Genomic DNA, 57,671 nt, shown 5'->3' on the forward strand with positions numbered 1-57,671 from the left:
CGCTCCTGCACGTGACGTTCGTGTGCTCGGGAAACATCTGCCGCTCCCCCATGGCCGACAAGATGTTCGCCCACCAGCTCGCCGAACGCGGCCTCGCCGACGTGGTGCGGGTGAGCAGCGCGGGCACCGGCAGCTGGCACGTCGGCGATCCCGCCCACGAGCGGGCGGTGCACGTCCTGCGGGAGCACGGCTACCCGACGACGCATCGCGCCTCCCACGTCGGGGACGACCACCTGGCGGCCGACATGGTCGTCGCGATGGGGCGCAACCACGTTCGCATCCTTCGTGATCTCGGCGTCCCCGAGGACCGGCTTCGGATGATGCGCTCCTTCGACCCGCGTTCGGGTGCCCACGCCCTCGACGTCGAGGACCCGTACTACGGGACGACGGAGGACTACGAGGAGACCTTCGCCGTCATCGACGCGTCGCTGCCGGGTCTGCACGCCTGGGTCGACGAGCGGCTTCGAGAACGTCGGGTGGCGGGCTGATGGGTCGCTTCGCGTTCTTGTTCAAGCCGCAGTGGCTGGCGCTCTACGTCGTCGCGATCGCCTTCGCCTACCTGTGCTTCACCGTGCTCGCCCCGTGGCAGCTCGGCAAGAACACCACGACCTCTCGGGAGAACGCGCAGATCTCCAACTCGGTGTCGCAGCCGCCGGTGGCACTGACGACGCTTCTGCCACGACAGGATTCCGCGGCGCCCGGTGACCAGTGGCGTCAGGTGACCGCCACCGGACGGTATCTGCCCGAGGCTCAGGTGTTGGTGCGGTTGCGCGTCGTCGACGGCGACCCGGCCTATGAGGTCCTCGTCCCCTTCCGCGTCGACGGCGGCCCCACCGTCCTCGTCGACCGCGGTTACGTCAAACCCGACCGCGGCACGCAGGTGCCCGACTTCGCCGCCCCGCCGACCGGCAGCGTGACCATCACCGCGCGGCTGCGCGACCCCGAGGGGGTGGTTGCGGGCAAGGAGCCGTTCCGCGAGAACGGCATTCAGCAGGTCTACTCGATCAGCACCGATCAGGTCGCGCAGGTGACGGGCGTGCCGCTGGCGGGGTCCTATCTGCAGCTCGTCGACGGGCAACCCGGCGGTCTCGGGGTCATCGGTCTGCCCCACCTCGACGCGGGTCCGTTCCTGTCCTACGGCATTCAGTGGATCGCGTTCGGAATCATCGCGCCGATCGGCGTCGGCTACTTCGTGCTCGCCGAGGTCAAGCAGCGCCGTCGGGAGAAGGCCGAGACCGAGGTCCGTGCCACCACGACGGCGCCGCTCAGCGCGGAGCAGAAGCTCGCCGACCGGTACGGCAGACGGCAGTGACGGCGACCGCGACCCCTGCCGCGGCGAACTGAACCGCGCGCGACAGCCGCACCGAGCGGACGACGTCGGCTGCGTGGGGCACCCGGCCGCTTCCCAGCGTCGGCCGGTTCTCGAGCCGGTGGGCGTATTGCGTTGGGCCGCCGAGGCGCACGCCGAGCGCGCCGGCGAACGACGCCTCGACCACGCCCGCGTTGGGGCTCGGATGCCGCGCGGCGTCGCGGCGCCACGCCGTCAGCGCGGCACCCGGTGAACCCGCCACCATGGGAGCGCACGCCGCGGTGAGCAGGCCCGAGAGGCGAGCCGGCGCATAGTTCGCCAGGTCGTCGAAACGTGCTGCCGCCCAACCGAAGTGCAGATAGCGCGTCGACTTATGACCGATCATCGCGTCCAGGGTGTTGGCTCCGCGGTAGACCAGCAGGCCGGGCAGCCCGGCGATCGCCCCCCACCACAGCGGCGCCACCGCAGCGTCGGCGGTGTTCTCCGCGATCGACTCCACGGTGGCCCGGGCGATGCCCGCCTCGTCCAGCGACTGCGGGTCGCGTCCGCACAGCGACGGCACCAAACCCCGGGCGCCGTCGACGTCACCGTCCTCGAGGTGCCGGGCCATGGCCTGCCCGGTGCGCCCCAGCGACGTGCCGCCCAGCACGACGAAGGTGGCCGCGGCGGTGACCGCCGCCGTCCAGACTGGTCCGCGCCGGGCGGCAGTCCGCTCGGCGGCCACTCCGAGAACGCCGAGCCCGCCGAGCAGAAGGCCGGTGTGCAGGACACCGGCGGCCCGTCGGTCTGAGTAGGTGTGCTGCTCCAGCGTCGCTGCGACGGTGCCGAAGCCCGCGACGGGGTGGCCCCGTCGCGGGTCGGCCCACAGCACGTCGGCCACGTAACCCAGGGCCAGCCCGGCGGCTCGGCCGCGGCGTGGGGACGGGAGCACCCGCGCAGCGTCTCACGAGGCCGTCGTCGTCACCTCTGGCGGCGCCCCTGTATCGAACGCGTGTTCTAATGGGTCACGCACCGGCCCGCTCGTCGCGGGCGCCCCGCCGTGAAGGAGAGCCGCACCGATGACCGTAGACACCCTCACCCCCGAAGCGCCCTCTGCCGTGGTCGCCGATGCTCCGGCATCAGCGGTGGACACCGTCTCAGAGCCTCGCCCCGCCAAGACCCCTCGAAAGTCGGTTGGCAGGAAGACCAAGACCCTGGAATTGACCCTCACCGTCACCGGCACGGCCGACGGCGAGTGGCGGGCCGAACTCAAGCAGGGCACCACCTTCTTGGCGCGCGACCTCGCCGTCGCGGCGGCCGCGGTGTCCCGCGCGGCCAAGGAACTGCACGACGACCTGTCCACGCCGATCGACGCGGTCATCGAAGAGGCGCGGTCGCAGCAAGCTGCGAAGGTGGCGGCCCTCGAGGCCGAATTGGAAGCGGCGCGAAGGACTCTCGCCGACCTGGACTGACGACTTCGCGGTGGTATGTCCAGCTCAGCGGTGTGCCGTAATCATGGTCGTCCGTGGAATTTGACGATGTGCGCGCACGTCTTGGCGCCCGGGGAGGGTCGATTCTTGGCGGGGCTTGGATTCGGCTGATGCACACCTGATGCCTGAAACACCCATGGCATCGTTTGAGCTATGAGTGGTGCTACAGCGCGATAGTGGCATCACGTCACCACACTTCCGTCGGTCACGAGAGGCCCACGTGGCCAGCGCCCTCTGAGACCGGATACGGTGGCGCGCGCCCGAGATCCTTGGCGCGCGTGACGCCTTCGCCGAACGTGCCGGTCGACGCAACCTCGCGATGTGAAATCGCATTCGTGAAACCGACGGCGGACCTGGCGCATCCCATCGCGAGGTGTCACCGGGATCCGCTAGCTGACGACCAATCTCACGGTGGCAATGTTGCTGTCGACCGTTCCGTCGTTGACCTTGTATGTGAAGGAGTCTTCACCGACGAAGTCTTTCTTGGGCTGGTAGCTGAATGCCAGTTGGGTGCCGTTGAAGTACAGCTCACCGTGCTGCGTCGTGGTGATCAGCGTTCCGGTCAGCGGGTCGCCGTCACCGTCGGAGGATCTGTTCGCCAGGCTGAAGCCGACGTAGCCGTTCTTCGGGAACGGAATGGTGGAGTCGAGCGTCACGGGGACATCGTTGACCGAGGTGATGGTGATGGTGACGGTGACGGGCGCCGATGAGGTGACGCCGTCGCTGACCTGGTAGGTGAACGAGTCCGATCCGTAGTAGTTGGCGGCCGGGGTGTAGGTGAACGAGCCGTCGGAGAGCACCTCCAACGCGCCATGCGCAGCGCCGGTCGCCTCAGAGACGAACAACTCCGGGCCGTCGACGTCAGTGTCGTTGCTCAGCACGCCAGGGGCGCCGACGGCGAGCGTGGCGTCCTCGCCGATCGAGTAGGAGTCCGGGTTGCCCACCGGTGGCGCGTTGATTCCGGTGACGGTGATGCTCACGGTGACCGGAGCGGAGAGGGCGTTGCCATCGGTCACTTGATAGGTGAACGCGTCGGATCCGGTGTAGTTGGCGGCCGGGGTGTATGAGAACGAGCCATCGGAGAGCACCTCCAACGTGCCGTGTGCAGGGCCGGTCGCCGCGCCGACGGACAACTCGGGACCGTCGACGTCGCTGTCGTTGACCAATAGTCCGGCCGCGGCGCCGACGGTGAGCGTGCCCCCCTTGGCAACGGAGTAGGAGTCCGGGTTGCCCACCGGCGGGTCGTCGACCGGGTTGATGGTGATGGACACGGTGGCGGCGTTGCTGGTCAGCCCGACGTTGTCCTTGACGGTGTAGGTGAAACCATCCGAGGTCACCTCGGCGCCGTTGGACGCGTAGGTGACGGTGCCATTGCTGTTGACGGTCGCGGTGCCGTTGGTGGGTTGGCGAGTGATCACGACGGTGGCCGCATCGATCGTGCCGTCGGCGTCGGTGTCGTTGGCGGTGAGAGCGATGGTGGCGGTGGCGCCCTCGGCGACGGTGGCGACGTCGTCGTGGGCCACCGGCGGGTCGTCGACCGGGGTGATGGTGATGGACACGGTGGCGGCGTTGCTGGTCAGGCCGGCGTCGTCCTTGACGGTGTAGGTGAAATTGTCCGAGGTCACCTCGGCGCCGTTGGAGGCGTAGGTGACGGTGCCGTTGGCGTTGACGGTCGCGGTGCCGTTGGTGGGTTGGCGAGTGATCACGACGGTGGCCGCATCGATCGTGCCGTCAGCGTCGGTGTCGTTGGCGGTCAGCGTGATGGTGGCCGTGGCACCCTCGGCGACGGTGGCGACGTCGTCGTGAGCCACCGGGGCGCCGCTCGCTGGCGTGATCGTGACGGACACCGTCGCGGCGTCGCCCAGCACACCGTCGCTGGCCAGGTAGTTGAACGTGTCGGTTCCGGTGTATCCCGCGGTCGGCGTGTAGGTGATGGTCCCGTTGGCGCCCAGTGCGGTGGTCCCATGCCCGGCACCCCACACCGCGGTGACGGCGAGCGGGTCGCCGTCCGGATCGGAGTCATTGTGCAGCAATGCATTCGGCACGATGACCGTCGCTGCGTTGGCAACGGCGAGTACCGCGTCGTCACCCGCGACGGGCGCGACGTCGACGACGGTCAGCAGCACCGTGTCGTTGCCGCCGGCGGCGACTTGGGCATAGCTCACCCCGGCTGGCAATGCCGGTATGTCGGATTGGCCGAGCTCGTTCCCGCCCCGCACTGAGGCGGCGCCATCGGAACGCAACCAGACCGTGTGGCCGTTGCCGACTGCCACTTGGGTGAAGGTGACCCCGGCGGGCAGCTTCGGGATGTCTGCCTCGGAAGCCCCGCCGGTCAAGGAGGCGACGGCGGTGCCATCGGAACGCAAGTACTGAGCAAGGAATGTGGCCGTGCTGACGCCGGTATAGCTCACTCCGGCAGGCAAGGTCGGCACGGTGCTCTCGCCGCTTCGATTCATCCCGACGGCCACGGCGGTGCCGTCGGACCGCAACAGCACGGTGAACAGGAACCCGGCGCTGACTCGGGTGTAGGTCACGCCCGCGGGAAGCGCCGGGATGTCGAGTTGTCCGCTGTGGTCGTCGCCGATCGCCACGGCGGTGCCGTCGGACCGCAACAACGCCGCGTGCGTCGTGCCGGCACTGACCTGGATGTACCTCGTGCCGGCTGGGAGGGCCGGAATGTCGAGCTGCCCGTTGGGAGCGGCCCCGAAGCCGACGGTGGTCCCGTCGGACCGCAACAACAGCGTGTAGAAGGACGTGGTGCTGACCTGGGTATAGGTCACTCCCGCCGGCAACGCCGGGACGGCGCCCACCGGCCCGTAGACGGTGCCCCCAACGGCCACCGCGGCGCCGTCGGACCGCAACAACACCGTCACCGAACCGCTGGCGCTGACCTGGGTGTAGGTCACTCCCGCCGGCAGCGCGGGGATGTCGAGCTGCCCGAATTCGTTGTCCCCCAGCGCAACCGTGTTGTTGACCGTTCCGATCGCCACGGTCTTGGTCACCGGCGCACCGGCAGTGTCGGTGGCAGTGACGAGCACGCTGACTTGCGCGCCCGGGTGCGCCTTCGCCCAGGCGAGATCGGTCACGGTGACGGTGTACGAGCCACCAGCCGACGAGGTGGCCGTGACGTGGGTGGCGTCAACCGATCCGACCGTCACCGTCACCGCGTCCCCGTCGACGTCGCTGGTCGTCGGGGTCACCTCCCAGGTGTTGCCGATTCCCGGGGTCGACGTCACCGTGCCGATCAGGGGGGCGTCGTTCACCGGGGCAACGGTGACCGTCACGGTCGCGGTGGCGTTCAGTGCGCCGTCGCTGACGGTGTAGCTGAACGCATCGGCGCCGTGGTAGTTCGCCACGGGGGTGTATGTGATGCTGCCGTCGACGCCCAGGGCGGTCGTACCGTGAGCGGCCGTCCCGACCGCGGAGATCACCAGGGTGTCACCGTTGGGGTCGGAGTCGTTGCCCAGCAACGTCGCCGACGCGATCACCAGGGGGGTGTCCTCATTCGTGCTGGCCGCGTCGTCGTTCGCCACCGGGGCGACGTTTGGAGGCGCGGTCACGGTCAGCGCTACGGTCGCGGTCGTGGTGTGCCCGGCACCCAGTGGGTTGAGGCCGTGGAGATGCAGGCCGGCGTCCGCGGCGGTGAGCGTGAACGTGTCCGTACCGGTGTAGCCGGCATCCGTCGAGGTATAGGTGAACGACCCGTCCGGGTTGACCGCCACGCTTCCGTGTGCTCCGTTGGTCGCTTTGTAGGACAACGGATCTCCGTCTTCGTCGGTGAACGACACCGTGCCGGTGACGACGACGTGTGCGTCGGAACTCAAGCTGGTGTTGGTGACCGACGCCGCACCGACGGTCGGGCGTTGGTTGTCGAGGGTGGATTCCACGCGCCGATACAGACCCCAGATCGCCGCGAGGAAGGGGTTGGGAGCCGGAGTCCCCGGGGTGTAGCCGAACAACGCCAACGCGTTCCGCACGAGGGTGCGGACGCCTTCCAAGAGGTGCGGCTGTGGCGGCGCGAGATCAGTGGCCGCCACGGTCGCGGTCGGTGTCCGTGCGTCTACGACGGCCGACGACGACTGTGCGACCGACATGATCCTCAACGTGGCCACCGCCGGCTCGCTCGTGGAGGCCACCCGGCCAGACGGCCCACTGGTCGCGGAATGACTGCCCGCATCGGCGTCGTCGGACGTGATCGCATCTCCAGACACCACAACCGATTTCGCGTTCAGGTGGTCGCCGGCATTGGCCTTGTTCCTCGCATTGTCTACCGGAGGATGGGGGTTCGACACGGGCTCGACGACGCCCGGCTGCAGTGCGACGGGCTGCGCGACGACGGGTTCCACCGCGACCGATGGTGCGTCTACCTGCGCCGTGGTGGCGATGTCGGGGACAGTGGTAGTCGGCGTCGTCCCGTCCTGACCCTCGGGTGAGCTGTCCTTCTTCGTGCCCGAGCCTGACTGGTTCCCACCCGAGGAGTGGCCCGAGATCTCGGCCACGGCGGCCGCCTCCGGAGACGTGGCGCCCGAGGGCTTGGTGCCGCCCGAGCCAGTGGAGTCCGTGGTCTGCCGTGACGGGCCCGCGGCCGTGGAGTCGGTGGCCTGCCGTGACGGGCCCGCGTCAGTGGAGTCCGCTGAGTGCTGTGACGCCGACTGCCCGCCGCCGGTCTCGTCGTCGGCGCAGGCCACCGTCGGCCATCCCATCGCGGTGCCTATCCCCAATGCGACCGCTAATGCCCCAACACGCCCCACGTACTTGACACCACTCACCGACGGACACCTCCCTGCGCGGAGCGGAAGGAGGGCCCCGACGCATCCCGCCCAAGTGTCAGCGCGTTTAGCTACGCCAACGTCAGTAGCCGACTACTACACTTTCGGCGTCGCGCCACGCCGCACTACTACGATCTCGCGGCCGGCCGTGGGGATTTACCGTCCGACGGGTCAGAATCTCGCGAGCGCAGTTAATATTCGCTGGTGCCCGATCATTGGCCGATGATCGGCCGCAGCGAGGAAGTCGTCGAGGTCAATCGCCTTCTCGAGACGGACGGCGTCCGCGGGGTGATCCTTGCCGGCGATGCCGGGGTGGGCAAGTCGCGGGTCGCTCGGGAGGCCGTAGCGGCGGCGAGAGCCGCCGGGTGGACGGTTCGTAACGCCGCGGCGACCATGACTAGTCAGGTCATCCCATTGGGTGCCTTCGCGCGTTGGACTGACGACATCGGCGGCGCGCCGTACGCCCTGGCGCGACGAGTGGTGGACGCAATGATCTCGGGTGCGGAGCCAGGCCGCCTCGTAGTGTTCGTCGACGACGCCCACCTGCTCGACGACTTGTCGTCGCTGGTGGTACATCAACTCGTGGAGTCGCAAACTGCGAGAGTCATCGTCACGGTCCGCACGGGTGAGCCAGCTCCTGCCGCAGTGACGTCGCTGTGGAAGAGCGGCCTGGTGCGCCGGTGCGAGATCGAGCCGCTGACTCGCGGACAGTCCGATCAGTTGCTCAGCGCGGTGTTCGGGGTCGGTCCGGATCCGGACTGCAGTGGCGCGCTGTGGCGTCTCACCCGCGGGAACGTGTTGTTCTTGCGCCAACTCGTCGAGCAGGAGTTCGCAGCGGGACGCCTGATGATCGACGACGACGCGTTGCGTTGGCACGGGAAGGTGGCTATCTCGGGGTCGCTCGCCGAACTGGTGAACGTCCACATCGGGGCCATCTCCGCAGCGGTGCGAGACGTCGTGGATCTGGTGGCGGTTTCCGAGCCGGTCGACTGGTACTGCTTGAGATTGATTGCCGAGCAAGATGGAATCGAAGTTGCCGAGCAGCGTGGCTTGATCCGGATATCGGGCGATGAGGTGTACATCGGCCACCCGATGTACGCCGAGGTTCGGCTGAATCGCAGTGGGTCCTCGCGGTTGCGTCGTCTTCGTGGCCGGGTAGCCACCACCATGAAGGACGGCGGAAGCCCCGCAAAGGTCATGAAACGCGGTGTGCTGTGGTTGGAGTCGGACCTACCGTCGGACACCGATGTGCTCCTTTCTGCCGCGAAGGCTGCGATATCACTGCTGGACTTCAACACTGCCGAGCGGCTGTTCTCCGCGGCGGCCGATGTTGGCGTCGGCGCCGAGGCACGTGTGTCCCACGCCTTCTCGCTTTTCATGTCACGCAAGGGTGAGCGTGTCTTGGAGGTCCTCGACGACGTTGAGGCCGACGAGGCGACGAGGTCTGCTTTCATCAACGACGTAGTGGTGCGCGCATCGAATCTGTTGTGGCCGATGCGCTCACCCGAGCACTCCTGGCGGCTCGTCGACGAGTCGCTCGCGACCGCGCACGGCGCGTACCGACAACAGTTGATGGTGTTCCGGGCGAATCAACTCGCGCTGGCAGCACGCCCGGTCGAGGTCCTGGCAGTGATGGACGACGTCGACTATCGCGACCTCGACGACTACGGGGCGGCGATGGGTCACGGCGCCGAGAGCATGGCTAACGGCGAACTCGGACGACCCGATCGATCCGTAGCCGATGCCGTTGCAGCCGAGCGTGTGTTGATGACGGGTGCCCACGGCAAGTTTCTGCGTCAGACGGTCACCGAGTTCCGCACGTTCGCGCTGGCGGCAGCCGGACGCATTGCCGAAGCGGTCGAGGTGGGAGAGCGCAACCACCGCGCCCAGCGAAATGAGCCTGCCTCGACTCGAGCGGTGGCCGCGGAGATTCTCGGGATGGTGATGTTGGCTGCCGGTGACTTGCGCGCAGCACTTCGTCATCTACCCGATGACGTCGGCGCCGCGTCCGCCAACGACTTTCACGTGGCAAACAGCTTTCACCGTTTCCACCTGCTCCGCGCGCAAGCGCTGGCCCGCACGGGCGACGGCGATGCGGCCGGCAGAGCCCTCGATACTGCCCGCGCACACCGGCATCCGGCCTACGTCTTCGTCACCTCGACGGAATTGCTCGCCGAAGCATGGGTAGCGGCCGCGCAGATGCGGGTGACCGAGGCACGCCGATTAGCCCAAGAGGCGGCGCGGTTCGCCCGTGACCACGATCAGTTCGCCCGTGAAGTGTGGTGTCTGCAAACCGCGGTGCACTTCGACGACACCGAGGCAGCTGCGCGGCTGGCGGAATTGGCAACCCAGGTCGAAGGTCCACGCGCAGCGGTCGCCGCCCGCTACGCGGCGGCGCTCGGCGCCGACCACGCTGGCGAACTCGACGCTGCCTCAGTCCAATTCGAGGCGATGGGCGACGTGCTGGCTGCTGCTGACGCGGCCGCCCAAGCTGCGACGTCTCATCGAAGGGCGGGCCGGGCTGGAAGCGCGATGACCTCGGCAGCATCCGCACACCGATTGGCAGCCACGTGCGGAAATGCCATGAGTCCCGCCATGGTGGCAGCCGACTTCTCCGCACCGTTCACCAATCGAGAACGCGAAATCGCGGTCTTGGTGTCACGAGGTCTGTCGAATCGTCAGATTGCCGAAACAGTCTCGCTATCTGTGCGGACCGTCGAAACCCACATCTATCGTGCATGCAACAAAGCCGGGGTGAGCGGACGCTCCGGGCTGTCCGCGATGGTGGGCGGCGAGACCAGATGACCGGCGCCTCAGTGACCGACGATTGACCAAGGCACACGCTGGAATGCCCGCTCTGGTCAATTCGACACAAGCGGAGGATGTCCGAGAAGGCATGCAAGCGCCCTCGACGAGGTGACCTGAATGAGGTCAGGCAGGTACAGGATTGAAACCTGTCTAGGCGCGAGCCCGACGGATCTACAGTCCGTGAAACGCAAGATCCAAGCATGTCGCGGAGTGCCCTGAACGACGCCGTCTCATTCGCCCCGCGAGGTCTGTGACAATTTGCTCAAGATCGGCCTCCGTGCAGTACGGAGTATCAGCCCTCCACATAAGACGGATCTGGACCGATCCGCCGGCGGCGCTTCGTGGTTCGTCGCTGACTGGCGTCACTGGGAACCTGCCCCATGTGAAGACCCCTTCGCCCTGCGCGAACGGAAATGCGCACGCACCTTCGCGAGTGTGGAGGGCCTCAGCTACATCGGCTGCAGTAGTCGACTACTGCAATTTCGAACTCAGCTGGTGCGTGACTACTGCGACTCCGCTCCCTCTGCCAAAGGTGGGCGTCACCGACCAGGACCGTCTCCACCCCACACCGTGGCGCAGGGTCGTGTATTCGTACGCAGCCGGGGGCACGACGACTGGCGAGCCGACGTCCGAGCGCTCCCGGCGCACGCTTCCCATGCCCGCTGAGGTCACGACACTGGTGGGCGCGGAGGGGATCGAACCCACGACCGCTGGTGTGTAAAACCAGAGCTCTACCACTGAGCTACACGCCCGTGCTCGGCCAAGCTACACGGCCGCACGCCGGGAGGTGAAATCCTTCTCAGTCGTTCCGCAGAGCCGTCAGGGCACCAGCCCAGACCGACTGGTCGCGCATCTCCCCCGGTCCGTTCATCGCGGCGAACCGGATCAGGCCCGACCGGTCCACGGCGAACGTGCCCCGGTTGGCGAATCCCGCGTCGGCGTTGAACACGCCGTAGGCCTGGGCAACCGCACCGTGGGGCCAGAAGTCCGACAGCAACGGGATCGTGAACCCGCTCTGCGCAGCCCAGACCTTGTGGGTGGGCGGGGGCCCCACCGAGACCGCCAGGGCCTTGACGTCATCGTGGCCGGACAGCCGAGCCTGGACGTCGTCGAGTTCACGCTGACAGATGCCGGTGAAGGCGAGTGGGAAGAACACCAGGAGCACGTCGGCGACGCCCCGGTGCTCGCTCAGCGTCACGGGCCGGCCGTCCTGGTCCTTGAGCGTGAAGTCGGGCGCCGTGGCGCCCACGTTCACCACGGCGGTCAGCGCCGCCCGGAGGGACCGGACTTCGGCTGAACCAGCCTGCTGGCAATCCAGTCGCCAAGGTTGGCCGACGAGGTCTGCATGAGACCAGCCGTCGGCGCTGATTCGGCGATGTCGGAGGGCTTCACGTGACCGGGATGCCCGGTCTTGGGCGTCACCACCCACACCACGCCGTCCTCGGCCAGCGGAGTGATGGCGTCCATCAGGCGGTCGACCAGGTCACCGTCGTCGTTGCGCCACCACAGCAGCACCACGTCGATGACGTCCTCGGCGTCCTCGTCCAGCAGCTCGGATCCACATGCGTCTTCGATGTCGAACCGAATGTCGTCGTCGGTGTCCTCGTCCCAGCCCAGCTCCTGGACGAGTTGATTCTTCTCGATGCCCAGCTTTCGGGCGTAGTTCGGCGAGTCCGCCGCAACCACCTGATCCTCCTTGCGCCAGCGTGTCTAGCTTTTGACTATCGTCGCACGCCGCGGCCGTTCGCTCGACGCCTGGCACACGGAAGGCTCAATATGCCGCCGCGCAGGCGGCGCCCGCGGTGGTCTTGGAATCGTTGAGTTGGCGGATCGCGCCGTTGAACTCGTCGGGTCCCGGGTTGCCGCCCAGCACCCCCGCCAGCTGTCGCGCGGAGTCCGCCCAGGCGTTCAGCGCCGTGGTCAAGTCCGGTGACAACGGCCCGGACAAACTGCCCGCGACCTGGTCGGCGCTGCGGTTGAGGGCGTCGACGGCCGGGCCGACCTTGCCGGGCGCGTCCGGTGCGTCGTTGTTGAAGGCGTCGACGTAGTCGTTGACGGCGTCGACGGCGGCCACACTGCTCGAGGCCAGCGCGTCGCAGGAGGTGTGCACGGCGGCCTTGGTCACCGCCACCTGGCGTTCGGACTCCGACACCGCGACCGAGGACGCGACCGACGCCCGGTAGTCGGGGGCCTCGACGCCGTTGGCGGTGGCGTTGCCGTTGGTGATCGACGTGCAGCCGACGACGACCATCGCCAGCCCCGCCGAGACCCCGGCAACCAGGCTGACCGTGCGCAGTCGCGGCACAGCCCCCCAAGTCCTCACGACGTCAAACGTTACCGGTTGCTCGGATCGGCCGTCGGTTCATCCCGCTTGCCCAACCCCGCCCGAACATCTGCGGCACGATAGGGGCACGATGGACTCGTCGCTAGAGATCACGACGAGAATCACGTGTGACGGGGCCACGAGCTCCCGATCACGTCTACCGAGGAGCTGCAGTTGACCACCGAGTTCGCGCGCCAAGACCTGGCCCAAAACTCTGGCACCGCAAGCGAACCCGACCGGGTTCGCGTCATTCGCGAGGGCGTTGCCTCGTACCTGCCAGACATCGATCCGGAGGAGACCAGCGAGTGGCTGGAGTCCTTCGACGCCCTACTCGAACGGTCCGGACCGAGCCGCGCCCGCTACCTGATGCTGCGGCTGCTGGAGCGTTCCGGCGAACAGCGGGTCGCCATTCCGGCGCTCACGTCGACCGACTACGTCAACACGATCCCCACCGAGTTGGAGCCGTGGTTTCCCGGTGACGAGGACGTCGAGCGGCGCTACCGCGCCTGGATCCGCTGGAATGCCGCGATCATGGTGCACCGCGCGCAGCGCCCGGGAGTCGGTGTGGGCGGCCACATCTCGACGTATGCATCGTCCGCGGCGCTCTACGAAGTCGGGTTCAACCACTTCTTCCGGGGCAAGTCCCATCCCGGCGGCGGCGATCAGGTGTTCATCCAGGGCCACGCCTCCCCCGGCATCTACGCCCGCGCGTTCCTCGAGGGCCGGCTAACCGCGGACAAGCTCGACGGGTTCCGCCAGGAGCACAGCCACCCCGGCGGCGGCATCCCGTCCTACCCCCACCCGCGGCTCATGCCCGACTTCTGGGAGTTCCCGACGGTGTCGATGGGCATCGGCCCGATGAACGCCATCTACCAGGCGCGGTTCAACCACTACCTGCACGACCGCGGCATCAAGGACACCTCCGACCAGCACGTGTGGGCGTTCCTCGGCGACGGCGAGATGGACGAGCCGGAGAGCCGGGGCCTCATTCAGGTCGCGGCCAACGAGGCGCTCGACAACCTGACCTTCGTCGTCAACTGCAACCTGCAGCGCCTCGACGGACCGGTGCGCGGCAACGGCAAGATCATCCAGGAGCTGGAGTCGTTCTTCCGCGGCGCGGGCTGGAACGTCATCAAGGTGGTGTGGGGCCGCGAATGGGACGCGCTGCTGCACGCCGACAAGGACGGCGCGCTGGTGAACCTGATGAACACCACGCCCGACGGTGACTACCAGACCTACAAGGCCAACGACGGCGCCTACGTCCGTGATCACTTCTTCGGCCGCGACCCCCGCACCAAGGCCCTCGTCGAGCCGATGAGCGACCAGGAGATCTGGAACCTCAAGCGCGGCGGCCACGACTACCGCAAGGTCTATGCGGCCTACCGGGCGGCGATGGAGCACAAGGGCCAGCCGACGATCATCCTGGCCAAGACCATCAAGGGCTACACGCTCGGCCACCACTTCGAAGGCCGCAACGCCACCCACCAGATGAAGAAGCTCGCACTCGACGACCTCAAGGGCTTCCGCGACGCGACCCGCGTACCGGTCTCCGACGAGGCGCTGGAGAAGGACCCGTACCTGCCGCCGTACTACCACCCCGGCCCCGACGCCCCGGAGATCCGCTACATGCTGGACCGCCGTCGGACGCTCGGCGGGTTCCTGCCCGAGCGGCGCAACAAGGCAAAGGTGCTGCCCCTACCCAGCCGCGACGTCTACAAGTCGCTGAAGAAGGGGTCGGGCAAGCAGCCGGTCGCCACCACCATGGCCATCGTGCGCACGTTCAAGGAGTTGTTGCGCGACAAGGAGATTGGCAAGCGCATCGTGCCGATCATCCCGGACGAGGCACGCACGTTCGGCATGGACTCGTGGTTCCCGTCCTTGAAGATCTACAACCGCAACGGTCAGCTCTACACCTCGGTCGACGCCGAGCTGATGCTGGCCTACAAGGAGAGCGACCTCGGCCAGATCCTGCACGAGGGCATCAACGAGGCCGGTTCGACGGCGTCGTTCACCGCGGTGGGCACGTCGTACTCGACGCACAACGAGCCGATGATCCCGCTCTACATCTTCTACTCGATGTTCGGCTTCCAGCGGACCGGCGACGGCCTGTGGGCGGCGACCGACCAGATGGCCCGCGGGTTCGTCCTGGGTGCCACCGCCGGCCGCACGACGCTGACCGGTGAGGGCCTGCAGCACGCCGACGGGCACTCTCTGCTGCTGGCGTCGTCGAACCCGGCCGTCGTGGCCTACGACCCGGCGTTCGCCTTCGAGATCGCCCACATCGTGGAGAGCGGGCTGGCCCGGATGTACGGGGAGGACCCCGAGAACGTCTTCTTCTACATCACCATCTACAACGAGCCGTACGTCCAGCCCGCCGAGCCGGAGGACTTCGACCCTGAAGGCCTCCTCAAGGGCATCTACCGCTATCGCGTGGCGAAGGAGAAGCGCAGTAACGTCGCGCAGATACTGACCTCCGGAGTCGCGATGCCGGAAGCGCTCCGTGCGGCTGACCTCCTCGCGGCGGACTGGGACGTCGCGGCCGACGTCTGGTCGGTCACCAGCTGGGGTGAACTCAACCGTGACGGCGTCGCGGTGGAGAGGGAACGGCTGCGCCACCCGGACCGCAGCGCCCCGACGCCCTACGTCACCAAGGTGCTCGAGTCGACGGCCGGTCCGGTGGTCGCGGTATCGGACTGGATGCGTGCGGTTCCGGAGCAGATTCGGCCGTGGGTGCCCAACACCTACGTCACGCTGGGCACCGACGGGTTCGGGTTCTCCGACACTCGGCCGGCCGCGCGCCGCTACTTCAACACCGACGCCGAGTCGGTCGTGGTGGCGGTGCTTGAGGCGCTCGCGCGCGACGGTGAGATCGACCCCTCGGTCGCGGTGGCCGCCGCCAAGCAGTACCAGATCGACGACGTGATGGCGGCGCCGGTGCAGACCTCCGACCCCGGGCCGGGCGCCTGACCCGCATCCCGACTCATCGGGTGTGCGGTGAGATCGCGTTTCGGCACGAAATCGCGATCTCACCGCACACTCGGCGATATGGGGTGCGTCGGCGATTGTAGGTTTCCGCTAGAAGGCGGGCGTATCTTTTAGGGATGGTTGACAAGAGGGTCGAAGATTCCCCGGCTTCACCACTGGAATTGCTGGACTCCGTTCCCGAGTCGCTCGTCCGTCGCATCAAGCAGTACTCGGGCCACCTCGCCACCGAGGCGGTCCACGTGATGGGCGACCGACTCTCCTTCTTCGCCGATCTGGAGGCCTCACAGCGCGCCAGCGTCCAGTTGGTCGTGCAGACGGCGTTGGTCAACTTCGCCGAGTGGATGCGCAACCCGCGCGGCGACGTGGGCTACACCGCCGAGGCGTTCGCGCTGGTTCCCCAGGAACTGACGCGACGGATCGCCCTGCGCCAGACCGTCGACATGGTCCGGGTGACGATGGAGCACTTCGAGGAGGCCGTGCCCCTGCTGGGCCGCAACGAGGACCAGACCACGGCGCTGACCGTCGGCATCCTGCGCTACAGCCGCAACCTCGCGTTCGCCGCCGCGTCCGGCTACGCCGACGCGGCGGAGGCGCGCGGCGCGTGGGACACCCGGATGGAGGCCAACGTCGTCGACGCGGTGGTCCGCGGTGAGGTCGGGCCGCAGCTGCAGTCCCAGGCCGCCGCCCTCAACTGGGACGCCACCGCGCCCGCGACCGTGCTCGTCGGGTTCCCGCAGCCGGGTCGCGCCGAGTTCGCCAGCGAGGACGTCCACGAGATCGTCACCCGCAACGGACGGGCGGCGCTGTCAGACGTGCACGGCACGTGGCTGGTGGCGATCGTCTCGGGCCATCTGACGCCCACCGACAAATTCCTCGGTGAACTGCTCGGCGTATTCGCCGACGCGCCGGTGGTCATCGGACCGTTCGCAGCCTCGTTGGTGGCGGCCCACTACAGCGCCGCGGAGGCCATCGCGGGCATGAACGCCGTCGCCGGGTGGAGCGGCGCACCGCGGCCGGTGTCGGCGCGCGAGCTGCTGCCCGAGCGGGCGCTGCTGGGCGATCCGTCGGCGATCGCCGCGCTGGACTCCGACGTCATGCGGCCCCTCGCCGAGGCCGGGCCGGCGCTGACGGAGACGCTGGACGCCTATCTCGATTCCGGGGGTGCGATCGAGGCCTGTGCACGCAAATTGTTCGTTCATCCAAACACCGTTCGGTACCGCCTCAAACGCATCGCCGACTTCACGGGTCGTGATCCGATGCTGCCCCGCGACGCCTACGTTCTGCGGGTGGCGACCACCGTCGGCCGGCTCGGTCGGCAGACCACGCACGCCAGCACGGTAAAGACCCCGGTGGCCCAGCCGACACCCCGGACCGAACGTGACATTGCGTCGTTTTCCGGATAGACGGTCGCAATCCGATCTCGTTGACGTCCCATCACATGCCGTTTTGTAGGTTCCCCACAAAAACATAAGACTATGTTCATATTCTCTTACACCGCGCGAAACCGCTTTCACAGTGTTCTCTTAATCCGTGCCCCAAACACCCACGCTTGCGCTGCTTGCGCCCGGTCAGGGATCGCAGACTCCCGGCATGCTCGCGCCGTGGCTGGAACTGCCCGGCGCCGACGAGCGCATCGCGTCGTGGTCGGAGGCCATTCAACTCGACCTGGCGCGGCTCGGCACGACCGCCACCGCCGAGGAGATCACCGACACGTCGGTCACCCAGCCCCTCGTCGTGGCGGCCACGCTGCTGGCGCACCAGGAAGTCGTGGCGCGTGGCCTGTTCTCCGACGCAGAGCTCGTGGTCGCCGGTCACTCCGTCGGTGAGATCGCGGCCTACGCCGTCGCCGGGGTTCTCTCCGCCGACGACGCCGTCCGTCTCGCCGCCACCCGCGGCTCCGAGATGGCGAAGGCTTGCGCCGTCGAGCCGACCGGCATGGCCGCGGTGCTCGGAGGTGACGAGGCCGAGGTGCTCGCCCGCCTCGAGGCACTCGACCTGGTGCCCGCCAACCGCAACGCCGCCGGACAGATCGTCGCCGCGGGCGCCGTCTCCGCGCTCGACAAGCTGGTCGAGGATCCGCCCGCCAAGGCCCGCGTGCGCAAGCTCGCCACCGCAGGTGCCTTCCACACGCACTTCATGGCCTCGGCGCTGGACGGCTACTCCGCCGCCGCCGACGCGGTCACCGCGACCGACCCCACCGCCAGCCTGCTGTCCAACGCCGACGGCAAGCCGGTGACCTCGGCAGCGGACGCCATGACCAAGCTGGTCGCCCAGCTCACCCGGCCGGTGCGTTGGGACCTGTGCACCGAGACCATCCGCCAGCGCGAGGTCGCCGCCGTCATCGAGTTCCCGCCCGCGGGGACGCTGGTGGGCATCGCCAAACGAGAACTTCGGGGAGTACCGACGTACGCCGTCAAGACCCCCGCAGACCTGGACGGGCTCACCGAGCTCTAAGCCAGAAAGCTCATGTCGACACTCCATCGGGGAGCGTCGGCGCACCGAGAAACACACAGAATAGAAGGAGCCATCGTGGCCGCCAGCCAGGAAGAAATCATCTCGGGTCTCGCAGAGATCATCGAAGAAGTGACCGGCATCGAGCCCTCCGAGGTCACCCCGGAGAAGTCCTTCGTCGACGACCTGGACATCGACTCGCTCTCGATGGTCGAGATCGCCGTGCAGACCGAGGACAAGTACGGCGTGAAGATCCCCGACGAGGACCTCGCCGGCCTGCGCACCGTCGGTGACGTCGTCGCCTACATCCAGAAGCTCGAGGAAGAGAACCCCGAGGCCGCCGCAGCACTGCGCGACAAGTTCACCTCGTGACCCGTCCTTCCACTGCTAACGGCGGTTTCCCCAGCGTGGTGGTGACTGCCGTCGAGGCGACTACTTCTATTGCTCCGGACATCGAGAGCACGTGGAAGGGCTTGCTGGCAGGAGAAAGTGGCATCCGCGTCCTCGACGACCCGTTCGTCGACAAGTGGGATCTGCAGGTCAAGATCGGCGGGCACCTCGCGGAGCCCCTCGATCCACTGATGACGCGGCTCGAACTGCGTCGCATGTCCTACGTGCAGCGGATGTCGAAGTACGTCGGAAACCGCCTGTGGGAGTCCGCAGGAAAGCCCGAGGTCGATCCCGACCGTTTCACGGTCGTGATCGGCACCGGGCTGGGCGGCGGCGAGAAGATCGTCGAGACCTACGACGCGATGAACGAGGGTGGACCCCGCAAGGTGTCCCCACTCGCCGTTCAGATGATCATGCCCAACGGTGCGGCCGCGGTGGTGGGCCTCGAACTCGGGGCCCGCGCCGGCGTCATCACGCCGGTGTCGGCATGTTCGTCAGGGTCGGAGGCCATCGCCCACGCATGGCGGCAGATCGTCATGGGTGACGCGGACTTCGCCGTCTGCGGTGGCGTCGAGGGCATGATCGAGGCGCTGCCGATCGCGGCGTTCTCGATGATGCGCGCGATGTCGACCCGCAACGACGATCCCGAGGCGGCCTCGCGTCCGTTCGACAAGAATCGGGACGGCTTCGTCTTCGGCGAGGCCGGCGCGATGATGATCATCGAGACCGAGGAGCACGCGCTGGCTCGCGGTGCCAAGCCGTTGGCGCGGTTGATGGGTGCCGGCATCTCGTCGGACGCCTTCCACATGGTCGCTCCGGCGGCAGACGGTCTTCGGGCCGGGCACGCGATGAAGCGGGCGATGGAGACGGCGGGGCTCTCGGCGTCGGACGTCAACCACGTCAACGCGCACGCCACGTCCACGTCGATCGGTGACGTGGCCGAGGCCAACGCCATCCGCAACGCCGGGGTGGAGCACGCCGCGGTGTACGCCCCCAAGTCGGCGCTGGGCCACTCCATCGGCGCCGTCGGCGCCCTGGAGTCGATCCTGACGGTGCTGGCGCTGCGCGACGGCGTCATCCCGCCGACGCTGAACTACGAGACGCCCGACCCCGAGATCGATCTCGATGTCGTCGCGGGTGAGCCTCGATACGGCGACTACCAGTACGCCATCAACAACTCGTTCGGGTTTGGTGGACACAATGTCGCCCTGGCCTTTGGGCGCTACTAAGCACCCTGGGCACGGAGAGGATTGGCAGAGTTGACCCGTCTCAGCACGGGGAGCGGTCTCCCCAATGTGGTCGTCACCGGATTTGCGATGACGACCGCATTGGCGACCGACACCGAAGGCACCTGGAAGCGTCTGCAGAACGGTGAGAGTGGCATCCGCACGCTGGATGACTACTTCATCGACCTGTACGACCTTCCGGTGCGCATCGGCGGGCACCTGCTCGAGGACTTCGAGAGCGAGCTGGCACCCGAGGAACTCGACCGACTGTCCTATCTGCAGAAGATGGCCGTCGTCGTCGGTCGCCGAGTCTGGGAGAACGCAGGCTCTCCCGACGTCGACGTCCGGCGTCTGATGGTGTCCGTGGGCACCGGCACGGGCAGCATCGAGGAGTTGCTGTACGCCTACGACGGGATGCGGGAGAAGGGCATCTCGGCGGTCGACCCGTTGGCCGTGCAGAAGTACGTCCCCAACTCCCCCGCCGCCGCGGTCGCCCTCGACCGTGGAGCCAAGGCGGGCGTCATCACCCCGACGTCGGCGTGCGCCTCCGGCAGCGAGGGCATCGCCAACGCGTGGCGCAGCATCGTCCTCGGCAACGCCGACGTCGCCATCTGCGGTGGCGTCGAGACCCGGATCGAAGCGGTGCCGATCGCGGGATTCGCGCAGATGCGAATCGTGTTGTCCACCACCAACGACGACCCGGCCGGGGCCTGCAAGCCCTTCGACAAGAACCGCAACGGCTTCGTCTTCGGCGAGGGCGCCGGCCTGATGGTGATAGAGACCGAGGAGCACGCCAAGGCGCGTGGCGCCAACATCGTCGCGCGGCTCATGGGCGCCGGAATCACCTCCGACGGCTACCACATCGTGGCCCCCGATCCGACGGGTGACCGTGCGGGACAAGCCATTTCGCGAGCGATTCAGCTCGCGGGCCTGCAACCGGGCGACATCGACCACGTGAACGCCCATGCGACGGGCACACAGGTCGGCGACGTCGCCGAGGGCAAGGCCATCAACAACGCGCTGGGCGGCAATCGCCCAGCGGTCTACGCGCCGAAGTCGGCGCTGGGCCATTCCGTGGGCGCGACCGGTGCGGTGGAGTCCATCCTCACCGTGCTGGCCCTGCGGGACGGAGTCGTCCCGCCCACCTTGAACCTGGACACCCTCGATCCAGAGATCGACCTCGACGTGGTCGCCGGCGAACCGCGCCGGGGCACCTACGAGTACGCAATCAACAACTCATTCGGATTCGGCGGGCACAACGTCGCGATCGCCTTCGGGAAGTACTGAGACCTAGGAGAACGAGATGACGATCACCACCCCCGACAAGGCGACCGACGCGAACGAGACCGTCGACCCACGCGACCCCCTGCTGCGTCTGCGTACCTTCTTCGACGAGGGCAGTGTCGAGCTGCTCCACGAGCGTGACCGCTCGGGCGTGCTCGCCGCCGCCGGCACCGTCAACGGCGTGCGCACCATCGCGTTCTGCACCGACGGCACCGTGATGGGCGGCGCGATGGGCGTCGACGGATGCGCCCACATCGTCGACGCCTACGACACCGCCATCGACGAGCAGGCCCCGATCATCGGCATCTGGCACTCCGGTGGTGCTCGCCTGGCCGAGGGCGTCAAGGCCCTGCACGCCGTCGGACTGGTCTTCGAGGCCATGATCCGTGCGTCGGGGTACATCCCCCAGATCTCCATCGTCGTCGGATTCGCCGCTGGCGGAGCGGCTTACGGGCCTGCTCTCACCGACGTCGTCATCATGGCGCCGGAGGGCCGCGTGTTCGTCACCGGACCCGACATCGTGCGCAGCGTCACCGGCGAGGACGTCGACATGGCCTCCCTCGGCGGCCCGGACACCCACCACAAGAAGTCCGGCGTCTGCCACATCGTCGCCGACGACGAAGCCGACTCCTACGAGCGCGGCCGCCGACTGATCGGGCTGTTCTGCCAGCAGGGTCACTTCGACCGCTCCAAGGCCGAGGCCGGAGACTCCGACCTGCGCGCCCTACTGCCCGACTCGGCCCGACGCGCCTACGACGTACACCCGCTGATCTCGGCGCTGCTCGACGAGGACGTGCCCTTCGACGAGTTCCAGTCCAAGTGGGCGCCGTCGATGGTCGTCGGCCTGGGCCGCCTGGCCGGACGCAGCGTCGGCGTGCTCGCCAACAACCCCCTGCGCCTCGGCGGCTGCCTGAACTCCGAGAGCGCCGAGAAGGCAGCACGTTTCGTGCGGCTCTGCGACGCGTTCGGCATCCCGATCGTCGTCATCGTCGACGTGCCCGGCTACCTTCCCGGCGTCGACCAGGAGTGGGGTGGCGTCGTGCGCCGCGGCGCGAAGCTGCTGCACGCCTTCGGTGAGGCCACCGTCCCGCGCGTCACGCTGGTGACGCGAAAGATCTATGGCGGGGCCTACATCGCGATGAACTCGCGTTCGCTCGGCGCGACGAAGGTCTTCGCATGGCCCAACGCCGAAGTCGCCGTCATGGGCGCCAAGCCCGCCGTCGGCATCCTGCACAAGCGCACGCTGGCCGCCGCCGCGCCCGAGGACCGTGAGGCCCTGCACGAGCAGCTCGCGGCCGAGCACGAGCGCATCGCGGGCGGCGTGGACAGCGCCATCGAGATTGGTGTCGTCGACGCCAAGATCGATCCCCCGCACACCCGCAGCGTGCTCACCCAGGCGCTGGCCGAGGCTCCGGCCCGTCGCGGCCGCCACAAGAACATCCCGCTGTAAGTCATTCCAGCGCAAAGGAACCGACGGTGAGGGCACCTGCCGGACGGTAGGTGCCGATCACCACGCCGGTCGTGGAGACCGAGCTGTCGACCAGCTCCAACTTCCCGGGCACCACGCCGTCGGCGAACAGCCGCTTGCCGGTGCCGACCACCACGGGGAACACCCACAGCCGGTACTCGTCGATCAGGTCGTGGCGCATCAGCGTCTGCAGCAGGTCGCCGCTGCCGTGCACCTGCAACTCGGGACCGTCGGTGGCCTTCAGCGCCGCGACCGCCGCGGGCACGTCGTGGTCGAGCAGTTGCGAGTTCTGCCAGTCCAGGGTGGGGCGCTGCCGCGAGGCGACGTATTTCCCGGCCTCGTTGAGGGGCTTGCCGCCCTCCTCGTCACCCACCCGCGGCCAGTGCGCGGCGAAGATGTCGTAGGTGCGTCGGCCCAACACCAGGTCGAAGGGCACCCCCATGGTCTCGCCCATCACCTGGTTCATGTGGTCGTCCCAGAAGTTCACCGACCAGCCGCCGAGGGCGAAGGCGCCGTCGGCGTCCTCCTCGGGTCCGCCGGGGGCCTGCATGACGCCGTCGAGGGTCAGGAACGTATTCGTGATCAGTCGTCTCATGGTGATTGGGACACCGGGCGGCCCCGAAACTCATCGGCGCGTTCAGCCGAGCAGTTCCACCGCGGCGTCGAGAGCCTTGGCCCGGTCGGCGGCCACCAGCCCGATTCGGGTGCGCCGGTCGAGCACGTCGTCGACCGACAGTGCCCCCTCGTGGGTGCGCGCGTACTCGAATTCTGCTCGGGTGACGTCGATTCCGTCGGCCACCGCCGCGCCGGGCCGGTCGCACGTGGCCTGAGCCATCACGTTGGGCGCCTCGGCCCCGTAGCGGGCGACGAGTGACGGCGGCAGTCCCATCGACGGCCGCGGCGCCGCCCCCGGGTTGGCGGGCGCGCCGACCAGTGGCAGGTCGGCGGTCCGGCAGGGCCCGGCCTCGAGGTGGCGCGACCGCACGGCGCGGTCCACCACGTCCTGGGCCATGTAGCGGTACTCGGTGAGCTTGCCGCCGATCACGCTGAGCACGCCGGTGGCCGACTCCACGACGGCGTGTTCGCGCGACACGTCCGCGGTGCTCACCACTTTCCCGGGTCGCTTCGCTCCTGCCCTCCGATCAGGGCCCGTTGATTCGATCAGTGGCCGCAACCCGGCGTAGGCGCCGACGACGTCCTCGGGTCCCAACGCCACGGCGAGCGCGGTGTTGACGGTGTCCAGCAGGAAGGACACCTCGGCCGGGGTGGGTTCCGGAACGTCGGGAATGGGTCCGGGCGCCTCCTCGTCGGTGAGACCGAGGTACACCCGTCCGAGCTGCTCGGGCATCGCGAAGATGAACCGGTTGGTCGCACCCGGGATCGGAACCGTCAGTGCGGCAGTGGGATTACCGAAGGCAGCCGCGTCGAACACCAGGTGCGTACCGCGACTGGGTCGCAGCGTGATCGAGGGGTCGACGTCGCCGGCCCAGACGCCGGAGGCGTTGAGCACCGCGCGGGCGGTCACGTCGACGGACTCGCCGGTGAGCTGGTCGGTCAAGCGCACCGAGGTGCCGGTCGCCTCGGAGGCCGCGACTCGGGTGAGGATGCGGGCGCCGTGCTGCGCCGCGGTGCGGGCGACGGCGACCACCAGGCGGGCGTCGTCGACGAGTTGGCCGTCGTAGGCGAGGAAGGCGCCGTCGAGGCCGTCGCGGCGCACCGTCGGCACCAGGTCGACGGCCCGCGCGGCGTCCACCCGGCTCGACCGCGGCAGGGTCGACGCGGGCGTGCCCGCCAGCTTGCGCAGACCGTCGCCGGCGGCGAACCCCACCCTGACCAGTGCCCGGGAGGCGCCGCTCATCGACGGGAGCAGCGGCACCAGCTGGGGCATCGCGGTGACGAGGTGAGGAGCGATGCGCGTCATCAGGATTCCGCGTTCGACGGCGCTGCGACGGGCGATGCCCACGTTGCCGGTCGCGAGGTACCGCAACCCGCCGTGGACCAGCTTCGAACTCCAACGGCTGGTGCCGAAGGCCAGGTCGTGCTTCTCGGCCAGGACGACCGACAGTCCGCGGGAGGCTGCGTCGAGCGCGATGCCGACACCGGTGATGCCGCCGCCGATGACGACGACGTCGACCCGGGCGCCGTCGCCGAGGGCGGTCAGGTCCGCGGTGCGGCGGGCGGCGTTCAGGGCCGTCGACGGGGTGTGGGTCGTCATGGCGCGAGGTATCCGTTCAAGGCGAGAGTCAGCTGAATGGCCAGGTCGTCGGCGGGCAGGATGGCCTCGACCATCTGTGCGGCGAGGATCGTCGACTGCGTGATGAGCAGGCACATCACCGCGAGCTGCCGGACCTCGCCCGACCGCACGCTGCCCTCGTCCTGGGCCGCTTCGATCTCCCCCGCCACGGTGTCCAGGAGCATCTGCTGGCTGGTGCCGAGCCGTTCGGACAGGTACGACATCGCCAGGTCCGGGTCTTGCCGAAGGACCGACATGACGACGTCGTCGCGGCGGATCAGCTGGGCGACGCCGACGACGCGGTCGACCAGCGGGGCGCGTCCGACGCCCGCGCTGGGCACGGCGTCCAGCGCCCGGGTGATACGGGCGGTGAGCAGCGCGGCGAGGATGGACCGCGTGTCGGGGAACCGGCGGTAGACCGTCGGCCGGCTGATGGTCGCGCGGCGGGCGATCTCGGCCAGAGTCACTCGGTCGACGCCGAAGGCCAGGACACTGTCGGCGGCCGCGTCGAGGATGCGGTCCTCGATCGAGGCCGGACGTTCCTCGTTACTAATTGACATGATCTGTAATACTGTAACGCATGACGCGACCGCACGACCAGTCCACGCCGCCGATGAAGTGGAACGCCTGGGGCGACCCCGCGGCGGCCAAGCCGCTGTCCGACGGCATCCGCACCCTGCTCGTACAGGCCCTCGGGATCAGTGCCGACCCGGCCGCCGAACCCGACGCCGACCGGGTGCCCGTGCGTCCGTCGGCTCTGTCCGACGGCGACCGCGAGGCGCTCGTCGCGATCGTCGGTGAGGAGCACTGCGTCACCGACGACCACGCCCGGCTTCTACGAGCCGGCGGCAAGTCCACGCTGGACCTGTTGCGGCGCAACGGCGCCGGAGTGCAGGACGCGCCCGACGCCGTGCTGCTGCCTGCCGACGAAGCCGAGATCGCCGCGGTTCTCGCGCACTGCTCCCGGAGCAGCATCGCCGTCGTCCCCTTCGGCGGTGGCACCAGCGTGGTCGGCGGACTGGACCCCGACCGGGGCGACTTCAAGGCCGTCGTGTCGGTCGACCTGCGCAGGCTCGACGCGTTGCACGGCCTCGACGAGGTGTCCGGCGAGGCCGAACTCGGCGCCGGGGTCACCGGACCCGACGCCGAGAGACTGCTTGGCGCCCAACGGTTCTCGCTCGGCCACTACCCGCAGAGCTTCCAGTTCGCCACCATCGGCGGGTTCGCCGCGACGCGCTCGTCGGGGCAGGACTCCGCCGGCTACGGCCGGTTCGACGACATGGTCCGCGGCCTGCGCGTGGTGACTCCGGCCGGCGTACTCGACCTCGGCCGCGCCCCCGCCTCCGCCGCCGGACCCGACCTGCGACAGCTGATGCTCGGCTCCGAGGGCGTCTTCGGCGTCATCAGTCGGGTGCGTGTTCGGGTGCACCCCGTGCCCGAGACCACTCGCTACGAGGCGTGGTCCTTTCCCGACTTCGGCACGGGCGCAGCGGCATTGCGCGCCGTCGCGCAGAACGGCACCGGGCCCACCGTCATCCGACTGTCCGACGAGGCCGAGACCGGCGTCAACCTCGCCACCACCGAGACCATCGGCGAAACCAGCGTCACCGGCGGATGTCTGGCGATCACCGCCTTCGAGGGCACCTCCGCCCACACCGAGAGCCGGCACGCCGAGACGCGGGCGGTGCTCGCCGCGCACGGCGGCACCAGCCTTGGCGAGGGTCCCGCCACGGCGTGGGAGCACGGTCGCTTCGGCGCACCGTACCTGCGGGATTCGCTGTTGGCGGCCGGGGCGCTGTGCGAGACGCTGGAGACGGCGACCACCTGGTCGAACCTGGCCGCCACGAGAACCGCCGTGACCGACGCCCTGACGACCACGCTGGCCGAAGCGGGCACCCCCGCGCTGGTGCTGTGCCACATTTCCCACGTGTACCCGACCGGCGCCTCGCTGTACTTCACCGTCGTGGCGGGGCAGCGCGGCAATCCGATCGAGCAGTGGCGCGCGGCCAAGACCGCGGCATCGGAGGCCATGGTGCGCTGCGGGGCGACGATCACCCATCATCACGCCGTGGGCGCCGACCACCGGCCCTGGATGCGCGAGGAGATCGGCGACCTCGGGGTCGACGTCCTGCGCGCGGTGAAGGCGGTGCTCGATCCCGCCGGAATCCTCAACCCGGGCAAGCTGATTCCGTGACGGTCGGCCGCGTGACCGTCTTGACCAACCCGGCGTCGGGTCATGGCGGCGCCACCCATGCCGCCGAGCGGGCCGTCGCCCAGTTGCACCGTCGCGGCCTGGACGTGGTGGCGATCGCTGGCACCGACGCCGACCACGCGCGGCGACTGGTCGAGGGGGCGCTGGAGCGCGGCATGGACGCCCTCGTCGTGGTGGGCGGTGACGGCATCGTCTCACTGGCCCTGCAGGTACTGGCGGGCAACGACATTCCGCTGGGCATCATCCCGGCCGGCACCGGCAACGACCATGCCCGCGAGTTCGCCATCCCCACCAAGGACCCGGAGGGGGCGGCCGACGTCGTGGTCGACGGCATCGTCGAGACCGTCGACCTGGGCCGCATCGTCGGCGCCGACGGCACTCAGCGCTGGTTCGGCACCGTGATGGCCGCCGGTTTCGACTCGCTGGTGACCGACCGAACCAACCGGATGACCTGGCCGCACGGCAGGATGCGCTACAACCTGGCGATGCTGGCCGAGATCTCGCAGCTTCGGCTGCTGCCGTTCCGGCTGACCTTCGACGGCGAGGAACTGGTCACCGACCTGACCCTGGCGGCGTTCGGCAACACGCGAAGCTACGGCGGCGGCATGTTGATCTGCCCGGACGCCGACCACGCCGACGGCAAGCTGGACGTGACCATGGTGCAGTCGGCGTCACGGGCCAAGCTGATCCGGCTGTTCCCCACCGTGTTCAAGGGCACCCACGTCGCGCTCGACCAGGTGCGCACGGCCCGGGCGACGACGATCACCGTCGAGTGCGCGGGCATCAACGCCTACGCCGACGGCGAGTACGTGTGCCCGCTGCCGGTGGAGGTGTCGGCGGTGCCCGGCGCGCTGAGGATCCTGCGTCCGGCGCCGTGAGCCCTCGCGAGACATAGGCCGTGGCGACGACACGCCGGAGGACGCCGCCGCCAGTCATGCCTCGCGGCGTGAGCCGTCCCGCGAGCGGTTAGCCGACCCCGCGGTTGAGCCAGGTGACCTCGCCGGTGTCCCCGCCGCCGCGGAACTCCTCGAGCGCCTCGTCCCATGCGGTGCCCAGCACGGTGTCCATCTCGGCGGCCATGGCGTCGGCGCCGGAGGCCATCAGGCCGCGCAGCCGCATCTCGCCGACCATCACGTCACCGTTGGCGCTCATCACGCCGCTCCACAGCCCAAGCTGCGGGGTATGGCACCAGCGGTGCCCGTCGACGCCCTCGCTGGGGTCCTCGGTGACCTCGAAGCGAAGCACCGACCACGACCGCAGCGCATTGGCCAGGGCAGCCCCCGTACCCACGGGACCTACCCAGTTGGTGACGGCACGGAGCTGCCCAGGCATCGCCGGCTGCGGCGTCCACTTGAGGTTCGCCCTCGCCGACAGGGTCGACGAAAGCGCCCACTCCACGTGTGGACATACCGCCGCGGGCGAGGCGTGGACGTACACCACACCGGTGGCCGTGTCGGCGAACTGGTTCGACGCACGCATCATCTGCTCCTTCGGCTCAATAGGGACGTCTTCCCCGACGACCTGCTGAGCTCCAAGAAGAGGCAGTTGATTCGTGCGTGTCTATTGTGCCCTGTGAGGCAGGTGTTGCGCTAGTGTGGCCCGGATTCTCTCAGTACTCCATCAGAGATGGCCGGCCACAGCGGCAGAGACCAGTCTCCGAAGTCGCGGTCGGTCAGCACCACGAGGGCCAGGTCGGCGGCCGGATCCACCCACAGGAACGTGCCCGATTGGCCGAAGTGTCCGAACGTCGCGGGATCGTTGGACGCGCCGGTCCAGTGGGGCGACTTGCCGTCGCGCAGCTCGAAGCCCAGCCCCCAGTCGTTGGGACGCTGGACGCCGTACCCCGGCAAGACGCCCGACAGGTCGGGGAACTGCACGGCCACGGCGTCGGCGTGCATCTGCTCCGAGACCAGCGTCGGACGCAGCAGCTCGGCGGCGAAGCGGGCCAGGTCGGCCACCGACGACCGCCCCCCGAAGCCCGCGGCCGCGGCGCCACCCTCCAACGCCGACGTACCCATCCCCAGCGGCTCGAAGACGGCCTCGGCCAGGTAGCGCTCGAACGGGATGTCGGACGCCCCCTCCAGCATCGCCGCGAGCACCCCGAAGCCCTCGTTGGAGTAGATGCGCCGGGTACCGGGTTCGGCGATCACGTCGGCCGAGCGCATCGCCAGTCCCGAGGTGTGCGCGAGCAGATGCCGCACGGTCGAGCCGGGCGGGCCGGCCGGGGTGTCGAGGTCGACGACGCCCTCCTCCACCGCCACCTGGGCGGCGCGGGCGACGAGCAGCTTGGTCACCGAGGCGAGGCCGAAGGCGCGGTCGACGTCGCCGTGCTGGGCCACGACACCGCCCGGGCCGACCACCGCCGCGGCGGCGTTGGGGACCGGCCAGTCGGAGAGGGCGTCGAGGGCAGACACGAGTTGGGAGCCTAGTTCGGGGCCAGCCGACGCCAGACCGCCGCCACGTGACGCACGTCGGTGCCGCAGCACCCACCGAACACCGTGGCCGCGGGCAGGCGCTCGCGCAGGGCCGCGGTGCCCGCGCCGAAGTCGTCCGGGTCGCCCTCGTCGAGGTCGTCGGCCTCGTCCAATTCGGCATGATTGCGCGTCGAGGCGTTCAGCCGCAGTCCGACCATCCGCTGCAACCACGGCCCCTCGTCGTCGAAGGTGCCCGTCAGATGCGTCGGGTGGGCGCAGTTGACCATGAAGTAGGCCGCCCCCGAGTCCGTGTCGGCGTCGACCCGTTCGACGGCCTCGCGCAAGGACTGCCCCGTCGCGAGCCGCCCGTCGGTCTCCACCGTGAACGACACCGCCACGGGGACGTCGGCGTCCGCGGCCGCCCGGACGATGCCGACGGCCTCCGCCGCGTCGTTGATCGTGACGGCGGTGACCAGATCCGCGGTGGTCGCGGCGAAGGACGCGATCTGCGGGGCGTGGTAGTCCTGCGCCTCGGCGGCGGTCATCGTCCGTTCCCGGGGCCCGACGCAGCCGCTGACCACGGCGGTGATCCCGTCGGCGGTCGCCGAGGCTCGGACCTCCTCGGCGAGCTCGATCGCGCGCCGGTTGAGGTCGTCGAGCTGGACCACTGAGAATCCAAGGCGCGCAGCCCAATCCGGATTCGCCCGCCACGTCGGCGCCTCGACGACGAAACCGGCTCCGTGACGTCGGGCGACGTCGAGGTAACCCGCGTAATACCGGCGCAGCACCTCGCGGGTCTCGGGACACTCCAGCAGGGGGAACGCCGCGAAGCACGGCAGGTCGAAGCGAGAGTGGAACATCAGATCGGTCTCGAGACCCCCGTCGGTGACGAACATCTGGTCACCGGCGAGTTGAGGCAATCGTCGTGCGTCGATGCGCCCCAACATACCGATCAGACCAACTGCAGCGAGCGCTTCGCCAAACCCATCCAGAAGCCGTCGACGACCTGCGTCGGAATCTGCTCCGGATCCGCCGAGGCACCCAGCGCGACGAACAGCGGCGCGAAGTGCTCGACGGTCGGATGGGCGTACGGCATGCCCGGCGCCTTGGCCTGGAAGTCCAGCAGCGCGTCGAGGTCACCGGCGGCGAACCGTTCGGCCGCCCAGTCGTCGAACTCCCTCGACCATCCTGGCGCGACGGCGTTCGGCGTGCGGTCGGTCAGGAACGGCAAGCCGTGGGTGGTGAAGCCGGAACCGATGACCAGCACGCCCTCCTCGCGCAGCGGACGCAGCCGGGCACCGAGTTCGAGCAGCCGTTGCGGATCGAGGGTGGGCATCGACATCTGCAGGACCGGAATGTCGGCTTCGGGGTACATCACCGTCAGCGGGACGTACGCGCCGTGGTCGAGTCGGCGGTTCGGGTCGTGTGCGACGGTCTCCCCGTCGGGCATCAGCGCCTCCACCCGGCGCGCGACGTCGGGGGCGCCGGGCGCGTCGTAGGTCACGTCGTAGTAGCGCTGCGGAAAGCCCCAAAAGTCGTACGTGAGTGGCGTCTTGGCGGTCGTCGACCCGATCGTCAGCGGCGCGGCCTCCCAGTGGGCGGAGACCACCAGGATGGCCTCGGGCCTCGGCAGCTGCGCCGACCATTCGACCAACTGCGACACCCACCTCTCGTCGTCGACGAGGGGCGGCGCACCGTGGGACAGGAACAGAGCGGGAATCACTGGTCGAGCTTCCCACTGCGGCCGCTAAGTTGTACGCATGAGTCAGACGGTGCGCGGTGTCATCTCTCGATCGAAGAAGCAACCAGTCGAATTGGTCGACATCGTGATCCCGGATCCCGGACCCGGTGAGGTCGTGGTCGACGTCATCGCCTGCGGGGTGTGCCACACCGACCTGACCTACCGCGAGGGCGGCATCAACGACGAGTACCCCTTCCTGCTCGGCCACGAGGCCGCCGGCACCGTGGAGTCGATCGGCGAGGGCGTCACCAACGTCGAGGTCGGCGACTTCGTGGTCCTCAACTGGCGCGCGGTGTGCGGGCAGTGCCGGGCGTGCAAGCGAGGTCGCCCGCAGTACTGCTTCGACACCCACAACGCCGCGCAGAAGATGACCCTGACCGACGGCACCGAGCTCACCCCCGCCCTGGGCATCGGGGCGTTCGCCGACAAGACCCTCGTCCACGAGGGACAGTGCACCAAGGTCGACCCCGAGGCCGACCCCGCCGTCGCCGGCCTGATCGGCTGCGGCGTGATGGCCGGCATCGGCGCGGCGATCAACACCGGCAACGTCAACCGCGACGACACGGTCGCGGTGATCGGATGTGGCGGCGTGGGTGACGCCGCGATCGCCGGGGCCGCTCTGGTCGGCGCCAAGATGGTCATCGCCGTCGACACCGACGACAAGAAGCTCGACTGGGCGCGCGAATTCGGCGCCACCCACACGATCAACGCCAGAGAGTTCGACGTCGTGGAGACCATCCAGGACCTCACCGGCGGCAACGGCGCCGACGTCGTCATCGACGCGGTGGGCCGCCCGGAGACCTGGAAGCAGGCGTTCTACGCTCGCGACCTGGCCGGCACCGTCGTGCTGGTCGGCGTGCCCACCCCGGACATGACGCTGGAGATGCCGCTGGTCGACTTCTTCTCTCGCGGAGGCTCGTTGAAGTCGTCCTGGTACGGCGACTGCCTGCCCGAGCGCGACTTCCCCACCCTGATCAGCCTGTACCGCCAGGGCCGGCTGCCGTTGGAGAAGTTCGTCTCCGAACGCATCGGCCTCGACGGAATCGAGGACGCCTTCCACAAGATGCACGCCGGCGAGGTCCTGCGTTCGGTGGTCATCCTGTGAGCAACATCGAGCGCCTGGTCACCAGCGGCACGTTCGAACTCGACGGCGGCAGCTGGGACGTCGACAACAACATCTGGATCGTCGGTGACGAGTCCGACGTCATCGTGTTCGACGCCGCCCACGAGGCCGGGCCGATCGTCGACGCCGTCGCGGGCCGCAACGTGGTGGCCGTGGTCTGCACCCACGGTCACAACGACCACGTGACCGTCGCCCCCGAACTCGGCAAGACCCTCGACGCGCCCGTCCTGCTGCACCCGGCCGATGACGTCCTGTGGCGAATGACGCACCCGGACGAGGACTTTCGCGGTGTCGAGGATGGGACGCGCCTACGCGCGGGCTCGGTCGAACTGCGCGCCTTGCACACCCCGGGGCACTCACCAGGCTCGGTGTGCTGGTACGCGCCCGACCTGGGCGCGGTGTTCAGCGGTGACACCCTGTTCAACGGTGGCCCGGGCGCGACTGGGCGGTCCTACTCCGACTTTCCCACGATCCTGTCGTCGATCTCCGAACGCCTCGGCAAGCTGCCGGCCGACACGGTGGTCTACACCGGGCACGGCGACACCACGATCGTCGGCGACGAATTGGTGAACTACGACGAGTGGGTCACGCGCGGGAGTTAGTCGGCGCCGCTAGGGGCCGTCGAGCACCCGCTTCTTCTCGGCGGCGTACTCGTCCTCGGTCAGCGCACCCGAGGCACGCAGGCGGGCAAGGGTTTCCAGGGTCTGCGCCCGGATGGCGTCGTCGGAGGACGCGTAGCTCGGGACCGCCCGGATCGGCGGTGGTGACGGGTCGCCTGCCGACCAGCCCGGTGCGTCGACGGCGCGGCGTCCGACCCTGGCGGCCCAGATGCGCGCGACGACCAGGGCGACGACGGCGAGACCGAAGACCGCCGCCAGGATCCAGGGCAGACTGCCAAACGGGCTGCCGTGACCAAAGGCCAGCGACGGGTCGAGGTAGGCGCTGACGTTACCGCCCAACTCGACGTCGTAGGTACCGGCCACCGGCAGGTGCAGATACCCGATTCGCACCCGTGCGTCGTTGTTGACCGTCGTCGTCCCGCCGTAGTCTTCGGCGAGTTGGACGTCGCTGCCGTCGGGTCCGGTGATCCGGTACGTCAGCGGCGGTACGGGCAATCCGTTGCCACCGCCGCCGACGAGCACGGTGTGAAAGGTCACCGTCACCTCACCGGCGGGCAAGTCCAGACGGCTGGACCCGGGGATGGGCACCTCGCCGTAGGCGTCGTACTCGTCGAGGACGAAGGCGTTGAGCATCAGCGCCGCGAGGAATCCGACTCCGGTCAGCACCATCGTCACCGCGGCGACGACGGTCAGGATCCGCGGGCCCGTCGAGCTCCTCATGGTTGGCAGTCTTGCACGCCGACGCGGCGGAGGGGTTACCGTTCTCGGTATGCCCGAATCGAGTGCGGTAGTGCGCCCGGTACCGATGAACAGCGCCTCCTACACGGCCGCCTCACGCCTGCAGGCGGCCGGATTGCGCCGGGCGACAACTCTTTTCGAGGAGGCGGCCGCCGAGGTTCCGCTTCCTCCGTCGCCGCGGCCCATCGTGATCGCCGACTACGGAGCGGCGACCGGACACAACTCGCTGGTGCCCGTCGGCGCGGCGATCTCCGTGCTGCGCAAGCGGACCCGGCCCGAGCACTCGATCCTGGTGACCCACACCGACGTGCCCGACAACGACTTCAGCGAGCTCTTCCGCACCCTCGGCGAGGATCCCGACACCTACCTCAAGAAGGACCGGGCATGCTTCGCCTCGGCGGTCGGACGCTCGTTCTACGGCCAGATCATCCCGTCCAACAGCGTAAATCTGGCCTGGTCGGCGTGGTCGACGCAGTGGCTGTCGCGCACGCCCACCCCGATCCCCGACCACCTGCTGGTCGCTCACAGCCGCGACGGCGAGGTTCGCGCCGCCTATGAGCGCCAAGCCGCCCGGGACTGGCACGAATTCGTCGCGTTCCGCGGTCGCGAGCTCAGCCCGGGCGGGCGCCTCGTGGTGATGACGATGGCCATCGACGACGACGGCGACTTCGGTTACCGGCCGCTGCTCGACGCGATCTCCGACACGCTCGCCGAACTGGTCGGTCGCGCGGTGCTGAGCGACGACGAGTCCTCGGCCATGTCGATCCCGATCGCCGGACGCCGCGCGCAGGACTTCCTGGCCCCGTTCGCCCCGTCGGGCACCTTCGAGAAGCTCTCCGTGCGGCATCTCGAGGTGTTCGGTGGTGACGACAGGTTCTGGGATCGGTATCGAAAGGACAAGAAGGCAGGCGAGTTCGGCGCCTCGTGGTCGGAGTTCCTGCGCGGAACCGCCTTTCCGACGATGGCCGCCACCCTGCCCGCCGAGCGCCGCTCCGACTTCGTCGACCACCTCTGCACGGGCGTCGCCCAGCGGCTCGCGGCCGCACCCGCCGAGGTGCGCATCCCGCTGGCGGCCGTCGTCATCGAGAAGCAGCGGCGCCTGCACTCCTGACTATCAGGGCGTCATCTCGTACGCGCCGTCGTAGGCCTTCACCCGCTCCCACACGCGGTCGAACCGCTCGGCGTCGGGCGCCGGCTTGCGGACCGCACCCAGCGCCCACGCCTGCTGCGCGGCGGTGGAGGTCGGCTTGCCTTGCAGGGCAATGGCATAGGCGTTGAAGTCGTCGACCTGAAAGCCGAAGATCTGATCGACGAGGTCGTCGTCCAGTCCGGTCAGCGCAGCCTGCTCCAGGATCAACTGGCCGTACACGATCAGCGAGAACAGGTGCCCGACGTTCAACATGAAGTCGAGGTCCCTGGCCTGTTCGGCGTCCGGCGCGGCCGTCAGGAGCATGTCCCGAAACGCCTGCGCCTGTTCGTAGAAGACGCCGACGTTGGGCACGTGCGCGTGCTGTTCGTAGGTCGGGGTCCAGTCGGCGAACTGAATGGCGCCGGCGCCGCGGGTGGGCCCCTGTTGCCAGAAGAACGTGTCGTCGGTCGCGTCGTTGCGCGTCGGAATCGGGGGATATTTCTTGGGGTTGAGCATGAAGTTCGGCATGAACTTCAGCACCAGACCCACGTTGACGTGGACCGTGCCCTCCAGCCGCGGCAGGCAACCGATGAGCTGGGCGACCTCCCGAAACATCGTGTTCTTCTCGTAGCCCTTGGCGGCGACGACGTCGTGCAGGGCCCGGATCACCGTCTCGCCCTCCATGGTGACCTTGGCCTTGGTCATCGGGTTGAACAGCAGGTAGCGCCGATCCTCCAGGCTCGCGCTGCGGAAGTAGTCGACGGCCCGTCGGCTGAAGGCCTTCATGGCGATCATCCGTGCGTAGGCGTCGACGAAGTTGGCGCGCACGTGACCGAAGTCGGTGACCGGGTTGCCGTAGAGAATCCTGTTGTTGGCGTGGGTGATCGCCTCGTAGAAGGCGTGCTCGCACATGCCGATCGACGACGAGCACAGGTTGAACTTTCCCACGTTGACGGTGTTCAGCGCCGCCGCGAAGGCCTCCACGCCGGTGTGCAGGACGTCCTCGGCGCGCACCGGGTAGTTCTCCAGGCGGAACGTGCTGACGTAGATCTGCATGTGCACGACGTTGTCGATCAGGTGGTAGCCCTCGTGGCGGCTGTCGGCGGCGAAGAACACGTACCCGTCCTGGCCCTCGACGTCACCGCGGCGCCCGAACACCGACACCAGGCTCGCGACGTTGCCGTTGCCGATGTAGTACTTCTCCCCCGACGCGCGGTAGAGGATGCCGTCGGCCTGGTCTTCCTCGCTCGCCGGGGTGAGCACCATGTCGGTGCTGTAGACGTCGGCGCCGTGCTCGCGTTCGGAGAGTCCGAACGCCATCACCTCCCCCGCCTCCAGATCGTCGGCGGCACGCAGCTTGGCGTCCTTGTTCTCGCTCTGCCACACCGGTCCCAGGCCGAGGATCGTGACCTGCTCGGTGTACCAGTAGGTCAGCCCGTAGAAACCGAGGATCTCGGCGAGCGCCGCGTTGCGCGCCCCGTCCCATCGCTTGTCGGGGTTGCCGTCGGCGAACTCCGACGGCGTCAGGAACGTCGCGAACAGCTTCTCCCGCTTGACGAAGTCGACGAAGTCGGCGGGCCACTGCGCCCGGAGGTCGTCGTCGAGGATGCGTTTCTTGCCCTGACCCTCGAAGAAGTCGATCGTGGCGCGCAGCAGGCGGCGCGTCTCGGTGTCGAACTCCGCCGGGTCGTAGGTGCGGGGGTTGAAGAGCAAGCCGTCGGGGCGGGGCAACGCAGCAGTCATGGCTCCGAGCCTAGGGCTGCTGCGGTTGGAACGGTGACGGAACGAAGGGCAGACCGGGGATGGTCTGATACGGCAGCGTCGGGACGACCGGGGACTGGGTGGTCGCCGTGGTCTGCGGCGGCTGGGTGGTCGTCGGCGGCGGCGCCTCGGTCGTGGTGGGTGGGGGCGGCGCGTCAGTCGTGGTCGACGGCGGTGGGGCCTGGGAGGCCGGTGGTTGCTCCTGGGTCTGGGTCACCGTGACCGCCGGCGGCGGCGCCTGTTGGTAGACGGTCTGCTCCGGTGCCTGCTCGACGGGCGCCGGCGCCTCCGTCGACGGGGCCGGAGCCTCGGAACTCGGCGGTGGGGCTTGCGTGGTGGTTGCCGGCGTCTGCGACGGCGCGTCCTCGCCCCGGAGGAACAGCCAGAGCGCGGCACCGACGGCCAGCAGTGCCGCGACGACGGCGGCGGCGATGATCCCGGTCGGCCGGCGGTACCACGGCACGGCGGCGGCGCGCGCCTCGTCATCGTCGTCGTCGACGAAGGCCATCGGTGGTCGCGGGTCGACGTACTCGGCCTCGGGAATCTCGGTCACCGGTGCTGGTTCGGGAAGGTCGTCGGCATCCGACCAGGCCAGCGCGCGGAACGTCGAGGACGCCGACGCGGCCTGCTCGACGGGAGGCAAGGGGGCGACCGCAGCAGCGGGCGCCATCGCCGTCGCGCCGTCGGGCACTAAGCCGCGGGCTGCGGCGAGGCCGCCGCCGATCGCGGCGGCAAGCTCGGGTCGGGGCGAGGTGATCACGGGCACCCGAAGCCGTTCCGACAGCGACGTGACGACGACCGGGATCAGCGCACCGCCGCCGACCGTGGCCACCGCGACCAGATCGCCGGAGCGAATTCCGTTGCGCTGCAGCGTGTCCTGGACCGCGTCGAGTAGTCCTGCGAGCGGCTCCCGGATCGTCTCGTCGAGTTCGGCGCGGGTGATCCGCACCTCGGACTGCCGACCCGGCAGGTCGACCGCGACCGCCGCCGCCGACGCCGTCGACAGGCGTTCCTTGGCGGTGCGGCACTTGCCGCGCAACCGGTTGAGGTTGCCCAGCGCCGACGTCGACGACAGGTCGACCGCCCCGGAGGACGACAGGTCACCGATGACGCGGGTCAGCAGCGCCTGGTCGACGAGGTCGCCGCAGAAGTCGGGATGGCGCACCGTCGGGCCGATCGGCGCACATCCGTTGGCGGCGTCGGCCAGGGTGATGCTGGTGCCGGTGCCGCCGACGTCGCACAACGCGACGACGCCTCGGCTCGGCACCCCGGGGTCGTCCCGCAGCGCGGTGAGCGCGGCGGCCGCATCCGAGCCCAGCGTCATGCCGTCCAACTCGCGGCGCAACGCCTCGACGGCAGCCGGGCTCCAGTGCGCCGGGTGGGTGACCCCGACCGGTTCGACCGGCGGGCGACCGCCCGTCATCGCCGTCAGCAGCGACCTCAGCGACTCGGCGAGCAGGGTCTCCGCGCGGTGCGAGGAGCCGTCGGACGCCACGATGGCGACCGGGTCGCCGACCCGGTCGACGTAGTCGGTGATGATCAGCCCGCGCTCGGTGAGGTTGGGGTTCTCACTGGGCACGCCGACCTCGGGAGGCCGGTGCGGAAAGCGCGTCAGGACCGGGGTGCGCGTCACCGCCGACCGACCCACCGCCACCGCCCGCAAGGCGCTGGCACCGACCGAGAGTCCTATTCCGTCTGCCACGTCATCGAATCGTGCCAGCTCCGGCTATGAGGGGTAGATCCAGAGGGGTCACCCAGCCCGGCGGGAGGTCGTTGACGGCAGGCACGGCGTTGAGCGCGCGCAGCCCCGTGGCCAGGCAACCTGCGGCCGCGGCGTCGCGTCCCGACCCGTCGGTGAACCGGAAGGCCGTCTCCTGGAAGATGCTCGGGGTGCCGTCGATCTCGACCCGGTAGACGTCGTCGACGCTGCCCGACGGCCAGTCCGGAGCGGCGTCGGCTCCGATTCGGTTGACGTGTTCGAGCTGGATGCGCGTCTCACCCTCGAAGACGCCGTTGATCGTGAAGCGAACCGCGGCGACGTGGCCGGCGGCGATGACGCCCTTGGCGGTCTTGCGCTCGTCGGGGGTGACCCACTTCTCCCACGTGGTCGTGATGTCGTCGAGCTCGATCCCCGCGGCGTGGGCGATCATCGGAACCGTTGCGCCCCAGGCGAAGACGAGGATCTCCGGGGTCTCGAGCAGCGGTCGGTGTTCGGGCGGCATGCCGATGCCCATCTCGAACTCGTAGTCACCCTCGTAGTTGGTGTAGTCGAGCAGCTCCGAGGCCCGCACGGTCCGAACCTGCGAGCACAGCCCCATCAACGTCATCGGAAACAGGTCGTTGGCGAATCCCGGGTCGATGCCCGTGGTGAAGCACGACGAGCCGCCGGCCTCGCAGGCGTCGGTGATCGGCTGAATCCAGTTCGGCGGGTTGAGGTGCATCTTCGGCCAGACCCACGGAGTCATCGAGGTCGAGCAGACGTCGATGCCGGCCCGGAGGAACCGCGTGATGAGGGCGATGTTGTCCTCGGCGTGCGCGGCGGTCGGGCCGTAGTGCACCAGCGCGTCGGGCGCGAGCGCGATGAGCGCGTCGACGTCGTCGGTGGCGGTCAGGCCGATCGTGGTGCCGAGGCCACAGATCTCCCCGGCGTCACGACCGACCTTCTCCGGATTTGCGACGCCGACGCCGACGAGCTCGAACGACGGATGGTCGACGATCTCGGCGAGCACCATGCGCCCGACGAAGCCCGTGCCCCAGAGCACGATTCGCTTGGCCATCGTCAGCGACACCTCTTGAGGCCACCGGGATCGCAATACAGCGGGTACCGGTCGACGGGGATGGGCAACGGCCGGGAGAACGCCAGGGTGAACGGCGAGACCACGATCTTCGGTCCGACGGTGCCGTTGCACGCGGCGCTGTTGGCCGTCGAGCGCTTACCCGACATCGTCGCGTCGTCGAACTCGTAGGTCTCCACCACGGGGGCGAAACCGTCGCCGTCCGGGCAGGGGAAGCCCTCCTTGACCCTGGTGGAGAAGGTCCAGAGCCCCCCGGTGAGCCGGGCGTCGCCACCGTTGATCCGGGGCGAGTTGGGGGCGACGTGCAATCGGCAGGCCACCGGCAGCTCCAGGTTGTCCCGCAGGTCACCGACGGTGGGAACGCAGCTCGGGTAGATGGTCCACTCGGCGTGAATGTCGCCCTGGTCGTATCCGTAGACGCCCTCCATGACCTGGTCTGCACTCGCGGTGCCCGCGAAGCCGAGCGTCGAGGTGACCAGCATGGCGGCGACGGCGAGCACCCGGGCGATCGTCATAGCGGGAGTATCGCAGTGCGGCGGGGTCGAAGTCAGCGGTTTGCCCGATGCGCACCGACCGGGGCCAGGAGTCGTGAGAGGGTCCAGGCATGACGGATCTGACGGGCAAGGTCGCGCTGATCACCGGGGCGTCGACGGGTTTGGGCGCCGCGACGGCCCGGGTGTTCGCCGAGCGCGGGGCGACGGTCTTCGGGATCGCTCGCGACGCCGACCGGATGGCCGAGGTGTTCGCCGAGGTGCCCGGCGGAAAGTATGCGTCGGTCGACGTCACCACCTCCGGGGCGTGCGCGCAGGCGGTGGCCGACTGCGTGGCCGACTTCGGCCGGCTCGACGTGCTGGTCAACGTCGCGGGCTTCCATCAGATGCGGCACACGCCGACGATGTCCGACGAGGACTGGAACCACGACCTGGCCGTCAACCTCAACGGTCCGTTCTACCTGTGTCGAGCGGCGTTGCCGCACCTGCTCGAGGTGGGCGGCAACATCGTCAACGTGTCCTCCATCGCCGGGGTGGAGGGCGAGGTCTACTCGGCCGGGTACTGCGCCGCCAAGCACGCGCTCGTCGGTCTGACGCGGGCGCTCGCCGTCGAGTTCACCAAGAAGCAGTTGCGGGTCAACGTGGTGTGCCCCGGTGGCATGCCGACCGCGCAGGCCACCGAATTCGAGGCCCCCGAGAACGCCGACTGGGACCTGATCATGCGCATCGCCTCCCCGCGGGGCTTCATGGAGACCGCCGACGTGGCCAAGGCCATCGCGTTCCTGGCCAGTGACGACGCCGCGGCCATTCACGGCGCGGTATACCGCGTCGACAACGGCAAGGGGGCGGGATGACCACCGGGCGTTCACCTGCACGACGACCGCAGCGAGTGCGCCGTGCACGCGTAACTGCCACAATCGCGCGGTGACCGACGTCGTGAGTACAGCAGCCGAAGAAGCCTCCCACCTCCGGTCCGGTTTGGACGCCGCAGACCTGCGGGTGGCGATCACCGATCACCTGAAGTACTCCATCGGTCGGCCCGCCGCCGCGCTGCGCCCCGACCACTACTACCGGGCGCTCGCCCTGGCCGTCCGCGACCGCATGCAGGACAACCGCGTCGCGTCGACCCAACAGTCCCTCGACAGCGGTGCCAAGGTCACCTGCTATCTGTCGGCCGAGTTCCTGATGGGTCCGCAGCTGGGCAACAACCTGCTCAACCTCGAGATCGAGGACGCCGCCCGCACGGCGCTGGCCTCGCTGGGCCAGGACTACGACGAGGTGCTGGCCTGCGAGCCGGAGCCGGGTCTGGGCAACGGCGGCCTCGGCCGGCTCGCGGCGTGCTATCTCGACTCGTTGGCCACCCTGGAGCGCCCGGCGATCGGGTACGGCATCCGTTACGAGTTCGGCATCTTCCGTCAGGAGTTCTCCGACGGCTGGCAAGTCGAGCTCACCGACAACTGGCTGGCCGGTGGAAACCCCTGGGAGATCGCCAAGCCCGACGTCACCTACCTCGTCAACTGGGGCGGGCACACCGAGCACTACATCGACGACTCCGGGTATGACCGCATTCGCTGGGTGCCCAAGCAGGTCATCAAGGGCGTCGCCTACGACACCCCGATTCAGGGGTACGGCGTGCACACCTGCAACGTGCTGACGCTGTGGAGCGCCCGCGCCGTCGAATCGTTCGCGCTGGATGCGTTCAACACCGGCGACTACTACAAGGCCGTCGAGTCGGAGGTCACCTCCGAGACGGTCACCAAGGTGCTCTACCCCAACGACGAGCCCGAGGCGGGCAAGCGCCTGCGGCTGCTGCAGCAGTACTTCTTCGTGTCCTGCTCCCTGCAGCACGTCGTCCACATCATGGACGACTTGGCCGACGTGTCGCTGCACGAGCTGCCGAAGCGATTTGCGTTGCAGCTCAACGACACCCACCCCTCGATCGGCGTCGCGGAGCTGATGCGAATCCTCGTCGACGAGCGGCGACTCGGCTGGGACGAGGCGTGGGCGATCACCGTGGCCACCTTCGGCTACACCAACCACACGCTGCTGCCCGAGGCCTTGGAGAAGTGGCCGCTGGGCCTGTTCGGCGAGTCGCTGCCGCGTCACCTCGAGATCATCTACGAGATCAACAGCCGCTTCCTCGACGAGGTACGGGCCAAGTTCCCCGGTGACGTCGAGCGGGTGCGGCGCATGTCGTTGATCGGCGAGGACGGTGGGCAGACGGTGCGGATGGCCTACCTCGCCACCGTGGGCAGCCACGCGGTCAACGGCGTCGCCGCCCTGCACTCGGATCTGCTGAAGCAGAGCGTGCTGAAGGACTTCTACGAATTGTGGCCGGAACGGTTCTCCAACAAGACCAACGGCGTCACGCCGCGTCGCTTCCTGGCCCTGTCCAATCCCGGTCTGCGGTCGCTGCTGGACTCCACCATCGGCGACGGCTGGCTGACCGACCTCGATCGCCTGCGCGGACTCGAGGCCTTCGCCGACGACGCCGAGTTCCGCCAGCAGTGGCGAGAGGTCAAGCGCGCCAACAAGGCCCGGCTGTCCAATTTCCTGCAGACCACCACGGGCGTTCGACTCGACCCCAGCTGGATGTTCGACATCCAGGTCAAGCGCATCCACGAGTACAAGCGCCAGCACCTGTCGGTTCTGCACATCATCAGGCAGTACTTCCGGCTGAAGATGGATCCGACGCTCGAGGTCGCCCCGCGCGCCTACGTGTTCGGCGGCAAGGCCGCCCCGGGGTACTTCATGGCCAAGCGAATCATCAAGCTGATCAACGCCGTTGGCGAGACGGTCAACAACGACCCGGACGTCAACAAGTTCATGAAGGTGGTGTTCGTCCCCAACTTCAACGTCCAGAACGCCCACCTCATCTACCCGGCGGCCAACCTGTCCGAGCAGATCTCCACGGCCGGCAAGGAGGCCTCCGGCACGGGCAACATGAAGTTCATGATGAACGGCGCCCTGACCATCGGCACGCTGGACGGCGCCAACGTCGAGATCCGCCAGGAGGCCGGACCGGAGAACTTCTTCCTCTTCGGCCTGACCGAGGACGAGGTCGAGAAGGTCAAGCACGAGGGGTATCGCCCGATGTCCTACGTCGAGGGCAACGACGAGCTCATGACCGTGCTCGGGTTGATCTCCTCGGGGCAGTTCTCCCATGGCGACGTCGAAGTGTTCCGGCCCCTGGTGGACAACCTGACCAAGGATGACCCGTTCCTGGTGCTGGCCGACTACGCCGCTTACGTCGACTGCCAGGACCAGGTGGCCGCGGCGTGGCAGGACCCCGACGCCTGGTCGCACATGTCCATCCTCAACACCGCGCGCAGCGGCAAGTTCTCCTCGGACCGGGCGATCGCGCAGTACTGCGACGAGATCTGGAACGTGGGGCCGGTGACCGTCGAGGTCTGACGGTCAGTTCCCGGGGGTGGGCTCGCCGGCCGCCTGCACGATCGTCGCGGACGGCGCCGGCGCGCCCAGGCGGGCAGCGACGAAGTCGGCGGCCTGGTCGGCCATCCCGTTGAACTTGTAGGAGCTGTGGGCGGAGCGGTCGAGTCCGCCGGGGAAGCACACCGGGTCACCGGTGGCGCACAGCTGGATGGTCTTGGCCGTGTACTGGTCGCCGATCGCGATCGGCGGGGCGGAGTGGTCCACCAGGCCCAGGAACCAGTCGTCCGGCGTGCCGAACAAGGCGACGGCCGCGACGTGGGATGCGACCGATGCGGGCATCGGGCCGGTCAGTCCGGCCGGCAGCGTGAAGCCGGCGGGCACGACGCTGGAGGTGGTGTAGCCGGCGACCGCCGCGCCTTGGGAGTATCCGCCCAGGACGATCTTGGTCGACGGGCACTGGTTGGCGATCGTCTGAATCTCGTTGCTGGCGTCGACGATTCCGTCGACGGCGCGGCCGAAGTCGAGCGAGGCCGGGTAGTTGACGGCGTAGACGTCGACGGCCTTGCCGGGCAGACGTGCGGTCAGCGAGTCCACGAACGCCTGTCCGACGGCGCCGACGCCGGGGCCCTCGAAGGTGCCTCGGGCGAAGACGACCTCGACGGCGGCACAGGAGTCGTCGGCGGCGTTGGCGGTCGCGGTGGGGCCGACGACGGAGCCGACGGTCACCGCACCCACGGCCAGCGCGCCGAAGACGGCCTTCTTCGCGGCGCGCGCAACTGCGGTCCCCGTGCGTGCCAGGTGTGGTGTGGTCATGAGCTCGTCCCGTCCGTGCCGGCCATCGCTCTGGTAGAGGTGGCTTCTGGCTGCTACAAGCGTCGGACGGGGCCTGTCGATACCAGACCTCGGAGGTGATGTGCGTCACCCCGGTGTCGACTGCGTCACGGCGTCGGCACGCCGAGAGTTTGGTGATGACGTAACGTGGTTATGCCTGCTAAGTATTCGACCCGTCGCGATCAGGAGCCACACCGATGCCCTCAGTGAAGAACACGTTGTCCGCCGTTGCGGTCGCGGCCGGGTTGGCCACGGCGGCGCTGGGCGTGGGGGCGGCCGTCGCCGTCGCCGATCCCCCGCCGCCGGACATGTCGGTCGGCGAGGTACCGCCCCCCAACGCCCCGCCGAAGACCGCCGAGTTCTGGGACGGCGAGCCCGTCGTGTGGACGCACATGTGGGGTGGCCGATGGGGCGTGTGGAAGAACGATCAGTTCATCACGCTGTCGTCGAACATCAACACCGGCGGCGGCTAGACGCAACCAGCGTGAGTCGGCGCAGTTGGAGCATTCCGCTTTCCCATTAGGCCAGTGAATTGCGCTGAGCGGCAACATGACCCATTGTCGGACAGCCATACCGCGATGGCGTCGCACGGACATGGCTCACCACCTCACTCGCGTCCACCGAACCGCCTGTCCACTACCAGAATGATGGCCTTCGTGCGCGAATCATCCACAGACCAGAATTGATCAACAACCCTGTGTGACAACAATTTCGGGCTCATGCCATGTCGGTGGGTCGTACTAATGTTCGAGTGTGAGTTCGGATCGGGTCATCGCGGCGGTTACCTCGTTGGTGGCTGCCGTCGCCGACCTCGCCGAGCTGGACTGCGACCAGTTCACCCACCGCGAATTAGTCGAACTGCTCGGTGAACTCGAGACCGCGACTTGGCAGCTGCCGGTGGTGGGGCACCGGGTGATCGCCCGGCTGCAACGCGAAGCCTCCCCGACGGAACTGGGCGCGAAGTCGTTGGGGTCGGTGTTGACCCAACGGTTGCGGATCTCCGGTCGCGAAGCCCGCCGCCGGCTCACCGAGGCCGAAGACCTTGGGCCGCGGACCACGCTCAACGGTGAGGCGTTGGCCCCGAAGCTGGCACCCACCGCCCACGCGCAAGCCCGCGGAGCGGTGGGACCCGAACACATCACCGTCATCACGGGGTTCCTGGACCGGCTGCCGACCTGGGTGGATCCCGAGGTGCGGGACCTCTCGGAGAAGACGTTGGTGACGATCGGATCGTCCACCGGTCCGGAGGAGTTGCGCCGCGCTGCGGACAAGCTTGCTACCGCGATCGACCAGGACGGTTCGGAACCCGACGACTCCGACCGCGCCCGGAAACGATTCCTGCGATTGGGGCCGCAGCAGGCCGACGGGATGAGCCGGCTCACCGGGCTACTCGGCCCCGAAGCCCGGGCGGTCGTCGAACCGATCTTGGCGAAATTGGCGGCGCCGGGGATGTGCAACCCCGCCGATCACGAACCCCGCACCTCCGGCACCCCGTCCCAAGAACAAATCGACACCGACGACCGCAGCGTCGGGCAACGCAACCACGACGCACTCATCGCCATCGGACGCTCTGTTCTGTCATCCGGGGAACTCGGTCAGCACAACGGGTTACCCGTCACCGTCATCGTGTCCACCACCCTGCAGGATTTGGAATCCGGGGCCGGGTCCGGGGTCACCGGGGGTGGGTCACTGCTGCCCATGGCGGATCTGATCCGGATGGCATCCCACGCCCACCACTACCTGGCGGTGTTCGACGAGCACACCAATCAAGCCCTCTACCTCGGTCGGACGAAGAGGTTGGCCTCGGCAGCCCAACGAATCGTCCTGCACGCCCGCGATCGCGGCTGCACCAAACCCGGCTGCACCGTCCCCGGATACGGCACCCAGGTCCACCACATGACCGGCTGGGCCCACAACGGACAGACCGACATCGACGACGTCACCCTGGCCTGCGGCGGGGACAACCGCCTCGCCGAAACCGGCTGGACCGTTCAACTAGAAGACGGGGTCGTTCAGTGGATCCCACCCCCGCAACTCGACGTCGGCCAAACCCGAATCAACTACCTCCACCACCCCGAGCGACTCCTCACACCTGACGACGAGAGCGCGGCGTGATTCGCTCCGGGCGGGCTGAACTCAGCCTTGCTCGGCGGGCAGCGGCGCGCCAACCGGCGCCGGTGAGGCCTGCGGTTGGCCCGCGAGGCTGTCCACGACGGGACGCTGATCGGGGCAGTAGTAGTTGATGCCGGCCGACAGGAATTGGTAGATCGCCTGCTCGGAGGTCCCCCGCGGCAGGTTGGTCTTGAGGAACACCGCCGCTTCGTTGGCGTTGGCGTCGAGCCCGGTCCGCAGCCGCTTGCACTCGATCTTGCCGATCCAGGCGTTGTAGTCCTTGGGCCCGTAGATCCCGTAGACGTGCAATTCGTTGGCGAAGTCGGTGTCCGGATCGGCATTCGCCGGGGCCACCGCGCCCATCACCATCGTGCACGCCGCAAGTGCGGAAACCAGTCCAGTACGCGTCAAGGCCTTCATAGCCGGGTCCCTATCGTTCGATCTCTAAAGTACTGCGCATCAGCATGATCCGGAATGTCTGGATCACGCGGTGAAGCGGTTGTGCGGGAGGTCACGTTCGTGCGGCGTGATCACCGCACACCGTGATTCCACACCATACAGTTATATGGGCTAATCTCTCATTTCAATCTCAGGAATGTTCCGAGTAGGGGTTATGACCAAGGTTTTGCGCCGAGCGTGGATACCGATCGTGATCGTCATCGTGATCGTGATCGCCGGATTCACCGTTCACCGCGTACGCACGTTCTTCGGCATGAACCCGATCCTCGTCACGCCGAAGAACTTCGCCGACGACGCCGAGCCCTTCAACCCGAAGGTCGTGAAGTACGAGATCTTCGGCACCGGCACCTACGCCGACATCAACTACCTCGACCTGGACTCCAAGCCGGTCCGGCTCGACGGCACCTCTCTGCCGTGGTCGCTGACGCTGAGCACCACCGCCCCGTCGGTCCTGCCGAACGTCGTCGCTCAGGGCGACGGTAGCTCCATCACGTGCCGGATCACCGTCGACGACGAGGTCAAGGACGAGAGGACCACGACGGGCGTGAACGCCCAGACCTTCTGCCTGGCGAAGAACGCATGACCGGACCCGAACACCGCGCGCCCGACCACGAGCCGACCACGGACGCGATTCCGACCTCGGGTCCCGCGGTGAATCCGACGCGTCACCGGCTGCCGCGCTTCATTCGGACCTTTGCGCTGCCTATCATCCTCGGCTGGATCGTCATCATCGCCCTCGGCAACGTCCTGGTCCCCCAGCTCGAAGCGGTCGGCAAGCTGCGCTCGGTGTCGATGAGCCCGAACGACGCACCCTCGGTCATCGCGATGCAGCACATCGGCGAGACCTTCAAGGAGTTCAAGTCCAACAGCTCGGTCATGATCGTGCTGGAGGGCAAGGACAAGCTCGGCCAATCCGCGCACGACTTCTACGACGGCATGGTCAAGGACCTCGAAGCCGACACCAAGCACGTCGAACACGTCAACGACATGTGGAGCGATCCGCTCTCGGCGGCGGGCTCGCAGAGCAGCGACGGCAAGGCCATGTACGTCCAGGTGTACCTGGCGGGCAACCAGGGTGAGGCGTTGGCCAACGACTCGGTCGAGGCCGTCCAGAAGATCGTCGGCAACCTGACGCCACCGGACGGCATCAAGGCCTACGTCACCGGCCCCGCGGCGCTCTCGGCAGACCAGAACATCGCCAGCGACAAGAGTCTGCGACTCATCGAGGCGGTCACGTTCACCGTCATCATCGTCATGCTGCTGCTGGTCTACCGGTCGATCGTGACCGTGTTGATCACGCTGGTGATGGTGGTGCTGGAGCTGTCGGCGGCCCGCGGAATCGTCGCCTTCCTCGGCTACTACGACATCATCGGTCTGTCGACCTTCGCGACCAACCTGCTCGTCACGCTCGCGATCGCCGCGGCAACCGACTACGCCATCTTCCTGCTCGGCCGATATCAGGAAGCGCGAAGTCTCGGCGAGGACCGCGAAGACGCCTACTACACGATGTTCAACGGCACGGCGCACGTCGTGCTCGGCTCGGGCCTGACCATCGCGGGCGCCACCTTCTGCCTGAGCTTCACCCGGCTGCCCTACTTCCAGACCCTCGGCGTGCCCTTGGCGATCGGCATGATGATCGTGGTCGCCTGCGCGCTGACGCTGGGCCCCGCGGTGGTCACCATCGCCAGCCGCTTCGGTCTGCTGGAACCCAAGCGGGCGCTGCGCACCCGCGGGTGGCGCAAGATCGGCGCCATGGTCGTCCGCTGGCCGGGTCCGATCCTGGTCGCCACGATCGCGCTGGCGCTGGTCGGCCTGCTGACCCTGCCGGGCTACCGGACGAACTTCAACGACCGCAACTACCTGCCCGCCGACCTCCCGGCCAACGAGGGCTATGCCGCCGCCGACCGGCACTTCTCCCAGGCGCGGCTCAACCCGGAGCTGTTGATGGTCGAAAGCGATCACGACCTCCGGAACTCGGCCGACTTCCTGGTGATCGACAAGATCGCCAAGGCGGTGTTCAAGACCCCGGGCATCGGGCGCGTGCAGGCCATCACCCGGCCGCTGGGCACCCCGATCGAGCACACCTCGATCCCGTTCCAGATCAGCATGCAGGGCACCACGCAGCAGATGAACCTGAAGTACCAACAGGATTCGTTCGCCAGCATGCTCAAGCAGGCCGACGAGATGCAGGGCATGATCGAGAACCTCGAACACATGCTGGTGCTGATGAAACAGCTCAACGACGTCACCCACGACTTGACCTTGAAGACCAAGGACATGGTCGCCACCACCAACGAGCTGCGCGACAACATCGCCAACTTCGACGACTTCTTCCGGCCCATCCGCGCCTACCTGTACTGGGAGCCGCACTGCTACGACATCCCACTGTGTTGGGCGACGCGTTCGGTGTTCGACACCCTCGACGGCATCGACGCGCTCAGTGATCAGCTCGGCGGCCTGGTCACCAACCTCGACGCGCTGGACAGGTTGATGCCGCAGCTGATGGCGTCGCTGCCGCCGATGCTCGCGACCATGAAGTCGATGAAGACCATGATGCTGACGATGTATCAGACCCAAAAGGGCATGTCGGATCAGATGGCCGCGATGCAGGAGAACCAGTCCGCGATGGGCGAGGCGTTCGACGCGTCGAAGAACGACGACTCCTTCTACCTGCCGCCGGAGATCTTCGACAACCCCGAGTTCAAGAAGGGCATGAAGAACTTCATCTCGCCCGACGGGCACTCGGTGCGGTTCATCATCAGCCACGAGGGCGACCCGATGAGCGAAGAGGGCATCTCGCACATCGAGTCGATCAAGCAGGCCGCCAAGGAAGCCATCAAGGGCACGCCGCTGGAGGGGTCGAGGATCTACCTCGCGGGAACCGCGGCCACCTTCAAGGACATGTCCGACGGCAACACCTACGACCTGCTGATCGCCGGCATCGCGTCACTGGCCCTGATCTTCATCATCATGCTGCTCATCACCAGGGCGGTGGTGGCCTCTGCCGTCATCGTCGGCACCGTGGTGCTGTCGCTGGGCGCCTCGTTCGGTCTGTCGGTGCTCATTTGGCAGCACTTCCTGGGCACCGAACTGCACTGGATGGTGATGGCGATGTCCGTCATCATCCTGTTGGCGGTCGGCGCGGACTACAACTTGCTGCTGGTCTCCCGTTTCAAGGAAGAGATACACGCAGGGCTCAACACCGGCATCATCAGGTCCATGGGCGGTACCGGCTCCGTGGTGACCTCGGCTGGTCTGGTGTTCGCGTTCACCATGATGTCCATGGCGGTCAGCAGCCTGACCGTCATCGGACAGGTCGGCACCACGATTGGTCTCGGCCTGCTGTTCGACACCCTGGTGGTCCGGTCGTTCATGACACCGGCCATCGCGGCGATGCTCGGCAAGTGGTTCTGGTGGCCGACCCCGGTCCGTCAGAGGCCCCTGCCAGAACCGTGGCCGAGCCCGATCACCAAGACCGACCCAGCCCCAACAGTTTGAGGAGAACGAACATGAAGAAGGGTCTGCGCACCATCGCACTGCGGAGTGCTCTGGCGGCCGCCTCGTGTGGCATCGCCGCGACGTCCCTGGCGGGGCCTGCGGCCGCCGACGCCACCGACGACTTTCCCATCCCGCACCGGATGATCATCACCACCTGCGACACCGAGCAGTACATGGCTGCCGCGCGCGACACCAGCCCGGTCTACTTCGAGCGGTACATGATCGACCGCAGCAACCGCCCCGCCGACGTCCAGCAGCAGGCGTTCGACCGCATCCACTGGTTCTTCTCCCTGGACCCCGTCGCCCGCCGCCAGTACTCGGAGGACACCGCCACCAACGTGTACTACGAGAACGTGGCCACCCACTGGGGCAACTGGGCCAAGCTGTTCTTCAACAACAAGGGCGTCGTCGCCAAGGCCACCGACGTCTGCATGAACTACCCCAAGGGCGACATGTCCATCTGGAACTGGGAAGTCACCCCCTAGGTCCGAGATGACGAATGGCCGCCGAGTCCTCGGGACTCGGCGGCCATCGTTGCTTCTGCTGCCTAGTGCAGTGGGCGTTGGCGGCGACCCATGAACACCGCTAGCGCGACGGCGCCGATGCTCAGCGCACCACACGCCACGGCCACCGCAATCAGGTAGACGTCACGCTTGTTCATCCCGGACGGCGACTCGTCCGAGGCCAGCGTCAGCTGGTAGTCCCCCGGCAGCGGCCCGGGCCGCGGGTCGTCCAGACCCGGGAACTGCTGGGTCTTGTGGACCTCGAAACTGCGCTCGCCACTGGGCGTTTGCTTCCACTGCCCCCACGCGGGGGTGACGCCGTCGAGGAGCACCTTCTGCTCGCCGAACTGCTGGTCCGGACCCACGTCGACGATCTTCGACACTCGGAACGGCTGGTAGGTGGCGTCGGGATAGCGCACCTGCACGGGCACGTTGGAGTAGTTCACCAGGGCCGGCGGCGGAGGCGGAAGCGGAAGCCCGACGCCGGGGAAGAACCCGCCGCCGAAGAAGCTGCCCACCGCGACGTTGACCGCCTGGTTGATGGTGTTGGTGACCACGGCGGTGAAGCTGTACGCGGCGTACTGCGCCACCTCCAGGACGATCCTGCCCAGCGGCGGGATGAACGCCACCCGCGGCGCATTCTGATAGACGTAGACGATGCGCACCGGGTCGCGGTAGGGGTTGCTCAGCACCGGCCGGTAGTAATCGTCGTACTGCACCCAGTCCGGACGCCACTGCCGGACGTTGCGATCCCACCCGCCGGCGAGCCGCACCTGGTCGTCGTCGCGACGGCGGTTCAGGTCCAGCGGATCGAGGTCGCGGTTGGGCAGGTCGATGATGCGCGCGACGTTCTGGATGTCTTGCGGCGCGGCGACGGCGGGCTTCTCCTCCACCACCTTGGCGGTCTTGGCGGCCTGGATGTCGGCTTCGGGCGCCTCGAGGGTTTGCGGCGCGACCTTCTCGATCACCTTCGGGAACGCCGCGGCCGACGACGAGGAGTCCGACGAGCTCGACTCCGAGGACTTCCGCTCGCCGCCGTTGCCGGCCGACGAGGATTCGGTGGACGAATCCGACGACGACTCAGCGGCGCTCGAACCCGGCGTCGCGGAGCTCGGCGACGTCGAGGACTGAGGGGGGGACTCGGGGGACTCGGACTGCTCCGAGGGCTTGGACGGTTCGGTCCGCGCCTCGGTCGAGCCGCCCGGGGTCTCCGGGGCCGGGCTGGACGACGCCGCCGATGGGCTGCTCCCCGGGGTCGGGGTCGCCGCCGGGGACGACGACTGCGCCGGGGCGCTGGTGGCCGCTGGCGTGGACGTCGTCGGGCTCTTGGTCGTCGACGTCACGGGTGCCTCGCGCTGCGGGGCGGGCGCGGCGCTGGTGGCCGCGGGTTCGGGCTCCGGTGCCGGCTCGGGGGCGACGGGCTGCGGTGCGCGGGTCTGCTTGGGTGCCTCGGCGGTCGGTTCGGCGGTCGGCTGCACGACGACCGGCGGCGCGTCCGCGGTGGGCGCGGGCGCCTCGGCGGCGGGGGCCTTCTCGACGGGCTTGTCCGGCTTGGCGGGTTGCTCCTGCGGGGCCTGGGGCGCCGCCGGCTCCGGCACGATCGTCGTGGTCGGCCCCGACGGGTCGTCACCCGGCTTCGCGAAGGCGGGGGCCACCCCGCCGGTGAGCGCCGTCAGGGAGATCACCATGCCGGAGGCCAGCACGGCGCAGGCGGTACGCGTATGACAAATCTTGAACGGTGCACCCATCGTGCGTCGACTCCTTATGATCTACTCCCCCACCCACCGGTCACAGACCGGTGACCACTGCATGAATCCCTACCTAGGACATCGCTGTGACGACGGATCCGTTACACCCGGGGACGGGTCGGCGGCACCGCGGCGAGCAAGGCCCAGGTGTACTCGTCGCGAGGCTCGGCGAACAGTTCCGGGGCGGGGCCATACTCCACCGAACGTCCCTCCCGCATGACCAGGACGTCATGGCTGACCTGCTGAATCACGGCCAGGTCGTGGCCGATGAACAGGAAGGTCAGCGCGAGCCGGTCCTGCAGGTCGGCCAGCAGCTCGAGCACCTGAGCCTGCACCGACACGTCCAGTGATGCCGTGGACTCGTCGAGGATCAACAGGTCGGGTTCCAGCGCCAGCGCCCGGGCGATGCTGACCCGCTGCCGCTGACCGCCGGACAGCTCGTGCGGGTACCGCGCGGCGAACGCCGTCGGCAGCCCGACCAACTCGAGTAGTTCCCCGACCCGCGCGCGGCGGGCGGCCTTGCTCCGCGCCAGACCGTGCACCACGAGGGGCTCGCCGATCGACGCGGCGACCGGCATCCGCGGGTTCAGCGACGCGAACGGGTCTTGCAGCACCAGCCCGATGCGCCGGCGCAGGGACTTCTCGTCACGTCGGCTCACCGCCAACACGTCGACGCCGTCCAGCCTCACTCGGCCGGCGTCGGGCCGAACCAACCCGGTCAGCGCCGCGGCGACGGTCGACTTCCCGGATCCAGACTCCCCCACCAGCCCCAGCGTGGACCCGCGGCGGATCCGGAACGACAGGTCCTGCACGGCGTGCACGGTCGACCGGCCGGCCGGGGTGCTGACCGGTAATCGCACGTCGAGATCGGACACGTCGAGCAGGACGGGCGCGTCGTCGGCCACCGGCGGCGGGCCCTCGGACCCGATCAGCGGTCGCGCCTCCAGGAGCCGACGGGTGTAGGACTGCCGAGGATGGTCGAACACCTCCAGCACGGGAGCCTGCTCGACCACCCCGCCGTCGTGCAGGACGGTGACGTCGTCGGCGACCTGTCCGATGACGCCGAGGTCGTGGCTGATCCACACCACGGCCGTGCCGAAGTCGCGCTGCAGATCCCGGATCAGGTCGACGATCTGTGCCTGGGTGGTGACGTCGAGGGAGGTGGTCGGCTCGTCGGCGACGAGCAGTTCGGGGTCGCATGCCAGGGCGATCGCGATCATCACCCGCTGGCGCTGGCCGCCGGACAACTGGTGCGGGTAGGACCCCAACCGGTCCTCGGGGTTGGGCAGGCCCACCGCTTCCAGGAGATCCAGCGCCCTAACCCGAGCCTCCCGGCGCGTGGGGTGGCGGTGCGCCTCCAGGGATTCGGTGATCTGTCGTTCCAGGGTCAGCAGCGGGTTGAGCGAGGTGCCCGGGTCCTGGAAGACGAATCCGATCCGGCCGCCGTGCACACCGCGCAGCGTGCGCGGGGCCGCGCCGACGAGCTGCACCGAATCACCTTGTCCGGCAAGCACACTGGACCCCGATACGACCGCACCGGGTGCATCGAGCAGCCCCGTCGCCGCGAGCACCGTCATCGACTTCCCGGAGCCGGATTCCCCGACGATGCCGAGGACCTGCTCGCGTCGAACCTCCAGCGACACTCCGCCGACGATCTCCCGGCACCCGATGCGGACGCGGAGGTCCTCGACCGTCAGCACGGATCCGCTCATTGGCTCCTCCGCGCCTCGGCCAGCGTGCGCTGTTTGGGGTCGAGGACGTCGCGAAGTCCGTCCCCGACGCAGTTGAAGGCCAGCACGATGACGAAGATCGCCGCGCCGGGGAACACCGCCATCCACCACGCCAGGGTCACGAACCCCTGGGAGTCGAAGATCATCCGTCCCAGGGACGGCTCGGGCGGCTGGATGCCGAGGCCGAGGAAGGACAGCGCCGCCTCGGACAAGATGGCGAACGCCAACGACAGGGACGTCTGGACGATCAGGGGTCCGGCGACGTTGGGCAGGACGTGGCGCACCAGGATGTAGCCATGCCCGGTACCCATGGTGCGTGACACCGCGACGAACGGTTCCACCCGGACGCCGAGGGTGCTGGCGCGGGCGACGCGCGCGAAGACCGGCGTGTAGACCACGCCGATCGCCAGCATCGTGGTCGTGACGCCTGGCCCGAGGACGGCCACGATGGCCAGCGCGAGCAGCAGCACGGGAAAGGCGAACATGACGTCGACGACCCGCATGACGACGGTGTCCAACCAGCCGCCGCGATACCCGGCCACCACCCCGACGGTCACGCCGACCACGGCGGCGAACGCCACACTGACGATCGCCACCTGCATGGAGGACTGGATCGCGACGAGCACGCGCGAGAACACGTCGCGACCGAGTTCGTCGGTGCCGAACCAGTGCGCACCGTTGGGACCGCGCAGCGCGCTGGGCACGTCCACGTCGTTGATGCCGTAGGGAGCGAGCCAGGTGGCGCCGATCGCGATCAGCGCCACGGCCAGCAGCACGACCGCACTCGCCAAGGTGACGGGGTTGCGCAGCAGGAGCCGGAGCGTTCCGACCCGCCCGGTCGGCGTCTCGTCGACTGTCGGTTCGGTCATGACAACCGGATCCTCGGGTCGACGACCGCGTAGAGCAGGTCCACGACGAGGTTGACCGCCAGGAACAGGACCGCGATCAGCAGTACCGCACCCTGGATCACCGGATAATCCCGGGCGGCAACCGAGTTGAACACCAGCCGGCCCAGACCTGGCCAGGCGAACACGACCTCCACCACGATCACGCCGCCGAGGATCGTGGCGAGTTGGATGCCGGTGATGGTGAGGATCGGCACCAGCGCGTTGCGCACGGTGTGACGCAGCGTCACCACCCTGGGCGAGAGTCCCTTCGAGCGGGCGGTGCGCACGTATCCCATTGCGGCGACCTCGAGTACGGCCGACCGCACGTAGCGCGTCAGGATCGCGGCTGCGACCAGACCGACGGTCAGGCCGGGCAGGACGAGGTGGCTCAGCCAACCACCGGGATCGGTGAGCAGCGGCCGGTATCCCGAGGTGGGCAGCCAGCCGAGCGTGGTGGAGAACAGCGCGATCAACAGGATGCCCATCCAGAAGTCGGGTATCGAGACGCCGAACTGACTGGTGACACGCACGACGACGTCGGCGACCCGGCCCTCGCGCAACGCCGAGTAGACACCCGCCGGCACGGCGATCAGCAGCGCGACGACGATGCCGAACACGGCCAGCGACGCGGTCGCGGGCAGGCGTTCCAGCAGAATGCCGGTGACCGGTTCGCCGTTGCGGAAGCTGACGCCCAGGTTTCCGGTCAGCGCCGAGCCGACATAGCCGAAGAACTGTTGCAGCAGTGGGCGATCCAGCCCGCTCGCCGACCGCAGCGCATCGTAGGCCTCCGGGGTGTAACGCGTCCCCAGTGCGATGCGGACGGGGTCACCGGGCACGAGTTGGACGAGGGCGAAGACGACGACCAGCACGCCGAGGAGCACCACCAGCGAGTAGGCGAGGCGGCGGGCCAGGAAGACGAGCAGCGGCCGGCTCATTGCGTACCGCCCGCGGCCAGTGTGGCCGTCCGGAACCGGATGGCGCCGTCGCGGCGGGCCTCGTAGCCCGACAGCCTCGGCGTCCAGGCCTGGATGACCGACGGGTTGTAGAGGTAGATGTAGCTGACCTGATCGGCGATGATGGTGGCCGCCTGTGCGTAATCGCGTTGGCGCCGTTCGCGGTTGGTCTCGACTCGTCCGGCGTCGAGCAGTCGGTCCACGTCGGGATTGGAGAACTTCTGCGCGTTGTTGGCGCCGCCGGTGTGATGCTGGGCGTAGTAGAAGTCGTCGGGGTCGATGTTGCCGAGCCACCCCAGCATCAACATGTCGAAGTTGCCGGAGTTCTGCTCGTCGAGCCAGGTGGCGAAGTCGACCGTGCGGATGTTCACGGTGATGCCGAGCCCACTCAGGTCATCGGCGATCACCTGCGCCGCGGTGACCGTCTCCGGGTACTCGCTGGTGACGAGCAGGTCCATCCGATCCGGGTGGGCGCCGGCCTCGGAGAGCAGCCGCTTGGCCTGGTCGACGTCGTAGCGGTACTCGTCATACGGCGTATACCAGGGATTGCCCTTGGGAATGGCCAACTGGTTGGCGGTGGCACTGCCGTAACTGGTGGCCTGCAAGATCGACTGGCGGTCGATGCCGTAGGCGATGGCCTGGCGAACCCGCGGGTCGTTCCACGGCGCCTTGGCCTCGTTGAGCGCCAGGTACCAGTAGTCGTTGCTCGGCGTCACCGCCAGGTGCAGGGAGTCGTCATCCTTCAACTGCGAGAGACGTTGCGTGGGAACCGAATCGGTCCAGTCGATCTCCCCGGCCTGCAGCGCCGACAATGCCGTCGACGGTTCGGCGATGAACTGGAACGTCACACCGGGGATCTTGGGTGGGCCGCCCCAGTAGGACGGGTTGGCCTTCAGGACGATGGAGTCCCCGCTCTTCTGCGAGACGAAGGAGAACGGGCCCGTTCCGACCGGATGGGTGGCGATCTGACCGCTCTCGACGTTCTTGCGGGAGACGATCGCCATGCCCTTGAAACCACCGATGTTGGTGAGCAGGTTGGGCGTTGGCCGTTTCAGGCGTATCACGACGGTGCGGTCGTCGGGGGCGGTGACGTCGGCGACGCTGCTGAACTTGTCCACGTTGGAGAGCTTCTCGTCGATGATTCGCCGATAGGAGTACACGACGTCGGCGGCGGTCAGCGGGCTGCCGTCGTGGAAGCTGACGCCGGGGCGCACGCGAAACGTCCAGGTCAGTTGGTCGGGCGACACCGTCCACGATTCGGCGAGCGCGGGCTTCATCTCGAGGTTGGCATCGGGCTCGACGAGGGTGTCGAACACGTTCTCCAGCACCTCGAACGAGAGGTACGCACTGGTCTTCTGCGGGTCGAGTTGGTCGGGTTCCCCGGCGATGGCGGCGATGAGATTGCCCGAGCCCTGCCCCAGGTCGACGCGCTGAGCGGGTGCGCACGAGACGGCGACGAGAGCGGCCACGACGACGGAGACGACTGCCCGCAGAGGTCGCATTGGCGTCGACTACCCACTGCGGCGGGATCGCACACACGTCGTACCGAGCCCGGTCCGGCGTTCGGCCCACGGCCGCCGGGGCGGCGCACTACCGTAGTCCACATGGGGGTGATGACCTGGCACGTCGGCTGGTTCGACGTTCCGGTCCACGGCGTGTTCGTCGGTCTGGGCGTCCTCGCCGCCAGCGTGGTGTTCGTGCTGGAGGCCAAACGTCGTGGGGCGCTTGGCGAGGAATCCCTGGTGGCGGTCACCGGCGCGCTGGTCGGCGGGGCCCTGGGGATGCGCTTCTCGGGCCTCGTCGAGCACCTCGATCCCC

At 68.4% G+C, this 57,671-nt stretch carries 48 protein-coding genes, 1 tRNA gene and 1 pseudogene (1 of these 50 running past the window's edge); 25 read left to right on the forward strand and 25 right to left on the reverse strand.

Going from position 1 to position 57,671, the window contains the following annotated elements:
- The first annotated feature begins 5 nt into the window (after positions 1-5).
- Positions 6-488, forward strand: coding sequence for a low molecular weight protein-tyrosine-phosphatase (locus tag ABZ195_RS09900; protein WP_355217845.1), 483 nt, complete (start codon positions 6-8; stop codon positions 486-488).
- A complete protein-coding gene (locus ABZ195_RS09905; protein WP_355217170.1) occupies positions 488-1,312 on the forward strand; it encodes an SURF1 family protein in 825 nt (274 codons plus the stop codon). The genes ABZ195_RS09900 and ABZ195_RS09905 overlap by 1 nt, the downstream gene beginning before the upstream one ends.
- Here ABZ195_RS09905 and ABZ195_RS09910 read toward each other — a convergent pair.
- Positions 1,266-2,240 carry a cobalamin biosynthesis protein gene (locus tag ABZ195_RS09910; protein WP_355217172.1) on the reverse strand — a complete coding sequence of 325 codons (975 nt, stop codon included), beginning with the start codon at positions 2,238-2,240 and terminating at the stop codon, positions 1,266-1,268. The genes ABZ195_RS09905 and ABZ195_RS09910 overlap by 47 nt on opposite strands.
- 127 nt (positions 2,241-2,367) lie before the next feature.
- Between ABZ195_RS09910 and ABZ195_RS09915 the strand changes: the two genes are divergently transcribed.
- Complete coding sequence (locus tag ABZ195_RS09915; protein ID WP_355217174.1) at positions 2,368-2,760, forward strand: DUF6319 family protein; 393 nt, start codon at positions 2,368-2,370, stop codon at positions 2,758-2,760.
- A gap of 407 nt (positions 2,761-3,167) precedes the next feature.
- Here the strand turns inward: ABZ195_RS09915 and ABZ195_RS09920 are convergent, their stop codons facing one another.
- Positions 3,168-7,481 (reverse strand): Ig-like domain-containing protein, encoded by a 4,314-nt coding sequence (locus tag ABZ195_RS09920; RefSeq protein ID WP_355217175.1) that lies wholly within the window; start codon positions 7,479-7,481, stop codon positions 3,168-3,170.
- 288 nt (positions 7,482-7,769) lie between these two features.
- Here ABZ195_RS09920 and ABZ195_RS09925 point away from each other — a divergent pair.
- Positions 7,770-8,087, forward strand: a pseudogene (locus ABZ195_RS09925) (AAA family ATPase); the annotation flags it as partial.
- A 306-nt stretch (positions 8,088-8,393) separates the two neighbouring features.
- Positions 8,394-10,352, forward strand: coding sequence for a helix-turn-helix transcriptional regulator (locus ABZ195_RS09930; protein ID WP_355217846.1), 1,959 nt, complete (start codon positions 8,394-8,396; stop codon positions 10,350-10,352).
- 680 nt (positions 10,353-11,032) lie between these two features.
- Here the strand turns inward: ABZ195_RS09930 and ABZ195_RS09935 are convergent.
- From ABZ195_RS09935 to ABZ195_RS09950, 4 genes are all read right to left on the reverse strand, one after another.
- Positions 11,033-11,107 (reverse strand) — tRNA-Val (locus ABZ195_RS09935).
- Between the two features lie 47 nt (positions 11,108-11,154).
- Entirely contained in the window at positions 11,155-11,613 is a 459-nt protein-coding gene (locus ABZ195_RS09940) for a peroxiredoxin (RefSeq protein ID WP_355217177.1), read from the reverse strand.
- Positions 11,614-11,618: 5 nt separating this feature from the next.
- Positions 11,619-12,041, reverse strand: coding sequence for a DUF3052 domain-containing protein (locus tag ABZ195_RS09945; protein ID WP_355217179.1), 423 nt, complete (start codon positions 12,039-12,041; stop codon positions 11,619-11,621).
- Positions 12,042-12,126: 85 nt separating this feature from the next.
- Positions 12,127-12,678 carry a hypothetical protein gene (locus ABZ195_RS09950; protein ID WP_355217181.1) on the reverse strand — a complete coding sequence of 184 codons (552 nt, stop codon included), beginning with the start codon at positions 12,676-12,678 and terminating at the stop codon, positions 12,127-12,129.
- Between the two features lie 174 nt (positions 12,679-12,852).
- On the opposite strand from ABZ195_RS09950, the gene aceE reads away from it, so the two are divergent.
- The 7 genes from aceE to ABZ195_RS09985 all read left to right on the forward strand — a co-directional run bounded on the left by aceE (position 12,853) and on the right by ABZ195_RS09985 (position 22,464).
- Positions 12,853-15,645, forward strand: a complete 2,793-nt coding sequence (aceE, locus tag ABZ195_RS09955; protein WP_355217183.1) for a pyruvate dehydrogenase (acetyl-transferring), homodimeric type — start codon at positions 12,853-12,855, stop codon at positions 15,643-15,645.
- A 134-nt stretch (positions 15,646-15,779) separates the two neighbouring features.
- Complete coding sequence (locus ABZ195_RS09960; protein ID WP_355217184.1) at positions 15,780-17,066, forward strand: PucR family transcriptional regulator; 1,287 nt, start codon at positions 15,780-15,782, stop codon at positions 17,064-17,066.
- 127 nt (positions 17,067-17,193) lie between these two features.
- Positions 17,194-18,117, forward strand: a complete 924-nt coding sequence (locus tag ABZ195_RS09965; protein ID WP_355217186.1) for an ACP S-malonyltransferase — start codon at positions 17,194-17,196, stop codon at positions 18,115-18,117.
- Between the two features lie 75 nt (positions 18,118-18,192).
- A complete protein-coding gene (gene acpM / locus ABZ195_RS09970) occupies positions 18,193-18,486 on the forward strand; it encodes a meromycolate extension acyl carrier protein AcpM (RefSeq protein WP_149483639.1) in 294 nt (97 codons plus the stop codon).
- A complete protein-coding gene (gene kasA, locus ABZ195_RS09975; protein ID WP_355217187.1) occupies positions 18,483-19,733 on the forward strand; it encodes a 3-oxoacyl-ACP synthase KasA in 1,251 nt (416 codons plus the stop codon). Before acpM ends, kasA begins: the two co-directional genes overlap by 4 nt.
- A 21-nt stretch (positions 19,734-19,754) precedes the next feature.
- On the forward strand, positions 19,755-21,017 hold the full coding sequence (locus ABZ195_RS09980) for a KasA/KasB family beta-ketoacyl-ACP synthase (protein ID WP_355217189.1): 1,263 nt from the start codon (positions 19,755-19,757) through the stop codon (positions 21,015-21,017).
- Between the two features lie 16 nt (positions 21,018-21,033).
- Positions 21,034-22,464: an acyl-CoA carboxylase subunit beta gene (locus ABZ195_RS09985; RefSeq protein WP_355217191.1), complete on the forward strand. Its 1,431-nt coding sequence runs from the start codon at positions 21,034-21,036 to the stop codon at positions 22,462-22,464.
- A gap of 1 nt (position 22,465) precedes the next feature.
- On the opposite strand, the gene ABZ195_RS09990 is transcribed toward ABZ195_RS09985, so the two are convergent.
- Genes ABZ195_RS09990 through ABZ195_RS10000 form a run of 3 tightly spaced genes read right to left on the reverse strand, consistent with a single transcriptional unit; the run spans position 22,466 to position 25,278 of the window.
- Complete coding sequence (locus ABZ195_RS09990; RefSeq protein WP_355217192.1) at positions 22,466-23,077, reverse strand: dihydrofolate reductase family protein; 612 nt, start codon at positions 23,075-23,077, stop codon at positions 22,466-22,468.
- A gap of 42 nt (positions 23,078-23,119) precedes the next feature.
- Positions 23,120-24,697: a glycerol-3-phosphate dehydrogenase/oxidase gene (locus ABZ195_RS09995; RefSeq protein WP_355217194.1), complete on the reverse strand. Its 1,578-nt coding sequence runs from the start codon at positions 24,695-24,697 to the stop codon at positions 23,120-23,122.
- Positions 24,694-25,278 carry a TetR/AcrR family transcriptional regulator gene (locus ABZ195_RS10000; RefSeq protein WP_355217848.1) on the reverse strand — a complete coding sequence of 195 codons (585 nt, stop codon included), beginning with the start codon at positions 25,276-25,278 and terminating at the stop codon, positions 24,694-24,696. The genes ABZ195_RS09995 and ABZ195_RS10000 overlap by 4 nt, the downstream gene beginning before the upstream one ends.
- 50 nt (positions 25,279-25,328) lie before the next feature.
- On the opposite strand from ABZ195_RS10000, the gene ABZ195_RS10005 reads away from it, so the two are divergent.
- Complete coding sequence (locus ABZ195_RS10005) at positions 25,329-26,909, forward strand: FAD-binding oxidoreductase (protein ID WP_355217850.1); 1,581 nt, start codon at positions 25,329-25,331, stop codon at positions 26,907-26,909.
- Positions 26,910-26,920: 11 nt separating this feature from the next.
- Complete coding sequence (locus tag ABZ195_RS10010) at positions 26,921-27,805, forward strand: diacylglycerol kinase (RefSeq protein WP_355217196.1); 885 nt, start codon at positions 26,921-26,923, stop codon at positions 27,803-27,805.
- Positions 27,806-27,893: 88 nt separating this feature from the next.
- Here ABZ195_RS10010 and ABZ195_RS10015 read toward each other — a convergent pair whose 3' ends face one another.
- The 4 genes from ABZ195_RS10015 to ABZ195_RS10030 all read right to left on the reverse strand — a co-directional run bounded on the left by ABZ195_RS10015 (position 27,894) and on the right by ABZ195_RS10030 (position 31,061).
- On the reverse strand, positions 27,894-28,406 hold the full coding sequence (locus ABZ195_RS10015; RefSeq protein ID WP_263998797.1) for a DUF3145 domain-containing protein: 513 nt from the start codon (positions 28,404-28,406) through the stop codon (positions 27,894-27,896).
- A gap of 110 nt (positions 28,407-28,516) precedes the next feature.
- A complete protein-coding gene (locus ABZ195_RS10020) occupies positions 28,517-29,341 on the reverse strand; it encodes a serine hydrolase domain-containing protein (RefSeq protein ID WP_355217198.1) in 825 nt (274 codons plus the stop codon).
- Positions 29,342-29,352: 11 nt separating this feature from the next.
- A complete protein-coding gene (locus ABZ195_RS10025) occupies positions 29,353-30,288 on the reverse strand; it encodes a homocysteine S-methyltransferase family protein (protein ID WP_355217199.1) in 936 nt (311 codons plus the stop codon).
- A 5-nt stretch (positions 30,289-30,293) separates the two neighbouring features.
- Positions 30,294-31,061 carry a class III extradiol ring-cleavage dioxygenase gene (locus ABZ195_RS10030; protein ID WP_355217852.1) on the reverse strand — a complete coding sequence of 256 codons (768 nt, stop codon included), beginning with the start codon at positions 31,059-31,061 and terminating at the stop codon, positions 30,294-30,296.
- A gap of 40 nt (positions 31,062-31,101) precedes the next feature.
- Between ABZ195_RS10030 and ABZ195_RS10035 the strand changes: the two genes are divergently transcribed.
- A complete protein-coding gene (locus tag ABZ195_RS10035) occupies positions 31,102-32,187 on the forward strand; it encodes an S-(hydroxymethyl)mycothiol dehydrogenase (protein ID WP_355217201.1) in 1,086 nt (361 codons plus the stop codon).
- On the forward strand, positions 32,184-32,807 hold the full coding sequence (locus ABZ195_RS10040; RefSeq protein ID WP_355217202.1) for an MBL fold metallo-hydrolase: 624 nt from the start codon (positions 32,184-32,186) through the stop codon (positions 32,805-32,807). The genes ABZ195_RS10035 and ABZ195_RS10040 overlap by 4 nt, the downstream gene beginning before the upstream one ends.
- A 9-nt stretch (positions 32,808-32,816) precedes the next feature.
- On the opposite strand, the gene ABZ195_RS10045 is transcribed toward ABZ195_RS10040, so the two are convergent.
- Positions 32,817-33,545, reverse strand: coding sequence for an SHOCT domain-containing protein (locus tag ABZ195_RS10045; protein ID WP_355217204.1), 729 nt, complete (start codon positions 33,543-33,545; stop codon positions 32,817-32,819).
- 49 nt (positions 33,546-33,594) lie between these two features.
- Here ABZ195_RS10045 and ABZ195_RS10050 point away from each other — a divergent pair, with 49 nt between their 5' ends.
- On the forward strand, positions 33,595-34,674 hold the full coding sequence (locus ABZ195_RS10050) for an SAM-dependent methyltransferase (RefSeq protein ID WP_355217205.1): 1,080 nt from the start codon (positions 33,595-33,597) through the stop codon (positions 34,672-34,674).
- 3 nt (positions 34,675-34,677) lie between these two features.
- On the opposite strand, the gene ABZ195_RS10055 is transcribed toward ABZ195_RS10050, so the two are convergent.
- Genes ABZ195_RS10055 through ABZ195_RS10070 form a run of 4 tightly spaced genes read right to left on the reverse strand, consistent with a single transcriptional unit; the run spans position 34,678 to position 39,763 of the window.
- Entirely contained in the window at positions 34,678-36,435 is a 1,758-nt protein-coding gene (locus ABZ195_RS10055) for an acyl-CoA dehydrogenase family protein (RefSeq protein WP_355217206.1), read from the reverse strand.
- Between the two features lie 10 nt (positions 36,436-36,445).
- Complete coding sequence (locus ABZ195_RS10060; RefSeq protein WP_355217208.1) at positions 36,446-38,155, reverse strand: Hsp70 family protein; 1,710 nt, start codon at positions 38,153-38,155, stop codon at positions 36,446-36,448.
- 1 nt (position 38,156) lies between these two features.
- Entirely contained in the window at positions 38,157-39,230 is a 1,074-nt protein-coding gene (locus tag ABZ195_RS10065) for a dihydrodipicolinate reductase (RefSeq protein WP_355217209.1), read from the reverse strand.
- 2 nt (positions 39,231-39,232) lie between these two features.
- Complete coding sequence (locus ABZ195_RS10070; protein ID WP_355217211.1) at positions 39,233-39,763, reverse strand: hypothetical protein; 531 nt, start codon at positions 39,761-39,763, stop codon at positions 39,233-39,235.
- An 89-nt stretch (positions 39,764-39,852) separates the two neighbouring features.
- Here ABZ195_RS10070 and ABZ195_RS10075 point away from each other — a divergent pair, with 89 nt between their 5' ends.
- Positions 39,853-40,593: an SDR family NAD(P)-dependent oxidoreductase gene (locus ABZ195_RS10075; RefSeq protein WP_355217213.1), complete on the forward strand. Its 741-nt coding sequence runs from the start codon at positions 39,853-39,855 to the stop codon at positions 40,591-40,593.
- Positions 40,594-40,663: 70 nt separating this feature from the next.
- A complete protein-coding gene (locus tag ABZ195_RS10080) occupies positions 40,664-43,153 on the forward strand; it encodes a glycogen/starch/alpha-glucan phosphorylase (RefSeq protein WP_355217215.1) in 2,490 nt (829 codons plus the stop codon).
- 3 nt (positions 43,154-43,156) lie between these two features.
- Here ABZ195_RS10080 and ABZ195_RS10085 read toward each other — a convergent pair whose 3' ends face one another.
- Positions 43,157-43,945, reverse strand: coding sequence for a cutinase family protein (locus tag ABZ195_RS10085; RefSeq protein ID WP_355217217.1), 789 nt, complete (start codon positions 43,943-43,945; stop codon positions 43,157-43,159).
- 215 nt (positions 43,946-44,160) lie between these two features.
- Here ABZ195_RS10085 and ABZ195_RS10090 point away from each other — a divergent pair, with 215 nt between their 5' ends.
- Both ABZ195_RS10090 and ABZ195_RS10095 read left to right on the forward strand, forming a co-directional pair.
- Complete coding sequence (locus ABZ195_RS10090; RefSeq protein WP_355217218.1) at positions 44,161-44,436, forward strand: hypothetical protein; 276 nt, start codon at positions 44,161-44,163, stop codon at positions 44,434-44,436.
- A 280-nt stretch (positions 44,437-44,716) separates the two neighbouring features.
- Complete coding sequence (locus ABZ195_RS10095; RefSeq protein ID WP_355217220.1) at positions 44,717-46,078, forward strand: HNH endonuclease signature motif containing protein; 1,362 nt, start codon at positions 44,717-44,719, stop codon at positions 46,076-46,078.
- Positions 46,079-46,099: 21 nt separating this feature from the next.
- Here the strand turns inward: ABZ195_RS10095 and ABZ195_RS10100 are convergent, their stop codons facing one another.
- The gene (locus tag ABZ195_RS10100) at positions 46,100-46,444 is read right to left on the reverse strand and encodes a DUF732 domain-containing protein (protein ID WP_355217854.1); all 345 of its coding nucleotides are present in this window, start codon (positions 46,442-46,444) and stop codon (positions 46,100-46,102) included.
- A gap of 244 nt (positions 46,445-46,688) precedes the next feature.
- On the opposite strand from ABZ195_RS10100, the gene ABZ195_RS10105 reads away from it, so the two are divergent.
- The 3 genes from ABZ195_RS10105 to ABZ195_RS10115 are packed head-to-tail and all read left to right on the forward strand — an operon-like array spanning position 46,689 to position 50,517.
- Complete coding sequence (locus tag ABZ195_RS10105) at positions 46,689-47,117, forward strand: MmpS family transport accessory protein (RefSeq protein WP_355217222.1); 429 nt, start codon at positions 46,689-46,691, stop codon at positions 47,115-47,117.
- The gene (locus ABZ195_RS10110; RefSeq protein ID WP_355217224.1) at positions 47,114-50,032 is read left to right on the forward strand and encodes an MMPL family transporter; all 2,919 of its coding nucleotides are present in this window, start codon (positions 47,114-47,116) and stop codon (positions 50,030-50,032) included. The genes ABZ195_RS10105 and ABZ195_RS10110 overlap by 4 nt, the downstream gene beginning before the upstream one ends.
- An 11-nt stretch (positions 50,033-50,043) precedes the next feature.
- On the forward strand, positions 50,044-50,517 hold the full coding sequence (locus ABZ195_RS10115) for a DUF5078 domain-containing protein (RefSeq protein ID WP_355217226.1): 474 nt from the start codon (positions 50,044-50,046) through the stop codon (positions 50,515-50,517).
- A 62-nt stretch (positions 50,518-50,579) separates the two neighbouring features.
- Here ABZ195_RS10115 and ABZ195_RS10120 read toward each other — a convergent pair whose 3' ends face one another.
- The 5 genes from ABZ195_RS10120 to ABZ195_RS10140 form a co-directional block, all read right to left on the reverse strand.
- Entirely contained in the window at positions 50,580-52,283 is a 1,704-nt protein-coding gene (locus ABZ195_RS10120) for a hypothetical protein (RefSeq protein WP_355217228.1), read from the reverse strand.
- Between the two features lie 101 nt (positions 52,284-52,384).
- A complete protein-coding gene (locus ABZ195_RS10125; RefSeq protein WP_355217230.1) occupies positions 52,385-53,995 on the reverse strand; it encodes an ABC transporter ATP-binding protein in 1,611 nt (536 codons plus the stop codon).
- Positions 53,992-54,882, reverse strand: a complete 891-nt coding sequence (locus tag ABZ195_RS10130) for an ABC transporter permease (RefSeq protein WP_355217232.1) — start codon at positions 54,880-54,882, stop codon at positions 53,992-53,994. Before ABZ195_RS10130 ends, ABZ195_RS10125 begins: the two co-directional genes overlap by 4 nt.
- On the reverse strand, positions 54,879-55,835 hold the full coding sequence (locus ABZ195_RS10135) for an ABC transporter permease (RefSeq protein ID WP_355217234.1): 957 nt from the start codon (positions 55,833-55,835) through the stop codon (positions 54,879-54,881). The genes ABZ195_RS10130 and ABZ195_RS10135 overlap by 4 nt, the downstream gene beginning before the upstream one ends.
- The gene (locus ABZ195_RS10140; protein ID WP_355217236.1) at positions 55,832-57,355 is read right to left on the reverse strand and encodes an ABC transporter substrate-binding protein; all 1,524 of its coding nucleotides are present in this window, start codon (positions 57,353-57,355) and stop codon (positions 55,832-55,834) included. Before ABZ195_RS10140 ends, ABZ195_RS10135 begins: the two co-directional genes overlap by 4 nt.
- Positions 57,356-57,466: 111 nt before the next feature.
- Between ABZ195_RS10140 and ABZ195_RS10145 the strand changes: the two genes are divergently transcribed.
- On the forward strand, positions 57,467-57,671 hold the 5' portion of the coding sequence (locus ABZ195_RS10145; RefSeq protein WP_355217855.1) for a prolipoprotein diacylglyceryl transferase family protein. Its footprint extends 575 nt past the window's final position; the window shows 205 of its 780 coding nt (coding positions 1-205); its start codon is at positions 57,467-57,469; the stop codon falls past the right edge of the window.

Source organism: Mycobacterium sp. NPDC006124 (assembly GCF_040614235.1).
Lineage (GTDB): Bacteria > Actinomycetota > Actinomycetes > Mycobacteriales > Mycobacteriaceae > Mycobacterium.

Coding starts and splice junctions, on each gene's coding strand:
- ABZ195_RS09905 (WP_355217170.1), top strand. CDS start 488: ATGGGTCGCTTCGCGTTCTTGTTCAAGCCGCAGTGGCTGGCGCTCTAC.
- ABZ195_RS09915 (WP_355217174.1), top strand. CDS start 2,368: ATGACCGTAGACACCCTCACCCCCGAAGCGCCCTCTGCCGTGGTCGCC.
- ABZ195_RS09920 (WP_355217175.1), bottom strand. CDS start 7,481: ATGGGATGGCCGACGGTGGCCTGCGCCGACGACGAGACCGGCGGCGGG.
- ABZ195_RS09930 (WP_355217846.1), top strand. CDS start 8,394: ATGATCGACGACGACGCGTTGCGTTGGCACGGGAAGGTGGCTATCTCG.
- ABZ195_RS09960 (WP_355217184.1), top strand. CDS start 15,780: ATGGTTGACAAGAGGGTCGAAGATTCCCCGGCTTCACCACTGGAATTG.
- ABZ195_RS09985 (WP_355217191.1), top strand. CDS start 21,034: ATGACGATCACCACCCCCGACAAGGCGACCGACGCGAACGAGACCGTC.
- ABZ195_RS09990 (WP_355217192.1), bottom strand. CDS start 23,077: ATGAGACGACTGATCACGAATACGTTCCTGACCCTCGACGGCGTCATG.
- ABZ195_RS09995 (WP_355217194.1), bottom strand. CDS start 24,697: ATGACGACCCACACCCCGTCGACGGCCCTGAACGCCGCCCGCCGCACC.
- ABZ195_RS10005 (WP_355217850.1), top strand. CDS start 25,329: ATGAAGTGGAACGCCTGGGGCGACCCCGCGGCGGCCAAGCCGCTGTCC.
- ABZ195_RS10015 (WP_263998797.1), bottom strand. CDS start 28,406: ATGCGTGCGTCGAACCAGTTCGCCGACACGGCCACCGGTGTGGTGTAC.
- ABZ195_RS10025 (WP_355217199.1), bottom strand. CDS start 30,288: ATGTTGGGGCGCATCGACGCACGACGATTGCCTCAACTCGCCGGTGAC.
- ABZ195_RS10035 (WP_355217201.1), top strand. CDS start 31,102: ATGAGTCAGACGGTGCGCGGTGTCATCTCTCGATCGAAGAAGCAACCA.
- ABZ195_RS10045 (WP_355217204.1), bottom strand. CDS start 33,545: ATGAGGAGCTCGACGGGCCCGCGGATCCTGACCGTCGTCGCCGCGGTG.
- ABZ195_RS10050 (WP_355217205.1), top strand. CDS start 33,595: ATGCCCGAATCGAGTGCGGTAGTGCGCCCGGTACCGATGAACAGCGCC.
- ABZ195_RS10055 (WP_355217206.1), bottom strand. CDS start 36,435: ATGACTGCTGCGTTGCCCCGCCCCGACGGCTTGCTCTTCAACCCCCGC.
- ABZ195_RS10065 (WP_355217209.1), bottom strand. CDS start 39,230: ATGGCCAAGCGAATCGTGCTCTGGGGCACGGGCTTCGTCGGGCGCATG.
- ABZ195_RS10070 (WP_355217211.1), bottom strand. CDS start 39,763: ATGACGATCGCCCGGGTGCTCGCCGTCGCCGCCATGCTGGTCACCTCG.
- ABZ195_RS10075 (WP_355217213.1), top strand. CDS start 39,853: ATGACGGATCTGACGGGCAAGGTCGCGCTGATCACCGGGGCGTCGACG.
- ABZ195_RS10085 (WP_355217217.1), bottom strand. CDS start 43,945: ATGACCACACCACACCTGGCACGCACGGGGACCGCAGTTGCGCGCGCC.
- ABZ195_RS10090 (WP_355217218.1), top strand. CDS start 44,161: ATGCCCTCAGTGAAGAACACGTTGTCCGCCGTTGCGGTCGCGGCCGGG.
- ABZ195_RS10100 (WP_355217854.1), bottom strand. CDS start 46,444: ATGGTGATGGGCGCGGTGGCCCCGGCGAATGCCGATCCGGACACCGAC.
- ABZ195_RS10105 (WP_355217222.1), top strand. CDS start 46,689: ATGACCAAGGTTTTGCGCCGAGCGTGGATACCGATCGTGATCGTCATC.
- ABZ195_RS10110 (WP_355217224.1), top strand. CDS start 47,114: ATGACCGGACCCGAACACCGCGCGCCCGACCACGAGCCGACCACGGAC.
- ABZ195_RS10115 (WP_355217226.1), top strand. CDS start 50,044: ATGAAGAAGGGTCTGCGCACCATCGCACTGCGGAGTGCTCTGGCGGCC.
- ABZ195_RS10120 (WP_355217228.1), bottom strand. CDS start 52,283: ATGGGTGCACCGTTCAAGATTTGTCATACGCGTACCGCCTGCGCCGTG.
- ABZ195_RS10125 (WP_355217230.1), bottom strand. CDS start 53,995: ATGAGCGGATCCGTGCTGACGGTCGAGGACCTCCGCGTCCGCATCGGG.
- ABZ195_RS10130 (WP_355217232.1), bottom strand. CDS start 54,882: ATGACCGAACCGACAGTCGACGAGACGCCGACCGGGCGGGTCGGAACG.
- ABZ195_RS10135 (WP_355217234.1), bottom strand. CDS start 55,835: ATGAGCCGGCCGCTGCTCGTCTTCCTGGCCCGCCGCCTCGCCTACTCG.
- ABZ195_RS10140 (WP_355217236.1), bottom strand. CDS start 57,355: ATGCGACCTCTGCGGGCAGTCGTCTCCGTCGTCGTGGCCGCTCTCGTC.